The 56,790-nt window shown below is 53.8% G+C and carries 55 protein-coding genes, 4 tRNA genes, 1 pseudogene and 1 riboswitch (2 of these 61 only partly in view); of the genes and pseudogenes, 45 read left to right on the top strand and 15 right to left on the bottom strand.

Features of this window, described 5'->3' with window-relative positions; all coding sequences use genetic code 11:
• Positions 1-203: the start of a Crp/Fnr family transcriptional regulator gene (locus tag HP435_RS18945; RefSeq protein ID WP_122964870.1), read on the bottom strand. The gene continues 502 nt to the left of window position 1, outside the view; 203 of the gene's 705 nt are visible here — the first part of the coding sequence; it begins with the start codon at positions 201-203; its stop codon lies off the left edge, out of view.
• A 201-nt stretch (positions 204-404) separates the two neighbouring features.
• On the opposite strand from HP435_RS18945, the gene HP435_RS18940 reads away from it, so the two are divergent.
• From HP435_RS18940 to HP435_RS18895, 10 genes are all read left to right on the top strand, one after another.
• The gene (locus HP435_RS18940; RefSeq protein WP_173599843.1) at positions 405-1,445 is read left to right on the top strand and encodes a hypothetical protein; all 1,041 of its coding nucleotides are present in this window, start codon (positions 405-407) and stop codon (positions 1,443-1,445) included.
• Positions 1,432-3,606, top strand: a complete 2,175-nt coding sequence (locus tag HP435_RS18935; protein ID WP_122964872.1) for a molybdopterin oxidoreductase family protein — start codon at positions 1,432-1,434, stop codon at positions 3,604-3,606. The genes HP435_RS18940 and HP435_RS18935 overlap by 14 nt, the downstream gene beginning before the upstream one ends.
• On the top strand, positions 3,599-4,168 hold the full coding sequence (locus HP435_RS18930) for a 4Fe-4S dicluster domain-containing protein (protein WP_122964873.1): 570 nt from the start codon (positions 3,599-3,601) through the stop codon (positions 4,166-4,168). The genes HP435_RS18935 and HP435_RS18930 overlap by 8 nt, the downstream gene beginning before the upstream one ends.
• An 18-nt stretch (positions 4,169-4,186) precedes the next feature.
• Positions 4,187-4,711: a Rieske (2Fe-2S) protein gene (locus HP435_RS18925; RefSeq protein ID WP_122964874.1), complete on the top strand. Its 525-nt coding sequence runs from the start codon at positions 4,187-4,189 to the stop codon at positions 4,709-4,711.
• Complete coding sequence (locus tag HP435_RS18920) at positions 4,701-4,892, top strand: hypothetical protein (RefSeq protein WP_122964875.1); 192 nt, start codon at positions 4,701-4,703, stop codon at positions 4,890-4,892. The genes HP435_RS18925 and HP435_RS18920 overlap by 11 nt, the downstream gene beginning before the upstream one ends.
• Complete coding sequence (locus HP435_RS18915; protein WP_173596968.1) at positions 4,885-5,184, top strand: hypothetical protein; 300 nt, start codon at positions 4,885-4,887, stop codon at positions 5,182-5,184. Before HP435_RS18920 ends, HP435_RS18915 begins: the two co-directional genes overlap by 8 nt.
• 125 nt (positions 5,185-5,309) lie before the next feature.
• Complete coding sequence (locus HP435_RS18910; RefSeq protein ID WP_122964877.1) at positions 5,310-5,816, top strand: hemerythrin domain-containing protein; 507 nt, start codon at positions 5,310-5,312, stop codon at positions 5,814-5,816.
• Positions 5,817-5,821: 5 nt separating this feature from the next.
• Positions 5,822-6,583 carry a YwiC-like family protein gene (locus tag HP435_RS18905; RefSeq protein WP_122964878.1) on the top strand — a complete coding sequence of 254 codons (762 nt, stop codon included), beginning with the start codon at positions 5,822-5,824 and terminating at the stop codon, positions 6,581-6,583.
• A 153-nt stretch (positions 6,584-6,736) separates the two neighbouring features.
• Complete coding sequence (locus HP435_RS18900; RefSeq protein WP_122964879.1) at positions 6,737-8,218, top strand: type I restriction-modification system subunit M; 1,482 nt, start codon at positions 6,737-6,739, stop codon at positions 8,216-8,218.
• Positions 8,208-9,473 carry a restriction endonuclease subunit S gene (locus tag HP435_RS18895; protein ID WP_229049709.1) on the top strand — a complete coding sequence of 422 codons (1,266 nt, stop codon included), beginning with the start codon at positions 8,208-8,210 and terminating at the stop codon, positions 9,471-9,473. The genes HP435_RS18900 and HP435_RS18895 overlap by 11 nt, the downstream gene beginning before the upstream one ends.
• 22 nt (positions 9,474-9,495) lie before the next feature.
• Here HP435_RS18895 and HP435_RS18890 read toward each other — a convergent pair whose 3' ends face one another.
• Entirely contained in the window at positions 9,496-10,971 is a 1,476-nt protein-coding gene (locus HP435_RS18890) for a flavin monoamine oxidase family protein (RefSeq protein ID WP_173599844.1), read from the bottom strand.
• A 138-nt stretch (positions 10,972-11,109) separates the two neighbouring features.
• Between HP435_RS18890 and HP435_RS18885 the strand changes: the two genes are divergently transcribed.
• From HP435_RS18885 to HP435_RS18865, 5 genes are all read left to right on the top strand, one after another.
• On the top strand, positions 11,110-11,697 hold the full coding sequence (locus tag HP435_RS18885; protein ID WP_173599845.1) for a putative glycolipid-binding domain-containing protein: 588 nt from the start codon (positions 11,110-11,112) through the stop codon (positions 11,695-11,697).
• Positions 11,698-11,716: 19 nt separating this feature from the next.
• Entirely contained in the window at positions 11,717-12,112 is a 396-nt protein-coding gene (locus HP435_RS18880) for a hypothetical protein (RefSeq protein WP_122964882.1), read from the top strand.
• A gap of 38 nt (positions 12,113-12,150) precedes the next feature.
• Positions 12,151-12,576: an HD domain-containing protein gene (locus HP435_RS18875; RefSeq protein ID WP_122964883.1), complete on the top strand. Its 426-nt coding sequence runs from the start codon at positions 12,151-12,153 to the stop codon at positions 12,574-12,576.
• A gap of 493 nt (positions 12,577-13,069) precedes the next feature.
• Positions 13,070-15,256 (top strand): endonuclease MutS2, encoded by a 2,187-nt coding sequence (locus tag HP435_RS18870; RefSeq protein WP_173599846.1) that lies wholly within the window; start codon positions 13,070-13,072, stop codon positions 15,254-15,256.
• Positions 15,257-15,719: 463 nt separating this feature from the next.
• Entirely contained in the window at positions 15,720-16,640 is a 921-nt protein-coding gene (locus HP435_RS18865; RefSeq protein ID WP_173596976.1) for a phosphotransferase, read from the top strand.
• A 35-nt stretch (positions 16,641-16,675) separates the two neighbouring features.
• On the opposite strand, the gene HP435_RS18860 is transcribed toward HP435_RS18865, so the two are convergent.
• Positions 16,676-17,962, bottom strand: a complete 1,287-nt coding sequence (locus tag HP435_RS18860) for a sigma-54 interaction domain-containing protein (protein ID WP_229049708.1) — start codon at positions 17,960-17,962, stop codon at positions 16,676-16,678.
• A gap of 619 nt (positions 17,963-18,581) precedes the next feature.
• Between HP435_RS18860 and fmdA the strand changes: the two genes are divergently transcribed.
• Complete coding sequence (fmdA, locus tag HP435_RS18855) at positions 18,582-19,763, top strand: formamidase (RefSeq protein ID WP_122964887.1); 1,182 nt, start codon at positions 18,582-18,584, stop codon at positions 19,761-19,763.
• A gap of 46 nt (positions 19,764-19,809) precedes the next feature.
• Entirely contained in the window at positions 19,810-20,118 is a 309-nt protein-coding gene (locus HP435_RS18850) for an FmdB family zinc ribbon protein (RefSeq protein ID WP_122964888.1), read from the top strand.
• Between the two features lie 752 nt (positions 20,119-20,870).
• Here the strand turns inward: HP435_RS18850 and HP435_RS18845 are convergent.
• Positions 20,871-22,754: a helix-turn-helix domain-containing protein gene (locus tag HP435_RS18845; RefSeq protein WP_173599848.1), complete on the bottom strand. Its 1,884-nt coding sequence runs from the start codon at positions 22,752-22,754 to the stop codon at positions 20,871-20,873.
• A gap of 242 nt (positions 22,755-22,996) precedes the next feature.
• Between HP435_RS18845 and HP435_RS18840 the strand changes: the two genes are divergently transcribed.
• From HP435_RS18840 to HP435_RS18815, 6 genes are read left to right on the top strand one after another with little or no spacing between them, the layout of a single operon-like run.
• Positions 22,997-24,583: an ABC transporter substrate-binding protein gene (locus HP435_RS18840; RefSeq protein ID WP_173596981.1), complete on the top strand. Its 1,587-nt coding sequence runs from the start codon at positions 22,997-22,999 to the stop codon at positions 24,581-24,583.
• A 31-nt stretch (positions 24,584-24,614) separates the two neighbouring features.
• Positions 24,615-25,532: an ABC transporter permease gene (locus HP435_RS18835; RefSeq protein WP_122964892.1), complete on the top strand. Its 918-nt coding sequence runs from the start codon at positions 24,615-24,617 to the stop codon at positions 25,530-25,532.
• 10 nt (positions 25,533-25,542) lie between these two features.
• On the top strand, positions 25,543-26,454 hold the full coding sequence (locus HP435_RS18830; protein ID WP_173599849.1) for an ABC transporter permease: 912 nt from the start codon (positions 25,543-25,545) through the stop codon (positions 26,452-26,454).
• Positions 26,455-26,468: 14 nt separating this feature from the next.
• Positions 26,469-27,482, top strand: coding sequence for an ABC transporter ATP-binding protein (locus HP435_RS18825; RefSeq protein WP_173599850.1), 1,014 nt, complete (start codon positions 26,469-26,471; stop codon positions 27,480-27,482).
• Complete coding sequence (locus HP435_RS18820) at positions 27,472-28,437, top strand: ABC transporter ATP-binding protein (RefSeq protein ID WP_173599851.1); 966 nt, start codon at positions 27,472-27,474, stop codon at positions 28,435-28,437. Before HP435_RS18825 ends, HP435_RS18820 begins: the two co-directional genes overlap by 11 nt.
• A 48-nt stretch (positions 28,438-28,485) precedes the next feature.
• Positions 28,486-29,667 carry a M24 family metallopeptidase gene (locus HP435_RS18815; protein WP_173599852.1) on the top strand — a complete coding sequence of 394 codons (1,182 nt, stop codon included), beginning with the start codon at positions 28,486-28,488 and terminating at the stop codon, positions 29,665-29,667.
• Positions 29,668-29,850: 183 nt separating this feature from the next.
• Here HP435_RS18815 and HP435_RS18810 read toward each other — a convergent pair.
• The 3 genes and pseudogenes from HP435_RS18810 to HP435_RS29130 form a co-directional block, all read right to left on the bottom strand.
• Positions 29,851-30,012: pseudogene (locus HP435_RS18810) on the bottom strand (GrpB family protein); the annotation flags it as partial.
• Between the two features lie 125 nt (positions 30,013-30,137).
• A protein-coding gene (locus HP435_RS18805) for an IS3 family transposase (RefSeq protein ID WP_122966905.1) occupies positions 30,138-31,282 on the bottom strand; the annotation gives its coding sequence in 2 pieces (ribosomal slippage) (positions 30,138-31,009 and positions 31,009-31,282; 1,146 coding nt in all).
• A gap of 129 nt (positions 31,283-31,411) precedes the next feature.
• Positions 31,412-31,543: a hypothetical protein gene (locus HP435_RS29130; RefSeq protein ID WP_255679103.1), complete on the bottom strand. Its 132-nt coding sequence runs from the start codon at positions 31,541-31,543 to the stop codon at positions 31,412-31,414.
• Positions 31,544-31,890: 347 nt separating this feature from the next.
• Here HP435_RS29130 and HP435_RS18800 point away from each other — a divergent pair, with 347 nt between their 5' ends.
• From HP435_RS18800 to HP435_RS18780, 5 genes are all read left to right on the top strand, one after another.
• Entirely contained in the window at positions 31,891-32,580 is a 690-nt protein-coding gene (locus HP435_RS18800) for a response regulator transcription factor (protein WP_122964897.1), read from the top strand.
• A gap of 5 nt (positions 32,581-32,585) precedes the next feature.
• Positions 32,586-33,959: a sensor histidine kinase gene (locus tag HP435_RS18795; protein ID WP_173599320.1), complete on the top strand. Its 1,374-nt coding sequence runs from the start codon at positions 32,586-32,588 to the stop codon at positions 33,957-33,959.
• On the top strand, positions 33,956-34,525 hold the full coding sequence (locus HP435_RS18790) for a PepSY domain-containing protein (protein WP_173599319.1): 570 nt from the start codon (positions 33,956-33,958) through the stop codon (positions 34,523-34,525). The genes HP435_RS18795 and HP435_RS18790 overlap by 4 nt, the downstream gene beginning before the upstream one ends.
• A 92-nt stretch (positions 34,526-34,617) precedes the next feature.
• Complete coding sequence (locus HP435_RS18785) at positions 34,618-35,178, top strand: PepSY domain-containing protein (protein ID WP_173599318.1); 561 nt, start codon at positions 34,618-34,620, stop codon at positions 35,176-35,178.
• A 127-nt stretch (positions 35,179-35,305) separates the two neighbouring features.
• Entirely contained in the window at positions 35,306-36,238 is a 933-nt protein-coding gene (locus HP435_RS18780) for a manganese-dependent inorganic pyrophosphatase (RefSeq protein ID WP_122964901.1), read from the top strand.
• A 58-nt stretch (positions 36,239-36,296) separates the two neighbouring features.
• Here HP435_RS18780 and HP435_RS18775 read toward each other — a convergent pair whose 3' ends face one another.
• Complete coding sequence (locus HP435_RS18775) at positions 36,297-36,467, bottom strand: hypothetical protein (protein ID WP_173599317.1); 171 nt, start codon at positions 36,465-36,467, stop codon at positions 36,297-36,299.
• Between the two features lie 120 nt (positions 36,468-36,587).
• Between HP435_RS18775 and HP435_RS18770 the strand changes: the two genes are divergently transcribed.
• The 10 genes from HP435_RS18770 (at position 36,588) to HP435_RS18725 (ending at position 45,032) form a co-directional block, all read left to right on the top strand.
• Positions 36,588-37,346: a MerR family transcriptional regulator gene (locus HP435_RS18770; RefSeq protein ID WP_173599316.1), complete on the top strand. Its 759-nt coding sequence runs from the start codon at positions 36,588-36,590 to the stop codon at positions 37,344-37,346.
• A 144-nt stretch (positions 37,347-37,490) separates the two neighbouring features.
• A complete protein-coding gene (locus tag HP435_RS18765; protein ID WP_173599315.1) occupies positions 37,491-38,048 on the top strand; it encodes a helix-turn-helix domain-containing protein in 558 nt (185 codons plus the stop codon).
• Between the two features lie 59 nt (positions 38,049-38,107).
• On the top strand, positions 38,108-38,593 hold the full coding sequence (locus tag HP435_RS18760) for a YbaK/EbsC family protein (protein WP_173596989.1): 486 nt from the start codon (positions 38,108-38,110) through the stop codon (positions 38,591-38,593).
• A 98-nt stretch (positions 38,594-38,691) separates the two neighbouring features.
• Positions 38,692-39,639: an MBL fold metallo-hydrolase gene (locus HP435_RS18755; protein WP_173599314.1), complete on the top strand. Its 948-nt coding sequence runs from the start codon at positions 38,692-38,694 to the stop codon at positions 39,637-39,639.
• Between the two features lie 142 nt (positions 39,640-39,781).
• Positions 39,782-39,924: riboswitch (cobalamin riboswitch) on the top strand.
• Positions 39,925-40,071: 147 nt separating this feature from the next.
• On the top strand, positions 40,072-41,055 hold the full coding sequence (locus HP435_RS18750) for an ABC transporter substrate-binding protein (RefSeq protein WP_122964906.1): 984 nt from the start codon (positions 40,072-40,074) through the stop codon (positions 41,053-41,055).
• 1 nt (position 41,056) lies between these two features.
• Positions 41,057-42,094, top strand: a complete 1,038-nt coding sequence (locus HP435_RS18745; protein ID WP_173599313.1) for a FecCD family ABC transporter permease — start codon at positions 41,057-41,059, stop codon at positions 42,092-42,094.
• Positions 42,095-42,101: 7 nt separating this feature from the next.
• Positions 42,102-42,878, top strand: a complete 777-nt coding sequence (locus HP435_RS18740) for an ABC transporter ATP-binding protein (RefSeq protein WP_173599312.1) — start codon at positions 42,102-42,104, stop codon at positions 42,876-42,878.
• A 13-nt stretch (positions 42,879-42,891) separates the two neighbouring features.
• Entirely contained in the window at positions 42,892-43,458 is a 567-nt protein-coding gene (cobU, locus tag HP435_RS18735; RefSeq protein ID WP_173599311.1) for a bifunctional adenosylcobinamide kinase/adenosylcobinamide-phosphate guanylyltransferase, read from the top strand.
• A gap of 276 nt (positions 43,459-43,734) precedes the next feature.
• Positions 43,735-44,391 carry a YitT family protein gene (locus tag HP435_RS18730; RefSeq protein WP_063229751.1) on the top strand — a complete coding sequence of 219 codons (657 nt, stop codon included), beginning with the start codon at positions 43,735-43,737 and terminating at the stop codon, positions 44,389-44,391.
• Between the two features lie 164 nt (positions 44,392-44,555).
• Positions 44,556-45,032, top strand: a complete 477-nt coding sequence (locus HP435_RS18725; RefSeq protein ID WP_122964910.1) for a hypothetical protein — start codon at positions 44,556-44,558, stop codon at positions 45,030-45,032.
• Here the strand turns inward: HP435_RS18725 and HP435_RS18720 are convergent.
• From HP435_RS18720 to HP435_RS18710, 3 genes are all read right to left on the bottom strand, one after another.
• Positions 45,017-46,138 (bottom strand): N-acetylmuramoyl-L-alanine amidase family protein, encoded by a 1,122-nt coding sequence (locus HP435_RS18720; protein ID WP_173599310.1) that lies wholly within the window; start codon positions 46,136-46,138, stop codon positions 45,017-45,019. The two genes, HP435_RS18725 and HP435_RS18720, sit on opposite strands and share 16 nt — an antisense overlap.
• 102 nt (positions 46,139-46,240) lie before the next feature.
• A complete protein-coding gene (locus HP435_RS18715; protein ID WP_122964912.1) occupies positions 46,241-47,047 on the bottom strand; it encodes a WYL domain-containing protein in 807 nt (268 codons plus the stop codon).
• Positions 47,034-48,341, bottom strand: a complete 1,308-nt coding sequence (locus HP435_RS18710; protein WP_173599309.1) for a helix-turn-helix transcriptional regulator — start codon at positions 48,339-48,341, stop codon at positions 47,034-47,036. Before HP435_RS18710 ends, HP435_RS18715 begins: the two co-directional genes overlap by 14 nt.
• Before the next feature lie 186 nt (positions 48,342-48,527).
• Here HP435_RS18710 and HP435_RS18705 point away from each other — a divergent pair, with 186 nt between their 5' ends.
• From HP435_RS18705 to thiM, 3 genes are all read left to right on the top strand, one after another.
• The gene (locus HP435_RS18705) at positions 48,528-49,964 is read left to right on the top strand and encodes an RtcB family protein (RefSeq protein ID WP_122964914.1); all 1,437 of its coding nucleotides are present in this window, start codon (positions 48,528-48,530) and stop codon (positions 49,962-49,964) included.
• Between the two features lie 225 nt (positions 49,965-50,189).
• A complete protein-coding gene (locus HP435_RS18700; RefSeq protein ID WP_229049707.1) occupies positions 50,190-50,708 on the top strand; it encodes a hypothetical protein in 519 nt (172 codons plus the stop codon).
• Complete coding sequence (gene thiM / locus HP435_RS18695) at positions 50,698-51,510, top strand: hydroxyethylthiazole kinase (protein ID WP_122964916.1); 813 nt, start codon at positions 50,698-50,700, stop codon at positions 51,508-51,510. The genes HP435_RS18700 and thiM overlap by 11 nt, the downstream gene beginning before the upstream one ends.
• 520 nt (positions 51,511-52,030) lie before the next feature.
• Here thiM and HP435_RS18690 read toward each other — a convergent pair.
• Complete coding sequence (locus tag HP435_RS18690) at positions 52,031-52,315, bottom strand: phospholipase A2 family protein (protein WP_063229741.1); 285 nt, start codon at positions 52,313-52,315, stop codon at positions 52,031-52,033.
• A gap of 164 nt (positions 52,316-52,479) precedes the next feature.
• Between HP435_RS18690 and HP435_RS18685 the strand changes: the two genes are divergently transcribed.
• The 4 genes from HP435_RS18685 to HP435_RS18670 all read left to right on the top strand — a co-directional run bounded on the left by HP435_RS18685 (position 52,480) and on the right by HP435_RS18670 (position 52,869).
• Positions 52,480-52,572, top strand: a tRNA-Ser gene (locus tag HP435_RS18685).
• Between the two features lie 4 nt (positions 52,573-52,576).
• Positions 52,577-52,650 (top strand) — tRNA-Glu (locus HP435_RS18680).
• Positions 52,651-52,700: 50 nt separating this feature from the next.
• A tRNA-Val gene (locus tag HP435_RS18675) sits at positions 52,701-52,776 on the top strand.
• A 9-nt stretch (positions 52,777-52,785) separates the two neighbouring features.
• A tRNA-Leu gene (locus HP435_RS18670) sits at positions 52,786-52,869 on the top strand.
• A gap of 166 nt (positions 52,870-53,035) precedes the next feature.
• Here the strand turns inward: HP435_RS18670 and HP435_RS18665 are convergent.
• From HP435_RS18665 to HP435_RS18655, 3 genes are all read right to left on the bottom strand, one after another.
• Complete coding sequence (locus HP435_RS18665; RefSeq protein ID WP_173599308.1) at positions 53,036-54,040, bottom strand: FecCD family ABC transporter permease; 1,005 nt, start codon at positions 54,038-54,040, stop codon at positions 53,036-53,038.
• Entirely contained in the window at positions 54,037-55,038 is a 1,002-nt protein-coding gene (locus HP435_RS18660) for a FecCD family ABC transporter permease (RefSeq protein WP_173597064.1), read from the bottom strand. Before HP435_RS18660 ends, HP435_RS18665 begins: the two co-directional genes overlap by 4 nt.
• A gap of 89 nt (positions 55,039-55,127) precedes the next feature.
• On the bottom strand, positions 55,128-56,790 hold the 3' portion of the coding sequence (locus HP435_RS18655; protein ID WP_173599307.1) for an AraC family transcriptional regulator. Its footprint extends 317 nt past the window's final position; 1,663 of the gene's 1,980 nt are visible here — the last part of the coding sequence; its start codon lies off the right edge, out of view; its stop codon occupies positions 55,128-55,130.

Below are 56,790 nucleotides of genomic sequence, written 5' to 3'. Positions count from 1 at the left end.
ACTTGCAAGGTCAGTTCCTTGCCGTCGGCTGTCGCTTTGGTCAGCTTGATTTGTCCTGATTCCAGCAAGTACAACTTATCTGCAACTTCCCCATCGATAAACAGGACGGACTCTGTAGGGGACATTTTTTTCTTCGTGCCGATTTGTGCCAATTGATGAACAAAAGCAGGAGAAACCTGCTCAATAAACGTGAGACTTTTCATGAATCGTTGCACCTCTGCTTTCCTTGCCGCTCTGCTCTCGCATAACCTGCTGCCCCATTATAGCACGGAGATTTTGACAAAGGCGTGTCATCTTCTGGGCGATCGCATGCAGGTGTGAGGTATGTCACTTTGGAGCGCCAGCGGCCTTGTTACAATGAAGCCAACGATCGACAAAGCTTTGTACCAGAGGAGGTTGTTCGCATGGAGCGGGCATTTGCGTCCAAAGTGGCCAGAAGGGCTTTCTATACAGTCTGTGTGTTGTTTTTGGCTTCGTACCTAGGTTCTCGTTTTTTTACCCACATGGATTTTGCCTTGTACGGTTACATGGTGGGAACAGTCGTGTTCATCGGCGGGTTTCTTTATCGGTTCTCGGCTTGGGCTGACCGACCGCCAACGAACATTATCCTGAAAAAAGGGTTGCGGCTGTTGCTGCGCAAAAGCACACCGCAAACGGCAGTAGATCATCTGGCGACCTACCGCTTTATCTGGAATCGCGGCTGGTATCGCTGGACCCAGCACATCCTGCTTGGCTGGGGCTGCATTCTCTCGGCACTGGTGACATTTCCGCTCGTCTTCGGCTGGATGTACTTCACCATGGGGGATAACGGCACCTACACCGTCGTCGGGATGGGCATTGATCTTTTGCAAGTCAAAGCGGATGGCTGGATTGCCTTTTTGTTCTACAACGCGCTTAACATTACGGCGTTCATGGTGATCGCAGGAGTGTGCATGGCGCTGTACCGCCGCTTGAAAAACTGGCAGGCCCGTGCGGAGCAAAGTTTTCTGTACGATTTCTTGCCGCTCTATCTGCTTCTGTTCATCAGCATCACCGGCTTGCTTTTGACGGTGAGCAACCTGTTTCTCCACGGCTTCGGCCATCCGGTGATGAGCATGATCCATCAGTTTTCCGTCATCGTCACCTTGATTTATTTGCCCTTTGGCAAGCTGGCGCACATTCCGTTCCGGCCGATGAGCGTCTTCGCCCGCAATTATCGCGAGCATTATGCCGAGCAGGAAATGAAGCATTGCAAGGTGTGCGGAGAGCGGTTTGTGTCCGCCGAGCAGTCTGGTGACGTGATCGATGTCTTGCAGGAAAACCAGATTCGCTTCGAAACGGCAGAAGGCTTCCATCTTGCGGAGTTGTGCCTGCCTTGTCGCAGAAAATATCGCATCTTCCGTTTTACCGGCATTCCTACCCATCACCGATCGGAGAAAGAGGCGAACCAGCATGCAAAAGGATAAATTTTTCAAGGAGATCCAAAACAAGCTCCATCCGGGAGAAAAGCTGGTCAGCACGCATTGCAGCTATTGCGGCATGCAGTGCGGGATGAACCTGCGTGTCGATACGAGAACGAATACGATTATCGGGGTAGAGCCGCGTTACGACTTCCCGGTCAATTTAGGCAAAATGTGCCCAAAAGGGGTTACCGCTTATCAGCAGGTCAACCATCCTGACAGGATCAAAAGGCCGCTCATCCGCCGCAATCCGGCATGGAAAGGAACGGCGGAAGGCTTCGAAGAGGTGTCCTGGGACGAAGCGCTCACTTTCATTGCAAGCCGATTCACGGAATTGCAGGAAGCATACGGCAAAGATACGCTGTCAGTCTACTCTGGAGTTTCGATGACGAACGAAAAATGTTACTTGACAGGCAAATTCGCCCGCGTGGGGCTGCAAACGCGATATATCGATTACAACGGGCGGTTTTGCATGTCGTCAGCAGCTGCCGGGTTTAACCGCAGCTTTGGCATCGACCGTGGCTCAACCGTCCCGTGGACAGATATTCACCAAACCGATTGTTTGCTGATTGCCGGTTCCAATGCGGCGGAATGCCATCCGACCAGCATGTTTCGGATTTGGGAAGTGCAAAATCGCGGCGGCTACTTGATTGTAGTGGACCCGCGTGAGACACCGCTTGCCCGCCGCGCTGACGTCCACCTCGATTTGCGGCCAGGGACAGACCTCGCATTGGCGAACGGACTGCTGCACCTTTTGATCGAAAATGGCGCTATCGACGAGGCATTTATTCACAATCACACCAATGGCTTTGCCGAAACAAAAGCGTTAGTCGAAATGTATACACCTGAGGTCGTCAGCGAGATTACAGGAATTGCGCAGGAAAAAATCATTCGCGCAGCCGAGATTTACGGCAAGGCACCTGAGGCAATCGTGATGTTTTGTCGGGGTGTCGAACAGCAATCCAAAGGAACGGATAACGTATCGGCCTATACAAATCTGGCGCTTGCGACGGGCAAGATCGGCCGTCCGAAATCAGGCGTGGCGACCTTTACCGGGCAGGGCAACGGCCAGGGAGGACGGGAACACGGTCAAAAGGCAGATCAGCTGCCTGGCTATCGGAAAATGGATAATCCGCAGCACGTGCAGGAAGTGGCTTGCGCCTGGGGGATTCCCGTGGCGGAGATGCCGCAAAAAGGCGTATCTGCCTACGAAATGTTTGAACTGATGCACAACAAGACGATTCGCGGGATGTACTTGCTCTGTTCCAACCCGGCGGTCAGTGCCCCCAATCTGAACTACGTCCGGGAAGCTCTGAAAAGCCTCGATTTTATGGTCTGTTCGGACTTTTACCTATCGGAATCGGCTGAGTATGCGGATGTCGTGCTGCCGACGACAAGCTGGGCGGAGGACGATGGCACCACGACGAATCTGGAAGGGCGCGTCATCCGCCATCGCCAGGCCCAAAGCTGGTATGCCGAGTCCAGGCCGGATTGGTGGATACAGATTGAAATTGCCAAGCGGATGGGCCGCGGTCAATATTTCGAGCATCTGAGCGGGCCGCGTGAAATTTTCGATGAACTGCGCCGCGTTTCCCAAGGCGGCACCGCTGACTACTACGGAATTACTTACGAGAAAATCGAAGAGCGGCAAGGCGTGTTCTGGCCGTGCAGGGATGAACAAGACCCGGGACAGCCGCATTTGTTTCTCGACAAAACGTTTTACCATCCGGACGGCAAGGCGAAAATTTGTGCGCTGCCTTATCGTCCGCCAGCCGAAGAACCGGATGAAGAGTATCCGCTGCGCCTGACGACAGGCCGCGTCGTCTATCACTACCTGTCAGGGAACCAGACAAGGCGAATCCCGTTTTTGCGTGACATGTACCCGGACCCGCTGTTGGAAGTGCATCCTGATACCGCGCAAAAATACGGAATCGCCCACGGCGAAAAGGTTTTGCTGAAGACAAGACGGGGCGAAGCGGTATACCAAGTAAAAGTCATCGCGGCGATCCGGCCGGATACAGTGTTTGTCCCGTACCACTGGGGCAAGCATGAATCGATCAATTTGCTCACGAACCCTGCCCTTGATCCGTACAGCAAAATGCCGGAATTTAAGGCGTGCGCAGCCGAGATCGTCAAGCTCGAAGAGGAGGAACGGCAGCATGGCTAAACAACTGCTCTACATCGAAATGGACAACTGCATCGGCTGTCGCAGTTGCCTGGCTGCCTGCACGCAATGCGGCGGACACGACAGCCGAAATCGCAACTACGTCATGGATGTCGATCCGATGCAAACGCGTCAGACGATCCCGCTCATGTGCCTGCACTGTGTCAATCCCGCTTGTGCGCGAAGCTGTCCGGCGCAAGCGATCCAAATCGCCGACACTGGTGCAGTGCTCTCGGCGCTCGTAGAGAAGTGCATTGGCTGTCAAAACTGCACGATTGCTTGCCCGTACGGGATTCCCAAGTTTGATCAGGAGCAAAACCTGATGTACAAATGCGATCTGTGCTACGACCGGACCAAAGATGGAATCCCGCCGATGTGCGCTTCGGTTTGTCCGACCAATACGCTCCAGTGGCTAACGGAGAGCGAGCTTGCCGAGAAACAATCCGCGCATCGGCTCGCAGGCGGCAAATGGATCGCCAGTCAAAGCCTGGAGCCGCTGGAGAGCGAGACGAACGTAAAAATCAGTCTGCCCGGTATTTTGCAAGGGGTGCAGAAGCTTTTCTAGTCGAAGGAGGTCTGCAGCATGAACGAAGAGAAACAACCACGATCCGATCGGAATGATACGTATACCCACAACATCGTCAAGTCGAACGAGCGGAGTCTCGATCGGCGGGGCTTTATGAAAACGCTGGTCGGTGCTGCCGGATTGTTCGCCGTCTCCACTCTCCCGTGGGGAGCGATGGCGGCCCAGAAGCTGCTGCATGGGGAAGCAGGCGAGCAGCCGAGGCAAAAAATTGCGGAAGTGGCTGCATTGCGAGCAGGGGATGCCAAGGAATTTGCCTATCCGGGAACGCATGACAGCGCCCTTCTCGTCTGTGTTCGGGAAGGCGAGTACAAAGCTTATCAAAACGCTTGCACCCATCTGAAATGCCCGGTGTTCTGGAGCAAGGAAAATCATGAGCTGCTCTGCCCGTGCCATCATGGCAAATTTGATGTCGAGACAGGAAATCCGCTGGCGGGCCCGCCGCGCCGACCGCTTCCGGAAATCGAGCTGGCGGTTGAACATGGCGTGATATACGCGATTGGGGTGAAGCCGTATGAAGCGTAGCTATCGCGGGGTACTGCTGCTTTGTCTCGTGCTGTTTGCCAACCTGATCTGCACCCAATATACCGTCAACCTGTTTTACTTTGCGCGATATGAAGAAGTGATTGGGCTTTCCGTCGTCAATCTGCTGCTGTTTCCGCTGGCGGTATTTCTTTATCGAAAAGAGGGGCGCAGCCATGAATAAGTTGATGCTCGACCAGCAGCTGTCACAGCTGACAAACGCTCGCATGCGAATCGGCATTACAGACTTGGCGGAAGATGCAGAGCTTCAACCAGCCCCGATCATCGAGAGACATTTGGCGAAATGGGAGTTTACAGAAGAAGGTGAGCATGTTCGCCTGTATTTTAACCATTGCCAGTTTCTCGCTGTTCCGGTTCAAGAAGAAGTTGGATTCGCGCTGGAAAAGGACGCGATCGTGCTCACCGCACTTGATCGCAGGGGAAAACTCAAGTACACGATCGCTTTTGCCAAATGAAGTCAACCGTTGCATGATAGGTTGGCTTTTTTTTCCTAGCGTCTTATACTCCAATTGTAAGGGTGTTCACAGCTTGTAAGGCACTTAAAAGAGGTCTTTGAGAAAGCGGCGGGGGAGGGACCCGTATGAACGGTCAACAAACGGATGGAGAAGAGCGGCTTGGTCATTTGTTTTCTTCGGAGCACGCAAGCTTGGAGCAATCGATGGAAAAGCTGAAACAGCTCGTCTATCAAAGCCGAATCATGAGCGCGCAAACGGTGGAAGAGTTTCGGCTGACAATCGCACAGCTGGTGGACAGCTTGCAGGAGCATCACAGACGGGAAGAGGAGCTATTGTTTGTCGCCTTGACGGAGTCGCTGGGGTACACGGCGCAGCCTGTCCAGATGATGATGGAGGAGCACCGCCAGCTTGTCAGCCAGCTGAGCAAATTGCGCGAAGAAACCGTATGTTGCCAATGTGCCGGGCGCGAAACGACGAGACTGCGCGAAGTCACGACGACGCTGTACCGACTTTTGCACGATCATTTTCATAAAGAAGAAAAGCTGCTGTTTCCGATGGCAGAGCATGTGCTGGATCAGGCGAAAAAAGCGGCGATCATGGAAGCCGTGAAAGAAACAGGAAGAGGGGTGTAACAAAGGTGGCGAACGGAAAAAGAGGCGGGGCTTCCCTGGTAATGCCCCGCGAACACGGTGTCTGGGCCATGTTTGTCGTGCCGTACTTGTTCGGCGTATTTCTGGTGGAAAACAATGTTTTGCATTTGCTGGCCGGACCGGGCTTGCTCTGCGGCTTTATCGCGGTCAACGCGGCACTGGTCTTGATGCGGCAGCCAAAGCTCGCGCGTCAAGTGCTGCGCACCTTGCTCGTATTCGGAGGAGTGGCCGCCATATGTTTGGCCTATCCGCTGCTGCATAACGCGCTGGCCTTTTGGCCGCTCGTCGTGATGGGAATCTGCGCCGCGGGCAGCATCTGGTTTATCCGCAGCAAGCAGGAGCGGCATTTTCTCAACGATTTGCTCGGAATCGTCGGATTGACGATGCTGCTGCCTGTCTCCGCTGCGCTTGGCGGAGGCGCTCCCATGCAGGAACTGCTCACAGCGATGGCGTTGAACGTGGCGTATTTCACAGGGAGCGTCTTTTTCGTGAAAGCCGTGTTCCGCGAAAAGAACAACCGGATGTTTCAAAGCGTCGGCATCGTCTATCATCTGCTTTTGCTCGCACTGCCCTTGGTGTTGCCAGTTCCTGCGCTTTTCAGCCTGATTTTTGTTCCAGGCATCGTCAAAATGGCGATCGCGGCGAAAAAAGTCAAACTGCCTGTCAAAACAGTCGGGATCATGGAAATCGTCAACGTTCTCTGGTTTTTGGCAGGAGGCTATGTAGTGCTCGGTACGAAACTCTTCTGAGATCCTGTTTTCAAAATGTGTTCGCTAGTAAACATAGGGAAAATCGGCTAAAGTGAAAATCGAGCAACAGAACTCATCCCTTTTATGCTCATGCGAGGACAGGGAACCACTATGAATGAATAGTGGTTCTTTATGGTAAATCGGGAGGTCAGCATGTCCAAACTAACGCTATCGCAACTGGAGTCTCACCTGTGGGAGTCAGCCAATATTTTGCGCGGAAGCATCGACTCCGCTGACTATAAAAACTATATTTTCGGACTGCTTTTTCTGAAGCGTCTGAACGATGTGTTTGAGGAAAGCCAGGTGCATATTGCGCCAACAACAGGCGAGGAGGCGCGGCAGGCAGAGCATGACACTCACCAGTTTGTCGTTCCGGCAAGCTCTCGCTGGCAGCGAATCCAGAGCGTGACGGAAGGGATCGGCGAGGCAATCAACGAAGCGCTGGCGGCATTGGAACAGGAAAACGCCACGCTTTCCGGGGTGCTGGCGACGATCGATTACAACGATTCCGAACGTTTGCCCGACCGGCTGTTGCAGCAGCTGATCAAGCACTTTTCTGCGATTTCTTTAGGAAACGCCAGTCTGACCGAGCCGGATATGCTGGGACGGGCGTACGAATATTTGATCAGACAGTTTGCAGACGATGCGGGAAAAAAGGGCGGGGAGTTTTACACGCCGAGCAAAGTGGTAGAGTTGATCGTCAAGCTGATCAAACCGGAGGAAGGCATGCGCGTGTGTGACCCGACGGCAGGGTCTGGCGGGATGCTGATTCAAACGGCCGACTACATCCGGGCAAAAGGCGGCAATCCGCGCCGTATCGCGCTGCATGGACAAGAGCGCAATCTGAAGACGTGGGCGATTGGCAAGATGAATTTGCTGTTGCATGGCTTGTGCGACCACCGGATTGAAAAAGGCGATACGATTCGCGAGCCGAAGCTGCTTGCAGACGGAGAGCTGATTTTATACGACCGGGTGATCGCCAACCCGCCGTTTAGCCTGAGCAACTGGGGGCAGGAAGAAGCGAAGGCAGATAAACTGTCCCGCTTTCGCTTCGGGATTCCGCCCAAAGACAAAGGCGATCTCGCCTTCGTCCAGCACATGGTCGCAACGCTCAACCCAAACGGCAAGGCAGGCGTCGTCGTGCCAAACGGGGTGTTGTTTCGCAGCGGTGCAGAAGCGGCCATCCGCAAAGGACTTTTGGCAGAAGACCTGGTGGAAGCGGTGATCGCCCTTCCGCCGAATTTGTTTTACGGCACGGGAATCCCGGCTTGCATTTTGCTGTTGAACAAGAACAAAGAAGCGGCGAAAAGGCAGCATGTCTTTTTCCTGAATGCCACCGGAGGCTATCACGAAGGAAAAAACCAAAACTTTTTGCGCGATTCCGACGTGGAGAGCATCGTGTCTGCTTACGAACGCGGGGTGGACATCGAGAAGTATTGCAGGCTGGTCCACGACAGCGAAATTCAGGCAAATGACTATAATTTGAATTTGGCACGCTACATCGATTCGTCCGAGCAGGAGGCGCAGATTGATGTGGGGGCAGCGCTTGTCAAGCTGCGCAGGCTGGAGGAAGAACGCAGCGAGATCGAGGGCAGAATGCTCGGCTTTTTAAAGGAGTTGGGATATGATGCCTGAGTGGAAAAAAGGGCCGCTCGGCTGGGCTGTGCATGTCCAGGGCGGTTATCCTTTCCCCTCCGCTGCGTTCGTGGACGAAGGGGTTCCCGTCGTGCGGATGAGCAACATGAAGAACGGCCGCCTGGACTTGACACAGGCCAAATGTATGGACGAGACTGCTCTGGCTGGGCACTCGGCGTATTTGCTGAAACCGGGTGATCTGCTGCTCGGCATGTCAGGCAGTATCGAAAACTTTGCCGAGGTCAAAGCGACCGACCTCCCCGCGCTATTGAACCAGCGGGTGGGCAGGTTGCAAATAAAAGACAGCTCGTTGCTGCACAGCGAATATTTGAAATACGTGGTGACCTCCAAGTGGTTTCGCGATCAAGTGTGGACGATGGCGGCTGGCGTGGCCCAGCTCAATATCAGCACGAAGCAGCTTGAATCCATTCCGGTTTGGTATCCGCCGTTGGCTGAACAGCAAAAAATCGCCTCCATTCTCGCCGCAGTAGATGGGGTGATCGAGAAGACAGAAGCGATGATCGAACAAGTCGAGGTCGTGAAAAGAGGGCTGATGCAGCAGCTGTTTACGCGTGGAATCGGTCACACTTCTTTCCGGCAAACCGAGTTGGGAACGATCCCGGCGGACTGGTCGCTGGTCAAGCTCCAGGAGATTGCCAGAGTCAAGGGCGGGAAAAGAGTGCCCAAAGGCTACAGCCTGCTGGAAGAGCAGACTCCGTATCCGTACATCCGCGTGTCCGATTTTCGCGATTATACCGTGAGCCAAAAACAGCTCAAATACGTGAGCGAAGAAATTTACGGCAAAATCAAGCGCTACACGATCTCCAAGCAAGATATGTACTTGTCGATCGCGGGCATTTACCTCGGAGTGGCGGGCCGTGTTCCCGACTGTCTGGACGGCGCTCTTTTGACAGAAAATGCGGCCAAGATCACCCCGACCTCCGACCGGATCGACCTTGATTTTTTGATGTTTGCCCTTGGCTCGGAGCTTTGCCAGAAACAGATTGCCGCGTTAAAAGGCGTGACGGGAGTGCCCAAGCTCGGTCTGAAACGGGTGGAGACGCTCCTGATTCCTTTGCCGAACCTCACCGAACAGCACAAAATCGTGGCCGGGATCAAAAGCGTGCTCGCAAAGCTTGCGATGGAAAAGGCCAAACAAACACAGCTCATCGCGATCAAAAAAGAGCTGATGCAAAAGCTTTTGACGGGCAGTGTGCGAGTGCAGGTGGATGAACGGCAGAAGGAAATGGTCTGATCGAGCTTTTCGTCTCAGACATTTAGAAAAAGCCGATGCGCGAGTGATGTCCCTGCACAGCCGCGCGCACTCCCGACTCGATCGCGCCTTGAATCCAGCCGTGATAAGCGGGCGAAGTATGCTCTCCGGCGAAAATGATCGGTCCTTCCATCGAGGTCAAGGCTGCCGACAGCTCCGTCTCCTGAAACGGCTTGAACAGGGCGAAGCCGCCACCCGCGTAAGGTTGCAGCAGCCAATGATGGGTAACTCCGGTCACAAACGTCTTGTAGACTTGCTCGCCGAACAGGACCGCAAGCTGGCGCAGCGCTTGCCAAATTTTTTCGTCATGGGACAGACAAAGCCAGGGGAGCGCATCGTCTTCCCACGTGTAGCTCGCCAGAACGACTCCGCCAGACTGGTCAAATCCATGGCTTGGAAAGTAGGAAAAGCGCAAAGGCAGGTCTGAGATCGCTTGCCCGCCGTACAGACCAGCCTCTTCCCAAAAGCGGCGGGAAAATTGCAAGGCGATCTTCGTCGACGAGACGTAGTGCAACTGGTGGATGGCTTTCCATTTGCCAAAAGAAAACAGGTTCGACGGCTCGACGTCGATAAATTGCAGGACCGGAAACGGAATCGTAATAATCGCGATGTCGCCTGTCAGCTCAAACGGCGTTCGTGTGGCGGTGTCCACCCCGGAAAAGACGATTTGCTGCCCTTTTTGGCTGATTCGATCCACTTTGTGATGGAAGCGGATACGTTCGTTCAGGGAGGGGGCAAACGCTTGGGGAAGCAAGTCGAATCCACCCGTGATCTCATAGAAGCGGGTGGGCGTATCGAACAGGATGAAATCGCGGAAAATCTCCAGAAAAGACAGCTCCGGGAATCCTTCGAAGCCGCTCATCACTTTGATTTTGTCGACGGCAGCGGCTGAGAGCGACGTGCTGATCGGATTGTGGCGCAAAAAGTATTCCATCGAGTAGCGGTCGTATTCCTTGATGACGATGGGCCAATGCTTGGCGGGATGTTTTTTGATGAAATCGATAAGCGGCCGGATGGCCATGAGGGCAAGGGCATCGGCTGACTTGCCTTTTTCGTGCGGAGCGACGGGAAAGTGCAACAGATCAGGATTGTGCTCGTACAGACGGCGGCGTGTTTTGATCCCGTTTACGTAAATGAGGTCGTTCGGCGTACTGTTGATGAACTCGTTGAGTGGCAGGCCGAATTTGGCTATATACGCCATCGTCAACAAGTGAGTGTTCGGAATGCGCATCGCTCCTGCTTCCACGTAGTGCCCGTCTGTAAAAGGGGCGCGCAGCGTAAGCACTCTCCCTCCCACTCGTTCCGAGGCTTCCACGATCGTGACATGATGCCCGGCTTGTTTCAGCAGCGAGCCGGCTACCAGACCGGCGATGCCAGCACCTGCGATCAAAACCTTTTTCGGTTGTGTTGTCCGAGGCAGGCCATCGCGGATGATCGATAGCATCTGCGCTTCGCTCAAGGGTGATGAAGTCTTTTCCATGCGGCTTCTCCTTTTTCTGCTTGTGAAAATAGCGTATTCTGCGCTGGGCGCAATTGTGTTTGCTAGATTCCAATTCCATCCAATGCGTGGTAAACTGGGGATGGAAAGAAATGAGAACGTGTGATCGGGGGTATAGGCATGCTGCCTGCTAATGTGATTTGGAAGCCGCATAGCGGATTGGGCTTCGAGCATCTGGAAATTAGCGAGAGCAATGAGCGGTTGATTTTTGACAGCCTTGTAATGGGGATGAACGAACAGGGCGAATGGGTGAGAACCCACTATGTCATTGAACTGGATAGCAAGTGGGCGACGAGAAAAGTAACGATTCGTCACCTGGGAAAAACAGACGGACTGTGCCTTTTGTCAGATGGGCAGGGGGAGTGGACAAATGCGGAAGGTGAGCCAATCCCCGAACTGGCGGGCTGTGTGGATATTGACATTTCCTGCACGCCGTTTACGAATACGCTGCCGATCAGAAGGCTGTCATTTGCCCCGCATGTGCCGCAGGAGATTGACGTCGTGTACTTTTCGGCTTACGAGTTGACCTGGCGGCGAGTGAGGCAGCAATATACGCTGCTTTCGGCTGATGCGGGTTCGTCTGTCTTTGAGTATCGGGCGGGTTCATTTGTGGAAAACATCACGGTCGATGAGCAGGGGCTTGTGCTGGCGTATCCGGACTTGTTTGTGCGCGAAAATCTGGCAGTGGCGGAAGCAGGCAAGGCATAGGAAGGGGGGATGTTTCGTCATGGCAGACCGTTTTATAGCCGCTATGATGACCAGCTTCCTGTTTACGCTCGGTGCCGCACTCGTCTTTTTTCACGATCGCTTCATGATGTTGCCTACAGCCATGATTACCTTTCCGCTGGTTTTTGCGTGTGGCATCCCTGCTTCCCTCGTGATCGATCGGTTGATGCGATTGCTGCGGCTGAACAGGAGTGCCGGAGCGGTTTTCGTGGAGCTGGCTCTTTACGGTGCAGCCGGAATAGGCGTGACCGTCTTGTTGTTCTGGAAGGTCGGCGGGGTGTTTTTTAGCGCAGGTTCGCCTATGTATTACATGGGCGTGGCAGCTTCTGTGTTGTACGGACTGTGTCTGTTTGCCCTCAGAAGAAAAAGGCGGTCTGAGGTGGAGCGCTGCTCATAGAAGGACAAGGGCTTATTAGTGTCAAGGAGGCGAGGAAGATGGGAACGGTGGAAAAAGCAATTGCACTTGCGGCTCAAGCGCATGCGGGCCAAACCGACAAAGGCAATCACCCGTACATCCTGCATCCGTTGCGGGTCATGCTGAAAATGCCGACGGACGAGACGCGAATCGCGGCGGTTTTGCACGACGTTTTGGAAGACACGGCGATCACGGAGGAAGATTTGCGGGCAGCAGGTTTTTCCCAAGCGATTGTTTCAGCCGTGATTGCCCTGACCAGACGCGAAGGCGAAAGCTATCCAGACTTTATCAGGCGGGCCAGCGAAGACCCGATTGCCCGAGTGGTGAAGCTGGGCGACATCGAGGACAATCTCGACTTGTCGCGGATTGCAGTGCCTACCGAGCAAGACCGGGAAAGGCAGAAGCGCTACGAGGAAGCCGCGAAGCTTTTGCGGCTGCGCTCCTAGTGCGAAGCGAAACAGCCAGTCAAGAGCGATGGGTCGCTGTCATTCTTGACGGCTGCCGGAACGGTGCGCTATAGTGAAACTAACCTTATCAAGGGAGAGATGTTGATGTCGGCGGTAGTTCTTAACTAGATCAATTCCATATCGAAGGCAAGGAGTAATCCCACCAAAATTTTGCGCTGTTTGCAAAGTTTATTTGCGTTGGCCCATTTCCTGCCTTGGAATTAGTTAAGAACAACGGATATCATCACTGCTCCAGGTTTTCAACCTATCATTGCGCCCAAATCCGTGCTGTGTTCAGCGCGGTTTTTTTATTCCCTTTTTGGATCGTTTGCCTGCTTTTTGATCAAGCGGCTGGCGGTCTTGTTAGGGTACGGTTTGCGTGCGCATCGGTAGGGATGGACCCAAAAAAAGGGCGGAGAATGACGTTTGTTCATTCTCCGCCCTTTTTTTCGTTGAGGGGCATACACGATAAAAGCAAAAGGAGCGATTTACTTTGAACGAAAAAGCATTGCAACGACTGGAATACGACAAAATCAAAGCAACATTGATGGAGTACGCCGTATCGTACGCCGGGAGGCAGCACGTCGAACAGCTGCAGCCGCTCGATTCAGCCAAAGTGCTGCGCAAAAAACTGGACGAAACCGCCGAGGCCAAAGCGCTGTTGCAGCAAGGGGCGAGCGTTCCTGTTCCTTCGCTGGAAGGAATGGAGATGATTTTGTCCCTGCTGGGAACGGGGTATGTGTTCACGGAACAAGACTTTTCCCATCTGCATCAGTTTCTCGTGAGCTGCGCCCAGCTTTCCAAGTACATGGCGAGCAAAGCGGAAGCGGCGCCGCGTGTCAGCTCTTACGCGACGACGATGTACACGCTGAGTCGGTTGAAGACGGAAATCGAGCAGTGCATCCGGCACGGTCAGGTGGTGGATACGGCGAGCAAAGATTTGCTGAAAACACGCAAGCGAATCGTCGTCTTTGAAGAGCGGCTCAAACGGCAGCTCGATACGCTGATGAACAAATACCGTTCGATTTTGCAAGAAAACATGATCAGCATGCGCAACGGAAGATACGTGCTGCCGATTAAAAAAGAGCATCGCCGACAAGTGGCAGGCAGTGTGCTGGACGAATCGGCGAGCGGGCAAACGGTCTATATGGAGCCTGCGGAGATCGGAGCGGTGCAGTTCGAGCTGTCCGCGCTGAAAGCAGAAGAGGCGCGGGAAGTGACGAAAGTGCTGATGCAGTTGTCGGCAGTGGCCGAAGAGTTTTCGCAAGAGCTGCATGTGAACGTGGACACAGTCGGGATGTACGACTTTTTGTTCGCCAAAGCGAAGTACGCCTTGGCGTTGGGCGCAGTGAATGTGGAGTTGAATGAACAGGGACGGATTGACGTCAAGGAAGCGCGTCACCCGCTAATGGGGCGGCAGATGGTTCCGCTCGATGTTCAGATTGGCAAAAGCTTTCAAACGCTGGTCATTACCGGGCCGAATACGGGCGGAAAAACGTTGACGCTCAAAACGGTCGGCCTTTTGACCGCGATGGTGCAATCGGGCTTGCTGGTGCCTGTGAAGGAAGGCAGCCAGTTTGCCATTTTCCGCAACATCGTCGTCGATATTGGCGACGGGCAGAGCATCGAGCATGCGTTGAGTACGTTTTCCGCGCACATTCGCAACGTCATCGAAATTTTGCAGGTCACCGATCATTCGACTCTCGTGCTGATTGACGAGATGGCTTCCGGCACCGATCCGGGGGAAGGGGTGGCTTTGTCGATTGCCATTTTGGAGGAGCTACACAAGCGGGGCGCAACGGTGATCGCGACGACTCATTTTAACGAGATCAAAAATTTTGCAAGTGCGACCGCAGGCTTCCAAAATGCGCGCATGGAGTTTGACGAAGAGACGTTGCAGCCGCTCTATCGCTTGCGGATTGGCGAGGCGGGCCACAGCTATGCCTTTTTAATCGCGATGAAGCTGGGGATTCCGCGAGCCATGATCGAGCGTTCGCAAGAGATTAACCAGCATGGTTTTGCCCGGACGCAAGCGGGGATGGCTTCCGAGGTGGGGCAAGCAGGAGGGGAGGATTTTGTTCGTCGGATCGAGGAGAAGGAAGCGGAGAGGGAGGCAGGGCAAGGGCAAGGCTTCTTGGGGGGAGCTTTGATGGAGCAGATGGGTTCTGCCGAACAGGTGGTTGCGGTAGAATCGGAGTTGTTGGGTAGCGAGGGACGGTTTGGGAGTGGAGAATGGTTGGGTAGATCGGAGTGGCTGGGTAGTATAGAACGGTTGGGTAGCGGAGAACGGTCAAGTAGCGAAAAAAGGTCTGATAGCACAGCTCGATCAGCCAGCACAGAACTAGCAAAGCCAGAGTCACACGCAGACTCCCCCACCCCCGCGCCCAGCGGCAGAAAGCGTTTTGCCATCGGAGATTGCGTCTTCGTGTCTTCGTTAGGCCGGACGGGTATCGTGTGCACGGTGGAGGATGGCAAAGGGAACGTGGGCGTGCTGATTCAAAATCAGAAATTCAAAATCAACCAAAAGCGTCTCACCCTGCACATTGAGGGCAAGGAGCTGTACCCGGACGATTACGACATGGACATCGTGTTTGAAACAAAAGAAAACCGCAAAAAACGCAAACTGATGGCGCGCAAGCATGTGGACGGACTTTCTATCGAAACGAAGCGGGAAGAATAAGTGCTCAAAGCGATAGGGATAGCTTTAAAAGGTTGTTTGAAATAACTGGGAGAGAGACTGAATCGGAGGTCAAGACGGAAAGGCGTAGCCACCGAAGGGTGTTTGAAAGAATCGGGAGGAAAGAGCGGTCAAGGCGAAAGGTGTAGCCCCCGATGATGGTTTGAAAGAACCGGGAGGAGTAGGCGGGTCAGAACGACAGTCACACTCTCCCGTAGATCGTCCATAAAACCAGGCTGAACCAAAGACAAGGTGGAGAAAAAACGCGCGCGCCGTTCCATCGCTCCACCTGCCTTCAGCCGGAGAGAAGCCCGCTGGCGATCTACAGGAAAAACAACTCAAATGCCGCTCGCATCTGACGTATAATGGAAAAGCTTTGGCACGTGGCTATTAGCAGCAAGCGAGACTATTTTGCCTGCGGGATGCCATGTTGCCAGTTTATTCAACCAAAAAAGAGGTGAGAAAAATGACACAGGCAAATCCGTGGAAAGCGGAGTGGGACGTCACGCAGGAGCTGGCGCAAGCATTGATCTACAGCCAGTTTCCCGCGCTTTCGTCCATGCGGGTAAAGCGGCTGGGAGACGGATGGGACAATACGGTCTATCTGGTTGGAGCAAAATACGTCTTTCGCTTCCCGCGCAGAAAACTCGCCGTGGAGCTGATCGGACGAGAAGGCCGCCTTTTGCCCAAGCTTGCTCCGTACGTAACACTCCCGTATGCAAAGCCGCTTTTTTACGGGGAAGGGACGCCCGAGTATCCCGTGCCGTTTTTGGGGTACGTGTATGTGCAGGGAGAGTTCCCTGTAGGGCTGACTGACGAGCAACGGGCGTCATCCGGGCCGCTCCTGGCGCGATTTTTAAAGCGGCTGCATGCCTTTCCCGTAGCGATTGCCAAAGAGAACGGCGTGCTTGCTGATCACCGGGCCTTGCTGGATGTTGCGGCTCGAAAAGCAAAAATGGTCCAGCTGCTGGCTGATCCGCACTTGCCTTTCGAGGAAAGCGACCGATCGCTCCTTATGGATTACTTGCACGACCTGAATGCGGAACGTCTGCAGCCGAAGGAAGTGTTCATGCATGGCGATCTGCACTTCAAAAATATGCTGGTGACTCCAAACGGGCAGATCGCAGGAATCATTGATTGGGGAGACATGTGCATCGGACATCCCGGCTGTGATCTGAACATCGCCTACAGCTTTTTGCCGCCAGAGGCGCGGGATGATTTTTTCCGTGAATACGGCGAAGTAGACGAGGAAACGAAGCTGTTGGCTCGTCTGATGGCTGTGTACATTCCGATGTTGATTTACAGGCAGGCAAAAGACACGGGCGATACACGGGTGGCACAAGAGGCGAGGGACATAATCAAGCGCGCCCTGGCCGAATCTTGCTAAGGCTTGCGGGCGCGCCATGTATGGAAAAGACGTTTTCAGGCTCGGCTATCGCTAAGCTGTCCGATCCCTAGCTCGCCCATTTTTCGATACAGGGTGCTGCGGGCGATGCCGAGCTTTTTCGCTGCGGCGCTCATGGAAGGAGCATCCTGAATCGCCTGGAGAATGGTTTGCTTCTCCAACGTCCGCAGCAACGGAGACGGATCGTCTGCCTGCGGTGCTTGCTCAGTGCTGGTCGTCCAAGCCCACTCTGGCGGCAGGTGTTGGACGGAAATCCTTGCTTCGGAAAAGGCGTGCAAAAAGGCGCGTTCCATCACATTACGCAACTCGCGGATATTGCCCGGCCAGGAGTGCTGATGCAGGGCGAGCAGGGCCGTTTCGCAAAGGGCGTTTGGCCCGCCTTTGTATTGTTCATGCAGTTGCCCGAGAAACTCCTTTGCCAAAGCGGCGATGTCTTCCTTTCGCTCGCGCAGCGGCGGGATGCGAATCGGCAGGACGTTTAACCGATAGAACAGGTCAGCGCGGAACAACCCGTTTCGCACATCCTCCTCCAAAAGTCGATTGGTCGCGGCGATGATCCGCACATCCAGCTCTTTTTCCGTATGGGAGCCAAGCCGCGTGACTTTTTTCTCTTCCAGCACGCGCAACAGCAGCACCTGATGTTCAAGCGTCATTTCTCCGATTTCATCGAGAAACAAGGTGCCGTGGTTTGCCGCTTCGAATTTTCCGATTTGCCCGCCCTTTTTTGCCCCCGTAAAGGCACCATCTGCATAGCCGAACAGCTCGCTCGCCAGCAAATCTTTGGGGAGCGAAGCGATATTGACCGCGATGAACGGCCCGTCTTTGCGTGGGCTGGAATCGTGGATCGCTTTGGCTAACACTTCTTTGCCGCAACCTGTTTCGCCCAATAACAGCGTATGGGAAAGCGAAGCCGCGGCAATCCGCGCTGTTTGCAACTGCTTGCGGTATAGCGGACTGTTCGTGGCGATCGCCGGGAAAACATGCGGTTCTGTGCGGGCAGGCAAGGGAGCGGTTCGCGTGCGCAACAAATAAAGCCGCGTCCCGGCAGCATCCTCCAAGGACTGTTCTTCGATGCTCCAGTCTTTTTCCAAGGAAGTCCACCATTGTTCTTCCAACGTCATTCCGGTGTGAAGACCGCATTGCTCACGAGCCGTGCGGGAGGCGAACACGACCGTGCGGGCTGCATCCAGCGCAAGGATCGGCTCGCGGCTTTTTTCTCCCCATAAAAAGAGCAAGCGGCGCCAATCGGGCTGCGGATGGATGGACAAGCTTGAGGCAGTGTCAGTGTGCTGCGCGACATGCAAGCTAGTAGCTGACTCGGACAGATTGCTTGCTTGAGAAGGTGTGTTGGGACGAGAGGCAGGGCAAAAGCTTGAACCTGGTGTGAACAAGAACGGCAGCGGTGTTTTGGAGCAGGCAGGGTTGTGCCATTCTTCCATTCGCTGTAAGCGGTGTATAGGGCAAAGGCTGTCTGGCATGGCGGAGGAAGAGCAGGCAGGAGCCGTGCATGACAAAAGAATCGTTTGCACATGTGAATGGTGGTGCAATCTGTGCTGGTAAAAGGAATCAGGAGGGTGATAGAGTGCGTGAGAGACAGCGCGATGATGCGAACGCCCGATGACGGATGAAGCTCCGATTAACGAGAGTAGCACGCCGGCTTCAGTAATGGTACTCGCATCCCTTCTTGGTAAAATGGTTGATTGTGGCTGTCCGATTGTGGGACAAGTGTACGAAAAGAAAACAAGCATGGGCAGTCGCAAGCTGACCTGTTTTGCGACAGGCTCTCCACTTAGTATACAGGAAAATATAGGCAAAAGAATCGCGGATGGTTAATTTTTTAGAATTTTCCGTCATTGGCATGCATGTTGCTTCCATCCTTCACTGAGCAGCACTCATTCTACAGCAGATAAAGGAGGATGCAGCATGCCAGAAGTATTATTTCGCGTCGACTTGAACAAACCGATGGAGGAACAGGATACACCCGGACACAATCGATGGCATCCTGACATTCCCGCGACAGTATCCGTCAATCCCGGAGCGGTTTTCCGCATCGAATGCAAAGACTGGACGGATGGACAAATCAGCAACAACGACGATCCGTCAGATATACGCGACGTCAACCTCAATCGCGTGCACGTGCTGAGCGGGCCGATTTGGGTCAACGGAGCACAGCCTGGCGATCTTTTGGTCGTCGATATTTTGGATATTGGAGCGTTGCCGCAATCGGAATGGGGCTTCAACGGCATTTTCGCCAGGGAGAATGGCGGCAGCTTCCTCGTCGATCACTACCCGACAGCCGCGAAATCGATCTGGGATTTTCACGGCATCTACACCTCTTCCCGCCACTTGCCGGGAGTCAAATTTCCGGGGATTCTCCATCCCGGCCTGATCGGAACGGCGCCGTCTCATCAGCTGCTGGATCGCTGGAACCGCAGAGAACGCGATCTGGTCTTGACCGATCCGGAGCGCGTGCCGCCGTTGGCGAATCTGCCCACCCCGCACAGTGCTGTTTTGGGCAGCTTGAAGGGAGCCGAGTTTGAGCGAATTGCGCGGGAAGCGGCTCGTACCGTGCCTCCCCGCGAGCACGGCGGCAACTGCGATATCAAGAACTTGTCCAAAGGGACGAGAATTTACTTCCCTGTCTATGTGGAAGGCGCGAAGCTGTCCATGGGCGACCTGCACTTTTCGCAAGGGGATGGAGAAATTACGTTTTGCGGCGGCATCGAGATGGCGGGCTGGCTCGACTTGCATGTCGACGTGATCAAGGGCGGCATGGCGAAGTACAACATCATCAACAATCCGGTGTTCAAGCCAGGCCCGGTAGAGCCGCACTTCACGGAATACCTCGTGTTTGAAGGAATTTCCGTACACGAGACGACCGGACAGCAATTGTACATGGACGCGCATGTCGCCTATCGCAACGCTTGCCTGAACGCGATTGAGTATTTGAAAACCGTGATGGGCTTTACGGGCGAGCAGGCGTACATGCTGCTGGGAACCGCGCCAGTGGAGGGACGGATCGCCGGAATCGTCGACATTCCGAACGCTTGCTGCACGATTTCGATCCCGACCAGCATCTTCGACCGCGATATTTTGCCGAGGTAAAAGGCGACCACAGAGCGGAAAAATTGCCGAAAAAGGAGCAGAGACGATGCCGAGATACGACTATTTGTGCGAACAATGCGGCCCGTTCATCCAATGGTTGAAAATAAGCGAAGTGACTGATTCCGTCGACTGCCCGGAATGCCAAAAGCAGTCAAAGCGGCTGTATTCCGCTCCGGGACTGATTTTTACGCCACAAGCACTGCGGCAAAGAATCGAGCGCGGCGTGGAACCGAAAGTGGTGCAAAAAGAGTCGCATGGACATCACGGAGCGGGATGCAGCCACGGACATGCCCACGGGCAGCACGCACCTGCTCGCCAGCACGGGAGCAAGCGGCCTTGGATGGTGGGGCATTAGTTCGTCAGTTCGACAAGTGACGCCTGTAGCTTGCGATGGATGATGGCATCTGTAAACATGAAGCAACCTGAGTTCGACGAATGCTGAGCTCAGGTTGCTTCATGAATTTTTATTTCCTGTCTTCCTGACAAATTAATTTTTGATCCATAGACTGTTAAGTAGTAAAAAGTGGTAGTAAAGAATTGAGGGAATGATATAAATAAAGAATCCTTCAAAATCGAGTAATCTCAACAGGATGTTTCCTTTCGAGAGCAAAGAGAAAAATAAGGCTACCATAATCCCCGATAGGATATATAGACCGACATTAAACCAATACCTTTTGACAAGAGAGGTAAATGCTATTCTACTTTCCATTTTCTCAATGAAGATGGAGAAAGGTATCCCGACGATTATCAAAAACGGAACCGAGTATGTGAGATATATAAGCAGTAAACTAAAGTATGAAAAGTAATATGTATTTGCTTCGCGCATATTCATTGGAGTGTATTCTATAAAAGCCAACAAGGCACAATAAAAAATAGCAGTAAATAGGGCTGATAATAGTTTGTTCACCTTTATTTCCCCCTTGAACCTACAACCGTAAGCGTTTCTAGAAAAAATGAAGTAACCTGAGTTCGTGATTCATTCAGACGGACAGACTCAGGTTACTTAACGTGTTTTTTATTTCCTGTCTATTTTACAGAGGGCAGCTCAGAAGCGAGACTCTCGCTTTTTTTCATAGCAAATCAACCATGACAGGCACACCAACCACACTAACGGGCAGGCGAAAGCAACTGACTCATCCGCTGCTCGACTTGCACCTCCAGCAGCCCGTACACTTCGATCGCGAGACAGACGTCCATGAAGTGCTTGTTGACAGCCAGCGAGATACCGAGTATTTCCTCGATGCGCCTGATCCGGTAAATAAGAGTGTTCAGATGGATGTTCAAGCTTTGCGCCGTTTCTTTCATTTTCAGGCTGTTGGCTACATAGGCAGCAAGCGTTTGCAAAAATTCCCGTTTGCGCGATTTTTCATAGGAGAGGAGCGGCCCCAATACTTCCAGCACGTAGTCGGTCAGCTCGTCCGCACTGTTTTGCAAGAGCAGGCGCTTGCCTCCCAGCTCGCTGTAGCTGATGTAGGACGAGCCTGTTTTGTAATTTTTCAAAAATTGCAGGCACTTGACCGCTTCTTCCGACGATTTGTACACCTCGGAAAGCCCGCGCTTGACGCTGCCGATTCCAAAGGCTGCACGCAGCCCCCACTTTTTGTTCGCCACGTAGTCGGCAAACATTTGGCACTGTTCCTTCAAGTAGCGTTGAGCTTCTGCTTCGGCAACCGATTGCGGATAGGACAGCAGCAAAATGAGGTGATCGTGTCTGGCTACGATCAAGCCGTGCGGGAAGCGCTTCAGGAACAAGTCTGCCGCCAGCTGTGTCAAGTGTCTGCGTACCGTCAAAATCAAAGAATACAGCTCGGCAAAGTCGAGCTTGTCTGCTTCGAAATGAATCGTCAGTACCTGATAGAGCCGACTCGCATCCAACTGCAAATGCTTCGCCTGCTCAGTCAGCTGCTCGCTCATCCTGCCCGCAAACAATTCCTCGATAAACTGCCCTTTCAAGTTTTGCTCGGTTTCAAAAATCGCCTGTTTCTTCACCAGCTCAAAGGAAATGACGGTGCTGGCATGCTCCAAAGCTGCGCGATCGACTTCTTCCAGCGCTTCCGTGGTGACGATGACGAGATAGCCGAGAAAATTCGCTTTCGCCCCGATCGGGAACAGGACGCAATCGATCAAGGTATGGGGCGCTTCCGGCAGCGGGAGCGAGGTCGCCTTGACGAGCAGCGGGTGGAGAAAAGCGCGAAGGTTGGCAAGCTGATTTTGCGTAGCTGCTGGAAGCGGCTCGATCGAAGCGACAATCAGTTCACCCGTCTGATCCAGCAACAGGCACGTTTTTCCCAGCAACTGATGCAAATACGTAAAGATCGCCTGCAAGCCTTCTCCGTGCAACACAAGTCGCGCCAGGTGCTGATGAATTTCCAGCGAGCGGTTCAGCAGCTGGTTTTGCCGATTCATTTGCACGTTCAGTTCTTCCAGCAAGGAAATCGAGTTTTCTTGCGCCCGGTACAGATTGGCTTTTTCCAGCGCGACAGCGGCTTGATGGGAGATCGCCTCCAAAAGCTGCAAATCTTCCGGCTGAAACGATTTGTGCGGGTGGAAGCAGTCCAGCGTGATGACTCCGATGCACTCGCCGTTGGTCATGATCGGGGCACAGGCGGCTGAGTACGGAAAAATCGGATCGGCTGCCGTGAGCCTGGCCTGGTTGCCCGGTGACATGGTGCGCGTAGCCTGATAGACACTGTCCCGGTCAGGGAAATGCGTGCAAGCCTTGTTCAAAAAAGTGATGCCGGTCATCGATTCTCCCGGCTTGAGGCGGACGACGGAGAGAATGTCGTTGCTGCGCAAGAAAATGCTTTTGGCGACGAGCATGTCTTCCTCTGGATCGTACAAAAACAAATAGCCTTCATCCGCAGCTTCGATGACGGCCAGCGTCTCCCGCATAATCGTGTTGAAGACCATATCGAGATTCAGGGTAGAGTTGATCGCGTTGGACACTTGAATCAGCATTTGCAACTGTCTGTGACTCAGCTCTCGTTTCATAGGGCCACCCTTTTGTTTGCAAAATTTTGATAATCGCTTATGGAAGCTTCATCCAACTTTCATTATAGAAAATCCCGGGGGCAATGACTATGGCGGTCTCGCTTTTTTCGTTAAAACTTACAAGTTTTCCTCGCGAAATTCATAGAAACATACGTAGCAAGAAACAGTCACTTTGTTAAAATGTAAGTTAATTCGGAATTTTTCGTCATATCACTCCGAAATACAAGACGAGGGGGATGAAAATGTTACGAAAAAATCATTTGTTTCTGCTCTTGTTCATCTGTTTTACCGTTTTGCTCGCCGCCTGCACACCGGAGACGGCGGGCACCACGCCTACTGCGCCAGCCACTCCACAGCCTGCAGGCGGAACCGAAAACACAGCGGCCCCCGCTTCCGTTCCCGAAGAGCTGGTGATCGGCTTCGAGGCAGATGCTGCCACGATGCTGGCGAATACGGACGTGAACTACGTGACAGATATTCAAATTCGCAACATATACGATCCGCTCATCGACCGAGATGCAAAAGGCGCGTTGATTCCGGTCCTTGCAACGGAATGGAAAAACATCGACCCGCTCACATGGGAGTTCAAGCTGCGCCAAGGGGTGAAATTTACGAACGGCGAGCCGTTCAATGCCGAGGCGGTCAAATTCAATATCGACTACATTTTGGATGAAAAAAACAATTCGTTTTACCGCTCCAGATGGAAGGACGTCAAGGAAGTCAAAGTCATCGACGACCAGACTGTTCAAGTGATTACATCGCAGCCATTCCCGACGCTTTTGCTCAGGGTCGCCGATGATTTGTTGATTATGGCCCCGAAGCATACAAAGGAAGTCGGCCTGGAAAAAGCGGCTACAGACCCGGTTGGCACAGGCGCTTACAAATTTGACAAATGGACGCGGGACGATTCGCTCAAGCTGGTCGCCAATGAAGAATACTGGCAAGGAGCGCCGTCGATCAAGCGGGTAACCTTCCGGATTATTCCCGAGTTTAGCGCGCGGCTGTCCGCTTTTCTCGGCGGGGAAATTCACTTGTTCAAAAACGTGCCGGTCGACTCGGTCGAGCGCGTAAAAAGCAGCGAAAACGGCAAGATCGAGCTGGTCGGATCTTCGCGAATCAACTATTTGGCGCTGAACACTTTTTATGAGGGGCCGCTGAAAGACAAGCGTGTGCGTCAGGCGCTGAACTACGCGATTGATGTGGACGAACTGCTGAAATCCGTGCTGAACGGAAACGGGACGAAGATGACAGGCCCGCTCTCCAAAGTCAATGCCGACTATACGGAGACGAAAGATTACGGCTACGATCCGGACAAGGCGGTTGCTCTGCTCAAAGAAGCGGGCATCGATCCGAAGACGTTGAAGCTGACTCTTGATACGCCGAACGGCCGCTATCCGATGGATACGCACGTCGCGCAAGCCATCGCTTCGCAATTGCAACGGATCGGGATTCAAGTAACCGTGCAGGCGAACGAGTGGGGGAACCATCTCGCGAAAATTCGCCAGCATGAAATGAAAGACATGTTCATTCTCGGCTGGGGACCTGCTTTTGACGCGCAGGGAACGATTGAGAACTTGTTTACGGAAAAAGCACCGTACAGCGGCTTTTACGACAAAGACGTGGAAGCGATGATTCAAAAAGCGTTGCCGATTTTCGATCCGGCAGAGCGCAAGAAGGCGTTTGACGAGCTGCAGCATCGTCTGGTGGAAGAAGCGGCTTGGGTGCCGCTCTGGCAGCAGGGCGACCTGTACGCGGTGGCCAAAAACTTGCAGTTTGCGCCAAGACCGGACGAGAAGTTCCTCGTGTTTGAAATGAAGTGGGGGCAGTAAGCGAAAGCCGTCTCATGGAAGGGAGGATACGATGCTCGATTATGTCATCAAACGAACGGGTCAAGTCGTAGTCGTCTTGTTCCTGGCACTGACTGCTGTCTTTTTCATCATTCGGCTGTCAGGCGATCCTACGGCGCTCTTCCTGCCGCCTGATGCCCCGCGCGAGCAGCTGGAACAGTTTCGCAAGCAGCTCGGATTCGATCGGCCTTTGCATGTGCAGTACACCGAGTTTATGACCAAAGCAGTCCAGGGCGATTTCGGAACGTCGTTGCGGACGCGCGAGGATGCGCTGCAAATGGTGATCAACCGGATTCCGGCGACGTTTCAGCTTGCCTTTACCTCGCTCGGGCTGTCGCTTTTGATCGCGATCCCGATCGGCATCCAGTCCGCTTACAGGCGCAATACGTGGTTCGATCAGGCTGGAGTGGCCGCGACCGTGCTCGGTCAAGCGCTGCCAAGCTTTTGGCTCGGACTGATTCTGATTTACTTGTTTGCGGTCCAACTGCAATGGCTGCCGACAGGCGGGGGCGGCTCCCTGGTTCATTTGATTCTCCCGGCGCTGACTTTGGCGGCGTACAGCGTGGCGAGGTTTGCCCGGTTTACACGCTCCACGATGCTCGATGTATTGCGCAAAGACTACATCCGTACAGCCAAGGCGTCCGGTGTGCCGACCTACAAAATTCTCTCGGTGTACGCGCTGAAAAACACGCTCATCCCGATTATTACACTCGTTGCACTCGATTTGGGCGTGTTGCTCGGCGGGGCGGTGATTGTCGAGGTCGTCTTTTCCTGGCCGGGGATGGGGCGGTTATTGATGCAGTCTTTGTTGAACCGCGATTTTCCTGTCGTCATGGCCGGGGTCTTTTTGATCGCCTTTATTTACGCCGTCATCAATTTTGTCGTGGATCTGCTCTACGCTTACGTCAACCCGCAAATTCGCTTCAAATAGGGGGTGCCGCATGAATCAATCGACGCTGACAGAAGCCGCTGCGAATCCACGCCCTGCCTCACTTTCCCGAAAAAGGGAGCCAGCGTGGCGAACCTACATGCGGCGGCTGGTCAAAAGTCCGACAGGGCTGGCTGGCTTTCTCATCATTTTCGTAGTGGTCATCCTCGGCATATTCGGCCCGTGGCTTGCTCCTTACGATCCGAACCAGGCTGAATTTGCCAAAAAGCTGCTGCCGCCGCTGACGGATGGTCACCTGCTCGGGACGGATCAGTTGGGACGAGACATCTTTTCCCGGCTGATTCATGGCACGAGCGTGTCGCTTATCATCGGGAGCTGCACGGTCCTTTTCGCCGGACTGATCGGGACGATTCTCGGAGTCGTTGCCGGATACTTTCGCGGCTGGGCAGACATCATCATCATGCGCATTGTCGACGTCAAGCTGAGCTTCCCGTTCATTTTGCTTGTACTGGTCATCAATGCCGTGATCGGAGCGGGACTGCAAAATATCATTATCTCGCTCGTGTTCGCAGGCTGGATCGTCTATGCGCGTGTCGTGCGCAGCGAAGTGCTGGCGTTGCGCGAAAAGGAATTTATTTTGTCCTGTGTGGCGACAGGCGTCCCGCGCTGGGAAATCATCGTCAAGCATATCGTCCCGAATTTGTTTACGCCGATCATCGTCCTGTCGTCGTTGCAGATCGCTACCTACATCATTGCCGAGGCGTCGATCAGCTTTCTCGGCTTTGGCGTCCAGCCGCCGCAGCCAGCCTGGGGCAATATGCTCAGCGAAGGCAAAGACTACATTTTCAGCGCGTGGTGGCTGATTACGTTTCCTGGCGTCGCGATTGTCATGACGGCTTTGGGTGTCAATCTGTTCGGGGATTGGCTGCGCGATGTGCTCGATCCGGAACTGAAAGGACATTGAAGGAGGTGAGCAGCATGGGCAATCGTTCCCCGATTTTGGAGGTGCGACAGCTTCAAACCCATTTTCGCAGCGGCCATGGCGTCGTCAAAGCGGTGAACGGCGTGGATTTGACCGTATATGCAGGGGAAACGGTGGGGCTTGTCGGCGAATCAGGCTGCGGCAAGAGCGTTACATCGCTGTCGGTGATGGGGCTGCTCCCCAAGCCGGCCGCGGCGATTGTGGGGGGCACGATCCATTTTGCCGGGCGCGATATTACCCATCTCCCCGAAAAGCAGATGCGCAAGCTGCGCGGAAATGAGATGTCGATGATTTTTCAGGAGCCGATGACTTCGCTCAATCCGGTGTTTACGATCGGACAGCAGATGGCGGAACCGCTCAGGCAGCACACGAGTCTGACGAAGCGGCAAATCCGCGAAAAAATGGTGGAAGTGCTGCAATCGGTAGGGATTCCCCGCGCTGGGCAAATCATCGACGAGTATCCGCATCAGCTGTCGGGCGGGATGCGTCAGCGCATCATGATTTCGCTGGCGATGCTGTGCCAGCCCAAGCTTTTGATCGCCGACGAGCCGACGACCGCTCTGGATGTGACGATTCAGGCGCAAATTTTGCAGCTGATGAAGGAGATCAAGCAAAAGCAGCAAATGGCGATGCTGCTCATCACGCATGACCTCGGCGTCGTCGCGGAGATGTGCGACCGGGTTGTCGTCATGTACGGCGGGCAGGTGGTAGAGAGTGCGGAGGTGCGGACGATTTTTGACCAGCCGCGCCACCCGTACACACAAGGCTTGCTGGCCTCGATGCCAAATGCCAACGAGCGCAAGGGGGAGCTGAAATCGATCCCGGGAAGCGTCCCGCGCCCGGATGAGGTCGGGCAAGGCTGCACCTTCGCGCCGCGCTGCTCGCAGGCGATGGAACGGTGCCGTCATGACAGGCCGCCACTTGTGGCTTTGCCGAGGCAGTCATGTCGCTGCTGGCTGTATGCGGGCGAGGAGGAGACTGCATTGGAGGAGGTGGCCCATGCGACCTGAGCCGCTTTTGGAAGTCAAGCATCTGAAAAAATATTATGAGTTGAAAAAGGGCTGGTTTTCGCCCAAGCAGCAGGTGAAAGCGGTCGATGACGTCTCGTTCACAGTGTATCGCGGCGAGACGTACGGGCTGGTAGGGGAGAGCGGATGCGGCAAATCGACGACGGGCCGGGCGATTTTGCGGCTGCAAGAGGCGAATGCGGGCGAAATCTGGTTTGCCGGGGAAAATGTCGCGCGATTGCCGTATGAAAGGATGCGCCGCCTCCGCCGGAGGATGCAGATGGTCTTCCAGGACCCGTACGCTTCGCTCAACCCGAAGAAAACGATCTTGCAAATTTTAACCGAGCCGCTGCGGGTGCACGGCCTGTACAGCCCGGACGAACGCGTGAAAAAGGCGAGCGAGATTTTAAAAATTGTCGGCTTGTCTGACTATCATCTGCATTCGTATCCGCACGAATTTTCCGGCGGACAGCGCCAGCGAATCGGGATCGCCAAGGCCGTCATCCTCCAGCCTGACCTGATTGTGGCGGATGAGCCAGTATCTGCGCTGGATGTATCGATCCAGTCGCAGGTGATCAATCTGCTGCTGCAATTGCAGCGCGAGTTTCATTTGACCTACATTTTTATTTCCCACGATCTGGGTGTGGTTCGCCACATCACGGACCGGGTCGGAGTCATGTACCTTGGCAAGCTGGTAGAACAGGCGCAGACGGAAAAGCTGTTCCAAGAACCGAAGCATCCGTACACACAGGCGCTTTTGTCTGCCGTTCCGATCACGCATCCAGACGATACGAGAGAGCGGATCATCCTCAGCGGCGATGTGCCAAGCCCGCTCGATCCGCCGCAAGGCTGCACGTTTCACCCGCGCTGTCCCGCGTGCATGGAGGTTTGCCGGACGGAAAAGCCGCCCGTCGTCGATCTGGGCGAGCACATCGTCGCCTGCCACCTGTACGCGTAAATCCCATTTTGCCGATCTGACCATTTTGAGAGAAAAGAGGAGATGTTCATGTTACTCGCGATTTCCAAAGCCGAAATTTTGCAGCGCCAGCAAACGTTTTTTGCAAAAGTCCAGGAGAAGCAGCTCGACTGCGCGATCTTGTTTGGGGTCACCGATATTTTTTATTTGACGGGCTTTCATTTCCACCCGACAGAGCGGCCGATCGGCTTTTTCATCGCACCGAATCAGGAAACCCATCTGTTCGTTCCTGCCCTGGAGCATGAGCACGCAGAAGAGTTTGCCTGCGTCAACAAGGTGCACTCGTATCCGGAATACCCCGGACTGCGCCACCCGATGGAGTATTTCAAGGACGCGCTCGTAGAAGCTGGCTTTGCGGGAAAACGCGTAGGGTTTGACGCAGATGGTTACGGCTCTTCGATGGGGTATCGCGGTCCGAAGGTGAGTCAGTTTTTGGAAGCAGAGTCGTTTGCGTCGATATACGGTGTCGTGGAAGAAATGCGCGTGGTCAAATCGCCAGCGGAAATCGAGCTGATCAAGGAATCGTGCCGCTGGGGCAACCTCGCCCACCGCTTGCTGCAAAAGTATTCGAAGCCGGGATTAAGCGAGATCGAGATTACGACTCGCGCCAGCTCCGAGGCGACGATGGCGATGATCGAGACGCTGGGGCCGGATTACAAGCCGCACGGCAACACGGCTTACGCGATTTTCCGCGGACAGGTAGGCGCGATGTCGGCCTTCCCGCATGCTGTGACGCAAAATCTCGTTCTGAAAAAAGGCGATACGCTCGTCACGGGGGCGGCAGGAGAAGTGTGGGGCTACCACAGCGAGCTGGAGCGGACGATGTTTGTCCAGGAAGCGAGCAAAGAGCAGGAAACGTATTTTCAATACATGCTGGAAGCCCAGGACGTCGCTTTTCAACACATCAGGCCGGGTATCCCGATGTCGCAGGTGGAAGAAGCTGTGCAAGCCTATTTTAAAGAAAAAAATATTCAGCATCTGACCGCACACCATACAGGACATGCGATCGGGCTGCTCGGTCATGAAGCGCCGTTTTTTGATCTGGGCGACCATACGATCATTCAGCCAGGCATGGTGTTGACCGTAGAGCCGGGAATATACGTGCGCGGCCTGGGCGGGTTCCGCCATTCGGACACGGTGGCTGTTACGGCAGACGGCATCGAGATGCTGACGTACTATCCGCGCGACCTGGCATCGCTGATTTGCGTGTAGACGCCAGCCACTCGGCAAACGCATCATGTATGCACGAGAGGCATTTACAAAAGAACACCTTCGCTCCTGCTTTGGGCGAGGTGTTCTTTTTATGCTTGGCTGCGCTCTTTCTGAGGCCATTGCTTTTGGTTCCAAGGACAGTGCCAGATCATGTTTTCCTTCGACGTAGCCTGCGGGGTGCAGCATGTCGATAATCGGTTTGGCTTTCAGACCAGGAACAGCTGTGCTGCCGATATGGTGGATGGTGACGAGATTGTCTTGAAACACATTCCTCAGCAGTTCGGCCTCCTTGGCAAATTGTGCAGCCCAACGCGGGTCATAAGGATGTACTTCGATTTTTCGCACGACAGACTCATTCGTTTCGGCGGCGAGGCTATTTTCGTTCGTGACAGAAAAAGGCCCGGACTTTCTGGATGTGCCAAAGGGACTGACCCCCGTCCGTAGGACAGGGATCAAAACACCTTAGCTATTTAAGCAGCCAGTTGCCGAAATTGAATCGGTGACTGGTTGTTTAGTTTCGTTTGAATGCGAATTGAGTTATAGTAATGAATGTAGCTTTGGATAATCTGTACAACGATGGCCGTCGTCGTACAGATAAAATTATCGAGATAGAACGTTTCAGACTTTAGTGTGGAATGAAACGACTCGATGGGGGCATTATCAGCGGGCGTACCCTTACGGGACATGCTCATGGTAATGCCTTTTCCCTTAACTGCTGCTTGATACGCCTGAGACGTATACACGCTGCCCTGATCGCTATGTAGCATCATTCCAGGTTGGTCTGGCAGTTGATATAGCGTATCGAGGACAAGCGATGTGTCTTGTTTGTCAGAAATACTGTATGCCACAATCTCACCGTTGTACAAGTCCATGATGCTCGATAAATATAAAAGTTTACTTCCGTAAGGTAAATAAGTAATGTCGGTCACTAATTTCTGCATGGGGGTACTTGCTTGAAATTGTCGCAGCAGGAGATGATCTGCTACATAAGAAGGTTGTCCTGTTGTCTTTCGTTTCTTCATCCTCACTCGGCATTGTAGTTGTTCACGCTGCATGATACGTTGTATTCGTTTATGATTAATTGACATCTCAGCTCGCATCAGTGCTGTAATCTTTCTGTACCCATAACGGAACTTATGTTGAATACAGAGTTGCCGAATCTTTTCCACAACTAAATCCTCGTTTCTTTTCGCGTATGCAGCTTTCCAACGGTAGTAGGTAGAACGAGGGATACCAAGCCACGCGCAAGCTTGGCTCACGCTTACTTGCCCACGAATGGACTCCATCCAAGGAACGATTACTTCTGGTGACACCTCCTTTCCCACTCCTCTAACTTTTTTAGAACGTCCAGTTGTTGTTTAAGAAAACGATTCTCTGCTTTGACTTGTTCCAGTTCAGAATCGTACATCGGCCCTTTTCCATAACTATATTGCTTTCCTACAGGCTGTTGAAGACGATGAATGTCTCCGCTCTGATACCAGCGCATCCACTGTTGAATTTGGGTCTTATTTTTAATATTTAGTTCCTGCATGATCTGCTTTTTGGTGACACCTGCAAGACGCATTTCAATTGCTTTCATTTTAATTTCTACGGGATAACTAACTCTAGTTGCCAACGCAAAAACACCTCCAAGGTTGTCCCCATATCTTACGACATGGTCAGGTTCTCTTGAAGGTGTTTTGATTTGTCTCACATTACGGGGTCAGTCCCCAAAGGTCCGGGCCTTTTTGTTCGTTTATCGCGTTTATTTCCGATTAGGCGACCATTCGCTAGGCGCCGATCCGGACGCTTGGTTCAGCGGTGCGGCTACTTGCACACGCGCCGGGTTGGTCACTTCCAGCGTAATCATCGATGTGACGACCGCTTGCATGGTCACGATCAGGTACGTTCAAAAAAAGATGGCTTTCCAATTGGGTAATTCCAACGAAAATCGTTTCTCCTTCTTGTTCTCGATGGCTCTATTATACGATTCGCGCAGAACGGCAGGCAAAGTCGCCATTTCCGCATTTTGGGCGATTTTCCGGCGGGAAAGGGCATGGCGGGCAAGCCACTTTTCGCGCTCGTGTTGTATGTAGCTCGCACTCGCTGGCAATCGCCCGCACGTCATGTTCGAAAAATCTCTGGAAAAAAACCCGCACTGCGCGAGGCTTTTATGGTTTAATCTACGGTATCAGATTGCGTATGGCATGCCGTGTCCCGCGGCAGCGAAAGGAAGTCGTTAGCATGAGTCAGGCCAACATTTTGCTGATTGAAGATGAAAAGAAAATTGCCCGCCTGCTGAAGCTGGAGCTGGAATACGAAGGATATGAAGTGACGGTCGCAGAGGATGGAGCAGCCGGATTGGACTGTTTCAAAAGCGCAGCGTGGGATTTGGTCCTTTTGGACGTGATGATCCCGCGACTGAGCGGGATGGAGGTGCTGCGGCGGATTCGCACGTCAGACACTCTGACCCCGGTCATTTTGGTGACCGCCAGAGATTCGTTGCCCGACAAAGTCAGCGGACTGGATTTGGGGGCGAATGATTACATCACGAAGCCGTTTGCCATCGAGGAGCTGCTTGCCCGGATTCGCGCGTGCTTGCGCATGGCTGGGGCGCGAAAAAAAGAAGAGGAAGAGGCGCCGCTGCGCGTGGGCGATTTGTTTGTCGACGAGAAGAAACGGCTCGTCATGCGCGGCGAATCGCCAGTGGAGTTGACGCCGCGAGAGTTCGATCTGCTCGTCTATCTGGTGCGGCATGTCAACCAGGTACTCGGCCGGGAGCAAATTTTGAACGAAGTGTGGGGCTACGACTACTACGGCGATACGAATATCGTCGATGTGTACATCCGTTATTTGCGCAAAAAGCTGGACGATCCTGCTCATCCTCCGCTCATCTCGACGGTGCGGGGAATCGGGTATTCGCTGAAGGAGTAGAAGGGATGACGATTCGCAGCAAAATTCATCTGTTTTCAACCGTGTGGCTCGTGCTCGTGCTGTGTATTATCAACACCTCGATCTACTGGCTTTTTTACAAGCAAATGACCGGGCTGGAATTGGAGCGGCTTCAACTGCAGAGCGAAAAAATCGCGCAGCGGCTGCATGAAGCAGGCAGTCAGGCAGATGCGACTGAGCTTTTGCAAGCGTATTTGGCGCCGATTGAGATGATCCGTATCGTGAATCAACAGTCGCATCCGGTAGTGACAGCGACGAAAGATGTGGACTATGCCAGCTGGCGACCTGTATACAGTGCGCAAGAAACGTACCAGGTTGTGGAAAAGGCTGGCGTGCTGCATGCTGTCGGGCAGGTGCCGATGATTGCGGGTGACGGCAGCGTCATGTCTCTGGAAGTAACCACGGGCTTGTCGCACGTACAGGAAACGATGCAAACATTGCTCATCGTGCTGCTGGTCGCTTCGCTCGTCGTCTTGCTGCCGTCGTTTCTTGCCGGCCGGATGCTCGCAAAACTCATCGTGGAGCCGATCCGCTCCCTGATTCGCACGATGGAAGAAATCCAGAAAAAAGGCCAGTTCAAAAAGTTGGAGCTGCCAGTCAAATCCAACGACGAGCTGTACCAGATGGGGGATACGTTCAACAAAATGATGGACATTCTCCAGCTGCATTTCACGAAGCAGCAACAGTTCGTCCTCGATGCGTCCCACGAGTTGAAGACCCCGCTCACGGTGATCGAAGGATATGCGACCATGCTGAAAAGATGGGGGATGAACAAGCCGGAGCTGTTGGAAGAGTCTGTCGAGGCGATCTATTCCGAAGCGGTGCGGATGAAAAAGCTGACGCGGCAAATGCTGATGCTGGCGAACCCGGACGAGGAAGCCAATCTGGATATGCGGGCAGTAGACGTGGTCGAGCTATGCGAAGAGACGAGCAAATGGATGAGGCGCACCTACGAGCAGGAAATCCGCGTCGAGGCGCAAAGCGCAGCGGTGTACGCGCTCGCTGACGAGTCAAGGCTCAAGCAGCTGCTGGTGATTTTGCTCGACAATGCGCTGACCTACAGCCAAAAGGCTATTCGAATCGAGATCGCCGAACAGCGAGACACGGTGAGCTTGTCTGTGATCGACCAGGGAGTGGGCATACCGGAAGAAGACCTTGTCCATATTTTCGACCGCTTTTACCGCGTGGACAAAGCGCGGGCAAGAGATACAGGCGGCACAGGACTGGGTCTGTCCATTGCCAAGCGCATTGTCGATGTGCACAACGGCAGGCTGGATGTCCAGAGTGAAGTCGGGGCAGGCAGCCGTTTTACGGTGACGTTGCCCAAAGCAGCCCGAGAGAAAGCGGGGGAGAACGGTTGAAACAAAGACGTGTGTGGTGGCTCTTGGCCCTGCTCTTCGCAGCGGCAGCTGTTTTCGCTCTCTCCCGGATTGCTGGAGGAGAGCCGGAAGCAGGGCGCACGATCCGGGAAGTGGAGGAGTCCCTATCCGCTCGCTACGGCAAAGTCATTTCCGCTTTGGAGAAGACCGGGGAGGCAGGCAGAGAGGTATATGTCGGGACAGTGGAAAATGAAACGGGAACGTACCAGGTTGTCGCGGACGCCGAGACGGGACGGGTGATACGGATTACCCCTCTGGCGAAAAAGCAGACACCCCCGGACAAGACCGTACAGCCCGTGGACGAAAGCAAGGAAACCCCTCCTGCACCACCTGCGAACAACGAGCTTGCCAAAAGCGGAATCTCACTCGATCGCGCCAAACAAATCGCGCTGCAACAAGTGGCCGGGACGTTTGACAGCATCGAAGTAGAGCATAAAAACGGCGCAACCGTCTACGAGGTAGAGATCAAAACCGCCGAAAACCGGGAAGTGAAAGTAAGCATCGATCCGCTGACGGGACAGGTTTTGTCGATCATGTGGGAGGATTAAGTCCGTTCTCAGCAAATTTTAATCTTCTTCTCTCTGTTCGCTCATCTGCGTCTTGTAGCATGAAGACAGCAGAGAAAAAGGAGAGAATTTCCATGAAAAAAATCGTCATGTTAGCAGCAGGTATCATGCTCGTAGGAAGTTTTAGCGTCACAGCCTTGGCGAAGACGCATCAGCACGTTCCTCAGCCGAATCAGCAGGCTGTGCCCGTCTTTTTGGAAGTAGATGAAGATGTCCCGGCAGACTGGGCGAAGCAAGTACGCCTTACTTCCGAGCAGGCACAAAAAATCGCGCTCGGCGTCCAACCCGGAGTGATCAAGGAGTGGAAGCTGGATCGCGCGGGAACGGCGCTCGTGTACAAAGCGGAAATCGTCCAAAACTGGAAGGAGACCGATGTGTACGTCGATGCCGTAACCGGGCAGGCGTGGCGCGAGCATGATCCGGCCCGCAAGCAGCAGCTGGTGAAGATCACCGCAGAGACAGCTCAAAAGATCGCCTTGTCCAAAGTGAACGGAAGCATCAAGAAAATCAAGCTGGATGAAGACGATGGACAGTACGTGTACGAGGTGGAAGTCCGTACCTCTAACCGCCAGGAAGCGGAGCTGGAAATATCGGCCACCACAGGCGACATATTGAGCATGGAGTGGGACGACTAAGTTTGTTGCGGCGCCGGAAGCCGATCTTTGTTTGCAAACAAAGATCGGCTTCTGGAATTTTCCTTGGGAATATCCGCTATTCCATGGTATAATTTTGACGCCAATATACGACTAAGGAGTATGGATGATGGAAAAAAAGCTAATCTTCGGTCATAAAAATCCAGATACGGATTCCATTTGCTCGGCGCTCGTTTACGCTGATCTGAAAACCAAGCTCGGCGACAATGTAGAGCCGGTTCGCCTCGGTGTCATCAGCAGCGAGACAGCGTTCGTCTTGAACTACTTCCAGGTAAAAGAGCCGCGTCTCGTGGAAACAGTAGGAAATGAAGTCAACGAAGTCATTCTCGTCGACCACAATGAACGTCAACAAAGCGCAAACGACATCGAGCAGGTGCAAGTAGTCGAGGTAATTGACCATCATCGCATTGCGAACTTCGAAACGAGCAACCCGCTGTACTTCCGTGCAGAGCCTGTCGGTTGCACGACTACGATTTTGAAAAAAATGTACAAGGAAAACGGCGTGGACATCCCGAAAGAAATCGCGGGCCTGATGCTGTCTGCGATCATTTCCGACACGCTGCTGCTGAAATCCCCTACCTGCACCGCGCAAGATGTTGCGGCAGCTCACGAACTGGCTGAGATCGCAGGCGTGGACTTGCAAGCATACGGCCTGGAAATGCTGAAAGCAGGCGCTGACCTGAGCGACAAAACAATCGCTCAACTGCTCTCTTTGGATGCAAAAGAATTTCAAATGGGCAGCGCGAAAGTGGAAATCGCCCAAGTAAACGCCGTGGACGTCAACGATGTACTGGCCCGCCAAAGCGAGCTGGAAGCAGCGATCTCCGCGATCATTGCGGAAAAAGGTCTGGACCTGTTCGTCTTCGTGGTGACAGACATCTTGAACAACGATTCCGTTGCGCTGGCGCTCGGCAAAGCAACCGAGGCAGTAGAAAAAGCGTACAACGTTACGCTCGCAGACAACAAAGCGGTGCTCAAAGGCGTTGTATCCCGCAAGAAGCAAATCGTTCCTGTACTGACAGATACGTTTCAAGCTCTGTAATTGTTAGAAAAAAGCAAGCTGCCCGGACACATTGGTCTGGGCAGCTTTTTTCATGCATTCAAAACGGATTGTTGTTGTGCTGTTGCAAATGATGCATCGTCTGGTGAGCATAGGCGTCGTCGCTGTAGTGGTGGACGGCGTGCTTGTCTCTGGCCCGCAAGCTGACAGACCCTGTAAAAAAGAAGGCCGCGATGAAGGTGGCTGCTACTGCGATGAGAAAATAGAGCAAAAGACATTCCCCCTTTTCACAATGGCTTGCTTTTACAATAACATTATTTTCCTGCTGCTACTACTGTTGACTTTGCCGGTGCGTAAATGTGTACGATGAATTTGTCAGGAGGGATACAAGATGGAATATACCGTGCAAAAGCTGGGTCTCCTGGCAGGTGTCAGCACCCGGACATTGCGTTACTACGATGAGATTGGCCTTCTCAAGCCGGCGAGAATCAATTCATCCGGGTATCGTATTTACGGGCAGGCAGAAGTGGATCGGTTGCAGCAAATTTTGTTTTACCGCGAGCTTGGTGTCAGCCTGGAGGAGATCAAGGAAATCATGAGTTCTCCCACCTTTGATGCGGAGCGGGCACTGCGGGAGCACCGGGAGAAGCTGTTGGAAAAACGGGCGCAGCTGGATCGGCTGATTGCGAATGTCGATCTGACTTTGGCGCAGCGAGAGGGGACGAAAACAATGACAGACAAACAGAAATTCGAAGGCTTCAAACAGCAGTTGATTCACGACAACGAGCAGCAGTACGGCGAAGAAATCCGGGCCAAGTACGGCGACGAGCGAGTAGAGCGTGCCAATCGGAAAATCAAAGAGATGAGCGAGGAAGAGTATGCGCAAGTCGAGCAATTGAACGAAAAGCTGCACGCGACGCTGAAGCAAGCGTTTGCCAGCGGCGATCCGGGCAGCGAGCTGGCCCAGCAGGCAGCCGATTTGCATCGCCAGTGGCTCAGCTTTTACTGGGACAGCTACAGCAAGGAGGCGCACGCAGGCGTGGCTCAGATGTATGTCGATGATCCGAGATTTACGGCTTACTACGACAAGGAGCAGCCTGGCCTGGCAGCATTCCTGCGCGACGCTGTCGTCATTTACACACAAGCCTAATGACTAGCGAAAAACTTCCCCTGAACCGCGCATGCTTTTGGCGGTTCGGGGGAGTTTTTTGTTTAGGCGCTATTTTCTTTTGTGTTTGTTATGTTATATAATTGTTCATTATCTGATACAAAATGCAAAGAGAGGAGCACTCTGGTGGAATCAATACAGACGATCATTGGAGCAAACTTGGAGACGATTCGCAAAAAGCGGGGCTTGAGCCTCGATAAAGTAGCGGAGCTGACGGGCGTAAGCAAAGGCATGCTGCACCAGATTGAGCGCGGCGATTCCCAGCCGACGGTGACGACCTTGTGGAAAATGGCAACAGGTCTGCAAGTGTCGTTCTCATCGCTGTTGAAGGCGCCGGACAGTGCCGTTTCTTTTGTGTCAATCGCAGACGTGTCGCCCATCATCGAAGACAACGGCTTGTGCCGGGCGTATTTGCAGTTTCCTTTTGATCCGATGACCAAGCTGGAAATGTTTCGCATCGAGCTTGACCCGGGGGCAAGCTACTCGTCGACTCCACACAATGAAGGCGTCTACGAGTACATTACCGTCAGCGCGGGCGAGTTTTGCCTGAAAATCAAGGACGAACGGTTTCGCATGTCGGAAGGAGACGGCATCCGTTTTGCTGGAAACGTTCCCCATCAGTACAGCAATGAAGGCGAAAAGCAAGCCGTCATTCAGGTCGTGATGTATTACGCAGAGCCTTAGCTATAACCATACCTGTCGTTCATTTAACGAAAACGTGTAAAAGGAAAGGAGCAAAACTAATGCAGCGATTAAAAGAAAGCGCGCAGAAAGTGCAAGCGAGATTGCAACAATTGGGGTATGACAATCAGGTGGTCGAACTGCCGGATAGCACCCGCACAGCTGCGGAGGCAGCGCAAGCGATCGGATGCGAGGTCGCGCAAATTGCCAAGTCGATCATTTTTCGCCGGAAGACGACGGACAAGCCTGTTCTGGTCGTGGCAAGCGGCACAAACCGGATCGACGAAAAGCTGCTCGCGCAATGGATGCAGGAGAAGCCGGGAAAAGCAGATGCCGATTTTGTGCGCGAAAAAACCGGATTTGTCATCGGCGGTGTCTCGCCCGTCGGACATCTGGAACCGATTGAGACGTGGATTGATGAGGATTTGCTTCGCTTCGAAGTCATCTGGGCGGCTGCCGGGCATCCGAACGCTGTTTTTTCGCTGACGCCAAAGCAACTGGTACAAATGACGAATGGCGAAGTAGCGCGCATCGCTTCCCGCCCGTAACCAGCCAAGAAACGGCAAAGCCCTCTCGAATCCGGGCACGATCAATGGTAAAGTGGAAATATTCACACGATATCAAGTTGGCAGGGGGAGAAAAATCGATGCAACCTACTGAACCGATTTCCTTGGGACACCGCATCCATCTGATTGACGGCTTTGACATGGGCTGGGCGGAGCGGACGGGAACGTATGTAATAGCAGAGGAACAATTGACGCTTGTCGAGACAGGGCCAAGCCCGTCCGTGCCGTACATTGTGGCAGGATTGCACAAGCTCGGCTTTTCGCCGGAGCAAGTCAAATACATCATCGTGACGCACATTCATCTGGATCACGCGGGTGGGGCAGGCTTGTTTTTGCGCGAATGCCCGCAGGCCAAAATCGTGGTGCATCCAAAAGGAGCGCGCCATCTGGTGGACCCGAGTCGCTTGATTGCGGGAGCGAAAGCCGTTTACCAGGACGATTTCAACCGCCTGTTCGATCCGATTGTGGCGATTCCCGAGGAGCGAATCTTGGTGCGAAAAGACGGAGACACCTTGCCGATCGGGCCGAACTGTGTCCTTGAATTTTTGGATTCGCCCGGCCATGCGAACCATCATTTCAGCATTTACGATCCGGTTAGCCGCGGCATGTTCACAGGTGATACAGCGGGCGTTTTTTATCCGCAGCTCCAAAAAGACGGATTGCATTTCGTTTTGCCGTCCACGTCTCCAAATCAGTTCGATCCGCAGGCGATGCTTGCGTCTATCGAGCGTTTTCGCAAGCGCGAACTCCAGCGTATCTACTTCGGGCATTTTGGCATGACGGAAGAAGTGGAGGACGTCTATCGGCAAGTGGCAGAGTGGCTTCCCGTATTCGTGGCAGAAGGCGAGGCGGCCGTTTCCGCCGGGCTTGGCACGGAGCAATTGGGGGACAGGCTGTTCGCTCTTGTCAGCCAGCATCTGAAAGCGCGCGGCATTGCCGAGCAGCATGAAGTGATGAGCGTCCTGCGACTGGATTTGCAGGTGTGCGCGATGGGAATTATCGATTACTTGCACAAGCGCAAACAGTAATTTTCGTCGGTTAGGCAAAAGGCTAGTGGCTGCTGCAGGTTGACGGGTAGCCTGGGCCTGCGTTTTGGTGCAAAATGACGCATTCTTTTTTGGGCCAAGGAATGCTATGATGGTGGGTGAGTCTTAGCTTGCAGGCACAAACAACTGAATACAGCAAGCAGGTGCCTCGTCTGTCATGGGCGAGGTGAAAAGGGAAGCCGGTGCAAATCCGGCGCGGTCCCGCCACTGTAAAGCGGCTGTCGCAAGCCGCAAGCCAGGAGACCTGCCTGTTTGCATGATGTGCCTGCGCCTTCGCGGAAAGGTTCGGCCCGTTCAGGACTTTTTGGCGTGACCAGATCGTTCTGGCAAGTCGACCCTTTTGTTTCCCGCTGGAAGCGAAGGGGTTTTTCTATGCTAAGAATCAACCAGTTGCCCAGAAAGGAAGTTATACATATGAAACGTTCGTGGAAACTGCTCATGCCCATGGTCATTGCTGCAAGCTTGGTCGGCTGCACAGGCAATGGCAACACGCAAACAGCCCCTGCTCCAAAGACAGAGGCGCCACAGACAACACCACAGGAAACAACGGCCAAAGCGACTGTCTACCCGCTGACGGTCAAGGATTCGACGGGAAAAGAAGTGACCTTGCAAAAAGAGCCGCAGCGGATTGTCTCCACCTCTCCGGGTGAAACAGAGATTTTGTTCGCACTCGGCCTGAACGACCGGATCGTCGGGGTGTCCGACTACGACGATTATCCGGCAGAAGCTGCCACGAAGCCGAAAGTGGGCGGTGTCGTCAAGCCGAGCGAAGAGGCGATTCTCGCCCAGTCGCCTGATCTGGTCATCGGCGGAATCTCGATGGATGAGCCTGTCGCTGCGAAGCTGAAAACGTTGGGCATGCCTGTTTACGTGACTCACCCGCAAAAAATGGATGAGATATTTGACAACATTTTGGCGATGGGTGTCATTACAAACAGACAGGAGCAGGCGGAAAAAGTAGTCGCAAGCATGAAGCAGGACATCGCGCGCGTGCAGGAAGCGGTCAAAGCGGTGAAGCCGGAAGACAAGAAAAAAGTGTACCTGGAATTTTCGCCGGGCTGGACGGTGGGCAAAGGGGAATTTCTGGATGAGCTGATTTCACTGGCAGGCGCGACAAACATTGCCGCTGATACCCAAGGGTGGAACCCGATCAGCGAAGAAAAGATTTTAAAAAGCGATCCTGACGTCATTTTGTATGCAAAAGGCATTACGGACGACAAGACAGGGAAAAAGCTGGAGGACATCATTGCGAACCGCAACGGCTGGGACAAGATGAAGGCGATCCGCGACAAGCAGATTTTCGGGATGGAGCAAAATTTGCTTTCGCGCCCGGGACCGCGGATTACCCAAGGTTTGATCGAGGTAGCCAAAGCGATTTACCCTGATCTGGTGAAATAAAATGAAGAAGCAGTTGCTTTTATGGGGAGGGGCCAGCAGTCTGATCCTGCTGGCATCGGCGGTAGTCAGCATTTCGATGGGAGCGGCATCGCTTCCGCTTTCGCAAGTATGGCTGATCTTGTTGCATCAGCTCCCCGGCATGTCGGACTTGGTTGCCGTGACATGGCCGGATTCGTCCGAGCAAATCGTGATGAAAGTGCGTTTTCCCCGCGTCATCCTGGCGATTCTGGTAGGGGCTTGCCTGTCGCTTGCGGGCGCCGGATTTCAAGGGGTGCTGCGCAATCCGCTCGCAGACCCGTTTACGATGGGAGTGGCATCCGGAGCTGCTGTCGGTGCCGCTTTTCTGATCCTGTTTGGCTTGCAATTCGCTTTTCTCGGGGAATGGAGCACGCCTGTGGTCGCCTTTTTGACGGGGCTGTGCAGTCTGTGGATTGTACTGTCGCTGGCGAAGACACAGGGCAAGCTGCAAACAGAGACGCTCATTTTATCCGGGGTCGTCATTCAGGCGTTTCTCGGTTCGCTCGTCTCTTTTATGGTGTCCTTGTCGAACCAGACGGTGAACGAAATCGTCTTTTGGCTGATGGGCAGCTTGTCGTTTCGCGGCTGGGCTTTTACGTATGTACTGATTCCGTATGTGCTGATCGGTGTAATCATCCTTGTTGGCTATGCCCGTTCCTTGAACTTGTTTGCCCTGGGAGAGCGTCAGGCAGCGCATTTGGGCGTCAATGTCGACAAGACGAAGCTCATTATTTTGCTCGTATCCACCTTGTTGACGGCGGCGGCGGTTTCGATCTCAGGGATCATAGGCTTCGTTGGCCTGGTCGTGCCACATCTGGTACGGATGCTGGTCGGGCCGGATTACCGCATCCTGCTGCCGATGTCGGCGATTTGCGGCGGTATCTACGTCCTGTGGGCGGATACATTGGCGCGAATGCTGCTCGTTCCGACGGAAATTCCGCTCGGTGTCGTGACCGCCTTTTTGGGAGCGCCGTTTTTCGCCTATTTGTTAAAGCAAAACAAACGGATCGGAAGGAGGTAGACCTGCGATGATCCACGTACGAGGTTTGCAGAAAGCTTACCAGGATGTAGCGGTTCTGAGAGAAATCGAATTCGACGTGAAGCGGGGAGAGTTTTTCGGCATCATTGGCCCGAATGGCAGCGGCAAATCGACGCTGTTGAAAATGATCTCCGGCGTCATTGACCCTGACGCGGGCGAGGTTACGCTTGCTGACAAGCCGCTTGCCCGCTATACGCGCAAGGAGCTGGCCCGTGTTCTCGCCGTACTGGAACAGGAAGGACTGCCTCCTGTCGGTTTTCGTGTCCGCGAGGTGCTGGAGATGGGGCGCTTTCCTTATCAAAACTGGCTGGGCGAGGAAAAGGAAGACGTTACGCCGCTGATTGAGGAAATCATGCAGTTGCTTGGTCTTGCGCCGCTGGCGGAGCGTACGCTGGATCAGCTGAGCGGAGGAGAGAAGCAACGCGTGGCATTGGGCAAAGCGCTCGTGCAAAAACCGCAACTGCTGTTGCTGGACGAACCGACTACGTACCTCGACATCGGCTATCAGATTCAGCTCATGGATATCGTGCGCAAGTGGCAAAAGACGACGCAAGTGACCGTCGTAGCGGTTCTCCACGATTTGAATCTGGCGTCGCTGTACTGCGACCGCATCCTGATGCTGCACAGAGGCGAGCAGATCGGTGTCGGTTCGCCGCAAGACATGCTGCAAAGCGACCGGATTGAAGCGGTGTACGGCACAAGACCGATCGTCATGGAGCATCCTGTCCATCATTTGCCGCAAATCATGCTGCAATCCCGGGCGTAAGGGAGGCGTGGGAATGATAGTACTTGTAACAGGCGGTGCACGCAGCGGCAAGAGCACGTTTGCGGAAAAATATGCGGCCCATCTGGGAAAAGCAGGCGTCTATATCGCTACCGCGCAAGCTTTTGACGAGGAGATGCGGGAGCGGATCGCAAGGCATCGCGAGCGAAGACAGCAAAGCGACTTTCCTTGGGAGACGATCGAGGAGCCTTACGCACTTGCTGACGTGATTCGCTCACTCAGACAGCGTGACGAGCCTGCGCAGAAACAGGCAGTCGTGCTGATCGACTGTCTGATCGTGTGGCTGTCCAACTGGCTGATTCGCCACGAACAGGAACAGGCAGTGGAACGCACGCTTTCGCAGGTAGATGAGCTGGTCGCGGCTTTGCAAGATTTTCCCGGAACGATTTTACTCGTCACGAATGAAGTCGGAGACGGGCTGGTTCCAGAGTATCCGCTAGGGCGCAGGTTCCGCGATTTGGCGGGCCTGATGAACCAGCGCATGGCGGCTGTTGCCGACCAGGTTTTTCTGCTCACGGCTGGGATTCCGCTGGAGATCAAAAGCAAGGCGTTTTGCTTTTAAGCAGGGGAAAAGACGGTTCGAGTCGTCTTTTTCCCTTTTTTATGCTATAATATAAGAAAAGCAATGGAAGGGATCAGGATACCATGCGTCCCCATAGGACGATCTGGAAACGTTTTGACCTCTCCTACATCTAGCTTCGTAGTAGTCGATCGTCACTTGGACGACCAATCTACTACGAAAGCGAGGCCCTTTGTATGAGTAGCGACTTATACTTGCGATGTTCCTCCGTAGTCGGTTGGTCGTCTGTGCCAAAACCGACAAAAATGCGAGGAATCGATGATGAGGAGAGCGCTGCAATTTGTTCAACGTTACGGTATGATTTTGTTTGGAGCTTGTTTGCTGGCATTTGCGTATTATCACATTAACTTTCAGAACCATTTGTCTGAAGGTGGCTTTGTTGGTTTGGGCCTGTTGGCCAAATACGTCTTTGACCTGTCGCCAGCGTTAATGGTGCTGCTGTTGGATATCCCGCTGTTTTTGGTTGCCTGGTTAGTGAGAGGGCGACAATTCATCTGGGATACGATTTTTGCCTCTTTGGCTTTTACCGGGTTTTACGAGCTGTTTGAGCAGTATTCCCCGATTGTCATGGACATGAGCAGAATGATGCCCCTGGCTTCTGTACTGTCAGGCGTATTGACCGGACTCGGCACGGGACTGGTTTTGCGCTACGGAGCAGCGACGGGCGGCGACGACATTTTGTCCCTGTTGCTCAGCAAGTATACGGGATTGTCCATCGGTACGATTTTCTTGTTGCTGGACGTGATGGTTTTGTGCCTGTCGTTCTGGTATGTGCCGATGAAAGAGATGCTGTACACCATTTTAGCTGTAGTCATTTCCAGCCAAGTGATTACCTGGACGGTCAAATCCGGAACAGGAATCGCCGCAGAGGAAGAGGCGCACGCTCATGGCAACGTCTCTGTGACGCACCAATGAAAATGAGTAATCCAGTTGAAAAACATGCCTATACACATGCGCGCAAAAGGCCAAGTCGGGTTAGCTGTCGACTTGGCCTTTTGCCATTTCTACGTACATAACTATATGGCGAAGTAGTGGATACTAACCCTTACGAGAGTTTTGACGGAAAGGACGGGGGAGCAATGAGCGATCGTTTTTTTGGCAACTACAAAGCGTTCGTGGTCATCCCGGCAAAAGAAAAGGGAGCGGGGCCAAAAGCGTTTGATCCAAGCGATTACAGCCGCCATTTCATCCTGACGTTTTCCTTGTACGATTCGCTGATTACGTGCTGGAAGGAAGCCGGGAAGTTCAAGGTTCAGCCGCGGCAAGGCTTGGCTCGTGTCATCGATGCGTTTAACCTCAAGCACGACGGCACGGCTTACTTGCAAATGCTGGAGATGGAGGACGACCAGCCGTATTTTGTGCTGGCGTTATCTTGCAAGTCGGCCGCCGATCACGAGCAAGCAGCGATTAACCGGATTACGCAGCTGCTGGAAAAAGATTTCGCCACGGATCTGTTGATCGGGGAAACGTGGTACCAGCTGATCGGCGCCAAAGGCAAATTCGAGCGGAAGCTGTTCTCCTACAACATACAGCCTTATGCTCAACCTCCGAAGTAGTCGGCGAGTCCATCCGCGATGGCTTGCGCGGCTTTTTCCTGGTACGAGGACGTGCGAACGAGCGCTTCGTCTTTTGGATTCGATAAAAAGCCCAGCTCCACGAGCACGGACGGCCTGTCGTTTTCCCGCAGGACGTGGTAGTCGCCGTAGGAGATGCCGTTGCTTTTCAAGCCTATGCCGCTTGCCAGGCGCGATTCGATGCTGCGGGCGAGGTCGTAGTCTTTGTTTTGCGCATAAAAAAAGGTCAAGGTGCCGCTGTTTGGCTTGGTCGAAGAATTGTAGTGGATGCTGACGAAGGCGTCTGCTCCCCGCGCCTCGCTGATCGCCACCCGCTGCGAGAGCGAAGGCTTTTCCGCATCGCTCGTCCGCGTCAAAATGACCTGCGCCCCGCGCTGCCGCAACTTGCTCGCCAACAGCGCCGTAGTTTTCTGGTTCAGCGTCTTCTCTTCGGTGTTCCACTTCGTTCCGAGCGTTCCTACATCGCTTCCGCCGTGCCCCGGATCAAGCACGATGACTTTGCCCCGCAGTCCGCCTGACTTGTTGCTCTTGCTAGTGGCTGGACTGCTTTTTCCTTCCTGGATGTAACTCGACGATACCCAGCCTGTTTTGCCATCGGCGGTTCTGGCCTGGAGCCAGTCTGCTTGCCTGTTGACGATCTCTACCTGCGTGCCTGCGGACAGCACGTGCAAAATGTCATGCGTAAGTCCGGGACCTTTGCGCATGCGCAGCGCATCGGCTGTCACGAAGCCTGTTTTTTTGCTGCCAGCAGCTGCTGGGGCTTGCGCGGATGTGCCTGAGCTTTTCGCAGGGGAGGAGGCGGTGCCAGCCGCGCCTTTTTGCAAGTAATAGCCGGCAACCCAGCCGCTCGTACCCTGGTAGTTGATTTTCACCCAGCCATGCGATTCGTCCGAGATGGTCACGGATGTACCGTACTTCAGCGTCGCAACGACGGACGACTGCAAAGCTGGTTCGCTGCGGACGTTCAGGGAGGTCGCTACTACTTTGGCTTGCGCTTGCGCTGCTTGTGCCGGCTCCGTGAAAGCGGCCACAGCGAAACATACGGTCAGCGCGCCGAGCAGGAACGCTGTTTTGCTTGTTCGTTTCATGATGTCTACCTCTGGTCATCGATTGTCAGTTGCTCTTTGGACAATGATAAAGGGAAAAGCAGCCTGCCAGTAGGGCATTTTTTCCTGATTTTGCTTAGGAAATTAGTGGAGGGGAGGAACGTATCGCGCCAAAGCGTTCGCGGCTGACTCAGCCATGCGCTTTTTCAGCTGATCGTTCTCGACCACTTTGACCCGCAAGCCGAGAAAGCGCAGCCGGGACAAAATAAATTCTTGCTCGTCCTGCAAAAAGCGCAAGGTGATCGTGTATTCATGTGTGTCCGGGTCGTAGGCGACGTCTTTGTCAAAGCAGGAAAAGGCGTACAAGATGCGTTGCAGCTCGTTATTGTAGCGGCGCACGACCAAGATTTTCGCCGATTTTTTGCGCGCCGCCAGTTTTCCGGCAATGACGGGCAAAAAGCTGTCGTACCACTCGTCCTCGATGTAGATTTCCTTGATGGACTGGATGAGCGAGAGTGGCGTGGTAAGCAGTTGATTGGAATCGACTGTCAACCAGATCAGATACCAGTCTTTTTTGACCAGGGAATACTCCAGCTTGTACGGGACGCCGCGCTGCTTGCGGAAAGCCGGGCCTTTTCGGGTAGCGCTATGAACCAAAATGTGATTTTTGCCGAGAATGATGCGGCGCAGCTTGCGGATGAGCGGATGCCAGACTTGCTTGGTGGACGCGCCCGCTTTTTCCACAAACGATGCTTGATCGGCCGATCGTTCGTGCGTGGCGGTCAGTTGCTGGAGCTTTTGCAAAGTATCGGCTGCAAAAAAGTGGGCGGCGGCCGGGTGGGCAAGCATCATGGCAAGCCACGCTTTCTCGTGCGACGTCACCGGATACAGGCCCGCTTCGTCCAGCCGCGCAACAAGCTGGTAGTTGTGTATTTTATCAAACAGATTCATAGTAAGCGAGCAGCTCCTCCCATTCTTTTTGAAACTGCCTGCGCAAAAAAGCTGGTGCAAGCACTTCGCAACTGGAACCGAAGCTGCGAATCCAGGGCGTGATCTCCTGCGTGCCGTTGACTGTGATCTCGTACACGAAGCTGTCCCTGGTTTCTTCCGTGATGCTGCCCCACTGACCTTGCGCCTCGACTCTTTCCTTGATGAAAGAATGCGGCGTGTGCTTGGGGTGGAAGAAGCGCAGCCTGATCGTCACGGGATCTCCTGTGTCGATGAGCCAACTCGTCTGGATTTGCTTGTCTACGCGCTCCTGCATGCGGGCAAAAGCGTCAGGATGGGCTTGTTTGCCGAGGGCGAGCTGGGTCATTCCTTCCACGCGGTATTTTTTCAGCGGGCCATTTTCGCGTTCCTGCGCGAGCAAATACCAGCGCCCGTACTGATGGTCAAAAATGACCCGCAACGGATACACGTTTTGCGGCTTTCCTGACGAATCGCGCTGGAAGGCCGGATTCGTATTTTGCGAATCGTAAAATTTGCTGCGCTTGGGCGTGAAATAGCAAAATTCAACCATTTGCTGCTTGGTGATCGCAGCGGCGAGAATCAGCGCCTGCTGCTCGTCAAGAATGCGGGAAACGAAGTGATATTTGAACAAAAAGGCTTGCCAATCCTCGCGTTGCAGGCGTCTGTCCAGGAAGCGTTGTGTCTTGTGGCGCAAAAAGTAGCCGGGCACAGCAGGCAGTTGCGTGTTTGCCATGATGTCGATGAAGTCGTGCAAGTCCAATAGCTCGTCTTCTGTCAGGCAGTTCCACAGGTCTTGCGCGAAGGAATAGACGAACGGACGGGCTTCCCCGCTTTTTTGGATGACGCCGAGTTCTTCCAAGTATTTCAAATCTTGCCGCAATGTTTTTTCATCCGGAACTTCGCCAGTTGGCGTGGAGAGAAAACAATCCAGCAGCTCTTTGGTAGAGCACGGCTGTTGGCTGAGTTGCTCCAAGAGGCGGGAAAGCCGCTCCACTTCCGACTCTTTCAACGATTTGGCGTGATAGAGAAACATCAGGAAATTGTCGGTGACAGCGAAGTGGTTGTAGCGCAACTGTGTGTAGTAACCTTTCTTCTCCTCATCCGTCACGTACTGGTAGATCGTGGACTGGATTTCCTTGAGCTTTTTCACCGTTTTATCCAGCGTGTGTACGGAGATGCCCAGTCTTTGCGCCAACTGTTGCCGATTGTAGGCGCCTGCGGTCAAAAACATCAGCCTGAGCAGCTGCATTTCTTTGTCAAAGCCTTCTCTAGCCATTTACATTCATCCTTATCCGTGCCATTTTTTCCAAATTAGTCCTCATATTACGAAAGAGCAAGAGCCAAAGTCAAGTCGTAATACTTTTGCCATGTTCATCCATGCAAAAATGAGCGAAGATAACGACAGAGAGAAGGAAGGGCACGCAAAGCTTGCCCGCTGGAAGGAAGAGAGGAGAACACGATTATGAAGACGATAAACCACGGACAGCACCATCGGGAGGTTCAGCTCGGCTCTGGCTCCGTGCATGTGTTTGCCAACGATGAAGTGTTTGCCAGCTTTGGGGAACGCGTATACGAGATGGCAGAGCACAATCTGCGCATCCCGCGCAATGTGTATTTTTCTTACACGCCGGATGCCCATGTCGGAATTGGAACATGCATTGGGACGACTGCGGTCTGGAATATGCACGACGGATTTGTGTCACCGTCGATTGTCGGTTCGGATATCGGCTGCGGCATGCGTGTGCATATGACGCCGCTGCACCGGGACGACTTGCAGGACAAAAATTTGAAGCGGAAGCTGATCGAGGCGATAGAAGCGTACGTGCCGACCTCTGAGCGCGGACAAACGGACTTTACAGACATTTCGATCGAGGAAGTCGTAAAGCATGGACTGAACGGACTGCCGGCTGCTTATTTGGCGAAGCCGACAGGCGAGCCGGGAGAAGTGAGCCGATCGCTTACACACGTGGAAAAGCATACATTTGCCTTCGATCATGCGGCGTTGGCACACATTCCGGCCAAGTCGTGGCAGCGGGCGTGGGGTCAGCTCGGAACATTGGGGGGAGGAAATCACTTCATTGAAATCCAGGCGATCGAAATCGCGGAAGAAAACCGGGAGATCGCCACAGAATGGGGCTTGTTCGACGGGCAAGTCGTGATCATGATCCACTCTGGCTCCCGCGCCTGGGGAGCGACGCTGGGAAGAGATTACACGAAAAGCTTCAAGGAAGCGATGTTCAAATGGGGGATCGAGAACCCGGAGCCGAATCTGGTTTACGCGCCAATCGAGACGGCGGAAGGGCAAAGATACTTGAACCTGATGTACTCGGCGTTGAACTACGCCGTTACGAACCGCCATCTGATCGGCTACTCCGTGGAACGGGCTTTTCAGGATGTGCTGGGAAAAGACTTTTCGACCCCGGTGCTGTACGATTTGATGCACAACTACGCCCTTCAGGAGTATCACCGCAACACGCCGATGTTGATCCACCGCAAAGGGGCGACCAAGGCGCTTCCGGCAGGCCACTTCCAAAATCCGAAGGCGTACAAAAAGACTGGGCATCCGGCGCTGATCCCAGGCTCGATGGGAACATCTTCCTACATTATGGTAGGGGCAGACAGCGGAGCGAAAAACTTTTACTCGATCTGCCATGGCGCAGGACGCGTGCGCTCCCGCAAGGCTACGAAAGAAATCGTGACGATTGATCAGTTCGAGCGCGCCTTGCGGGTAGGCGAGGATGACGAAATCATGGTCAATCACCGCTCGCTCGCAGCGATTTTGGATGAATGTCCGCAAGCTTACAAAGACGTGGATCAAATTATCGATTCCGTCGTCGGGGCAAAATTGGCGTCTGTCGTAGCCAAATGCAAGCCGCTGATCGCAATCAAAGGGGTATAAGAAGAGGTGGTTCCCGGTGTCGCGCGGGGGCCATCTTTTGATTTTTCCAAAATAGGTTCGAATGTAACATAAATTGCATGGCTTGTGCAACCGATATCAAAAAGGAGACATTATAGGGGAGATAGGGGAACAAATATGGCTACATACTATTACTTCACCTGCCAAAAGTGCCGAACCCGGGGGGGAGTTTTCGGCGAACAGCCTTGGGGGTGGGGGAACTTTGACATGATCGAGTCCTTCAAGTTTCTGGCCCATCACATCCGCACTTGCGGGGAGGATTCCATCCGCGTCATCTCGGAAGATGTGGACGAATACGTCGATCAGTTGCATGGAGAATACAACACCTTCCTGGAAGAGACGAAGCATATTTTCCCGCATTCCAAAGATTGGGAGTTTCTTGATCGGTGGAAATCGCTCAAAGTCGAGGAATTGAAGGAAAAATGGGTAGAGGAAAACCGGATCGCGCATCCGGATGAACGTTTGAAGATTTGCGGTACGCTGGAGGACTTTGAAATTTTGCAGCAGCGGGCGGGGCGCATTTCTTTTTTGGCAAAGGTGCGGGACGATACGGACACGCTCTGGAAGGTGGTTGCCAGCTCGCCTGAATTGCCTGTCTTGCATCATTCCTATATCATCATAGGAGTAAGACAGGATCATCCGGAGCTGGGGAAAATCGTGGAAGTGTTCAAGATGGTTCCCCGCTCTGTAGATAGGAAAGAGAGGGAAGGCGAACGTGAAGCTTGAAGCGATCAGTGAACTGCTTGAAAAAGTACGGGAGCGCAATCCGCTTGTGCACAACATCACCAACGTTGTCGTGACCAACTTTACAGCCAATGGCTTGCTCGCGCTCGGAGCATCTCCCGTCATGGCTTATGCGAAGCAAGAAGTGGCGGACATGGCGAAAATCGCGGGATCACTCGTCCTGAACATGGGCACCTTGAGCGAGCGGGAAGTAAAGGCGATGCTGATTGCGGGCAAATCGGCCAATCAGCACCACGTTCCGGTCTTGTTCGATCCGGTAGGCGCAGGAGCAACCCCGTATCGAACCGAAACGGCACAAAAAATCGTGCGCGAGCTAGATATCGCCCTGGTTCGCGGAAATGCGGCGGAGATTGCCAACGTCATCGGGGAATCGTGGGAGATTAAAGGCGTGGACGCAGGCGAGGCAGGCGGAGATGTCGCTTCGCTCGCCAAAGCAGCTGCCGAGAAGCTGGAGACGGTAGTGGCGATCACGGGCAAGGTGGATGTCATTTCAGATGGCAGTACGGTGTACGCCATCGACAACGGCCATCCGATCTTGACCAAAGTGACGGGAACAGGCTGCCTGTTGACTTCCGTCATGGGGGCTTTTGCCGCTGTTGCCGAAAACACGTTGGCGGCTGGGGCTGCTGCGCTCGTCGCATACGGTGTGGCTGCGCAAAAAGCAGCGGAAAAATCGGCGGCAGACGGTCCGGGCAGCTTCCAGATTCAGTTTTTGGATGCGCTGTCCTCCGTATCGGCCGACGATATCCATCGGCTGGGCAAGATCGAACAGCATAAGCTGTAAGAACCGAAAGCAGACTCGTCGCTGTTCGGAAGCCGAGAAGCCGGATTTTGGCAGCAAGTTGCCTTGGGTGGGGCGGGAAGAGCAGCTTCTTCCCGTCTCACCGCTTGGGCATGTGCTTTGGGAATGAAAAAATCCCCTGTTTTCCAGGGGACGAAAATGATCGCGACTGTATGGCTATGATTAGGCTAGATAAGTTAGGGCGTAGCTGTAATTTCGCAGCGTATAGCATAAGAGCTTCTTTTGGTGCTCCGAGAGCGCTAGGAATACAAATTCTACTTGATCATTTTCAAACTTGCGGACGTAAAAGCAGGAAATCCCATGGCAGATCACTTCTCTTTTAAGCGACAGTGCAGCACGGGCGTCGGTGCATATGTGTACTTCCACGGCGTGTAACCTCCTTGGACATTCAATAGAGTACCAAAAAAAGCCAAGGAAAATCACGGGAAATATGGCGGAATTATGTCCAAGTAGTTACCGTTTTTTGTATAAAGAATGATAAGAATGACAATTCGTAAAAAGGCTACTTCATGTCGTCAGGAATACACTTCGATCGGGAAAAATAGGCGGAAATCATCGCAGCCATCCTGCCTTTTTCCGTGCTCATATCGATCTTGTCCTGCAAACAGCGCAGCAGCTCCTGATCGCAGCTGCACGAAAAGTAGCCGCGCTTCTGGTAGCAGTAGTCATGTTTTTTGCAGCAACGGTCGATATCGTCGATAGGGGCGCCTGGTCCAGAGCAGCCTGGCCCGCACCAATTTCCGTACAAACAAGGGATACGTCTTGCCCGCCGTCGTCTTCTGCCCACCTGTCATCACTCCGCAACATAGATGATTACTGGTAGCATATTGGCGGAGGGAGAAACTTGCTTTAGGCAATTCCCACAAATTTTAAAATATATCTTGTAATCGTTTGCTAGATATGATAGATTAATTCTTGCCTGAGCTGTACAGCTCGGCAAGTGATACAGATGGATGGATGTCCGAGCGGCCGAAGGAGCACGATTGGAAATCGTGTAGGCGGGGTCGACCCGTCTCGTGGGTTCAAATCCCACTCCATCCGCCATCTTGGCCCGTTGGTGAAGCGGTTTAACACAGCAGCCTTTCACGCTGTCATACAGGGGTTCGAATCCCCTACGGGTCACTTAGAAGCCCAACAACTGGTTGGGGCCCCGGCGAAAGTCGGGGTATTGTGGAGGCTTAGCTCAGCTGGGAGAGCATCTGCCTTACAAGCAGAGGGTCGGCGGTTCGATCCCGTCAGCCTCCACCATTTTCATACGCGGTCGTGGCGGAATTGGCAGACGCGCTAGATTCAGGTTCTAGTGGTGGCAACACCGTGGAGGTTCAAGTCCTCTCGACCGCATCGCTTTATCAATGAAAGGTTCTTGTTCTGCTGTTTCTGGCAGAACAGGAGCCTTTTTGCTATTTCCAAATCATGTACAAGCATTTGGCCATGCAAAACAAAAATCCCATCCATACAGAAAAAGGAGCCGGGGGACCAGCCTCCGACTCCTTTTCGCTTCTGCCGATCATGCCCCTGGCCGTTTGCGCCTGAACAGGAGGTACAGGAAAAACGGAGCGCCCACTCCGGCGGTAAATACGCCCGCAGGAATATCGAGCGGCAAGAACAGCATTCGTCCCGCCAGATCGGCAAGCAGCAGCACGATTGCGCCGATGAGCGCTGCCGTCGGGATGACGATTCCGTAGCGATTGCCGACGAGCTTTCTCGCCATATGCGGGGCAAGCAGGCCGATGAAGGAGATCGTTCCGGCGATGCCGACCGCTACCCCGGCGAGGGCGACGCTGAGCAGCATCGCGACCATTCGGCTCATCTGAAGTCTGCTGCCGAGACCGATCGCTGTTTCTTCGCCGAGCGCCTGAATGTCCAGCTCTTTCGCATACAAGAGCGACAGCGGGATCAAAGCGACGATCCACGGCCAGATGGCCTTGATATAGCTCCAGTTCGTCCCGTACAAGCTGCCCGTCATCCAGTTCAGCACCTGGGCTGCGAGATAGGCGGGGCCGCTCAGCAGCAAAAACATCGTCAAGGCGCTCATCGCCGTCGAGATGCCGATACCGATTAGCACGAGCCGGGACGGAGTGACTCCCTTTTTCCAGGCGAACGAGTAGTTGACCGAAGCAGCGGCGAATGCCCCTGCGATCGCGATGATCGGCACGTAATGAATACTGTAGCTGGTAAAGGCGGTCATAAAAGCGACCACTGCTACCGAAGCGCCGCCCGTAACGCCGAGCAGGTCCGGAGAAGCGAGCGGATTGCGGATCACTCCTTGCAGCAGGCTGCCGGAAACAGCCAATGCCGCGCCGATCAGGAGCGCCGCTACGATGCGTGGCAAACGAAACTGTGTAATAATCAGATCGCTTCCTTCGCCGTTCATGCCGACAAGCGACAGGACCACGTCCCGAATCGGAATGGATACACTGCCGAGCGACAGACAGAAGACGGCGAGGATCAAAGCCGCAACGGCAAGCGAGCTTACGATCGTCGCATTTTTCCATGTCGGACGTCTCTTCATGACTTCCTCCTTCTCGCCACGAAGATCAGGAACGGAACGCCGATCAGCGCCGTCGCCACGCCGACCGGGACTTCTTTCGGCATAAGGACGAAGCGCGCGGCGAGGTCAGCCGCTACCAGCAAAATCGCTCCGGTCAAGGCGCTGTAAGGAAGCAGCCAGCGGTGATCGCTGCCTACCGCGTATCGGCACAGATGCGGCACGATGAGTCCGACGAAGGCGATCGGTCCCGCCGCCGCTACGGAGCTGCCAGCCAGAAGGACGACTGCGAGCGCGGAGGCGGCCCGGATCAGTGTCAGCCGCTGACCGAGCGACTTGGCGTTGTCGTCGCCTAGCGCCAGCACATTGAGGGAGCCTGCGATCAGCATTGCGAGGAGCCAGCCGACGCACAAGTACGGCAGGACGAACAGCAGATGGCCCAGCTCTCGACCCGATACAGAGCCGATCATCCAGAGCAGCGCCGTTTCCAGCGAATGCTTGTGAATGAGCATAATCCCTGAGGTGACCGAGGACGCGAAGGCAGCAACAGCCGCCCCGGCCAGCGTCAGCTTGATCGGCTCGAAACCGCCGCCCCCCTGCATGCTCAGCGTATATACGAACAAGGAAGTTATCGCCGCTCCGCCGAGCGCGATCCAGATCATGCTGCTCATCGGCAGGGACGATCCGGTTAAGGCAAGTCCGATAACGATAAACAGAACGGCACCGGAATTGATCCCGAGCAGAGAAGGCGAGGCTATCGGGTTTTTCGTCAGCACCTGCATGATCGCTCCGGCAACGGCCAAGCTCGCTCCGACGGCGGCGGCGATCAGCGCCCGGGGAACACGCGTAGTCGTCACGATCAGATGCTCGTTGGAGCCGTCAAACTGTGTATAGGCGAGCCAGATGTCGCGAAGGCCGAATTGTTGCAGCCCGAACAGGACGCTGGCCAGCATCCCGAGCAGAAGGATCGCACACCCGACGGCAAGCCCGATCCATTTCCATTTCCGCCTGCGACTTTGCATCACTATCCCATTGTCCTTCACCTCTTTTCGTGTTCTGAACAAGAAAAAAACCGGCGTCAGCTTCAAGCCGACGCCAGCCAGCGTTTATGTTACTTCACTTCGAAATAAGCGGCCAGCTCATCGAGCAGCAAGTTCGCCGCCTTGTAGCCGCCTGCCGAGTTCCAGATCGCCTCGTCTACCTGGATCACCTTGTTCGCTTTGGCAACGTTCAAGTTTTTGAACAGCGGGTCGTTTTTCCATTCCTCCACAACCTTCGCCGCATCGTTTTTCCCGGCTTGCTCCGACACGAAGTAAAACATGACGTCTCCGTCCATGCTCGGGATCGTTTCCTTCGTCATCACTTCGATGAAAGAATCTTTGTCCTGAGCGGGCGGGCGAGCGATGCCGAGTTGATCGAGCAGCACCCCGGAGAATGTCTGCTTCTGGTAAATCCGCACCTGCGACGCGGAGAAGCGGACGACCGACACTTTTGTTGCCGCTTTGCTGCCCAGCTTCGCCTTCACGTCGGCAACGCGCTTGTTGAAGTCCGCCATCGCTTTTTCGCCTTCGTCCTTCTTGTTGATCGCTTCCATGTACAGCTTGAAATTGATTTGCCAGTCGCCAGCCAGGTCAGCCGCGAATATGGTCGGCGCAATCTGGTTCAACTGCTCGTATATTTTCTCCTGCCGGACTTTGTTTCCGATAATGAGATCCGGCTTCAAGCTTGCGATCATCTCGATATTCGGCTGCAACTCGTCGCCGACGACCGTGACGTCTTGCATCTCGTCCTTGATATGGTTGTACCACGGCGAGCCGACCCACGATTGGACGGCGCCGATCGGCTTCACGCCTACAGCAAGCAGCGCTTCCGTACCTTCGTTTGTCAAAATGACGACTCTCTTCGGCGTGCCGTTCACTGTCGTTTCGCCCATTGCGTGCTTGATGACGCGGGGCGCTTCTTTATCCGACGAAGTCTGGGACGCCGGGGCTGTCGCCTCTGTATTTTGCTGTTGTCCTGCCGTCCCGCTGGCCCCCGTACCCGGATTTGTCGTACCTCCGGAGCATGCGCTTAGCAGCAAAGCGAAGCAAAAGAGCAGTGTAACGGCTAAAGATGTTCTGGTCTTTCTACGCATCGATAAATGTCCCTCTCTCTCATGTTGATAACGATTATCAATTACATGAACACTATACCGTTGAAGCTCTCGCGCAACAATGGGAGATGTGGACAGGAAGGATGGATTTTTTAGACGTTGCTCCTGTTTCAGCGCCTTTTCTTTAAAAGCGGTCGGCGAAACGCCCTCGTTTTTTTTGAACTGGCGGCTGAAATAGTAGCTGTCCGGGTAACCGACGCTTTCGGCAATTTCTTTAAGCGTGCAATCGGTCCCAAGCAGCAGCTCTTTCGCTTTCGTCATGCGAAGCTGGATTAAGTAATCGATCGGGCTCGTCTCGTAGCGTCGCTTGAACCAGCGCAAAAATTGGCGCGGATTGCAGTCGAGCATCTCTACGAGCGATTCAAGCGTAATCGGCCGGGCGTAATGCTGGTTCATGAACAGCACCGCCTGGGTGACCGGGTCCGGCTTGATCGGCTCGATTCCCTGCTGGTCGAGCTGCCGCATGACTTCGTAGACGAATTGATAAAATAACGACTTCACATGCAATTTGTCGATAAGACCAGCCGCGATCCATTCCTTCGCCATTCGCTCGGCGATATCGAGCAAAAAAACAGGATATTGCGGCGCAAATCCGTACTGCATGCGAAACGGATCGTCCAGC

Source organism: Brevibacillus sp. HD3.3A, assembly GCF_013284375.2.
Lineage (GTDB): Bacteria > Bacillota > Bacilli > Brevibacillales > Brevibacillaceae > Brevibacillus > Brevibacillus parabrevis.
Note: the sequence above shows the minus strand (reverse complement) of the source record. Positions and strands in the feature narration are given on the sequence as shown.

Excerpts from the sequence above, each read along its gene's own strand:
- HP435_RS18940 (WP_173599843.1), top strand. The coding sequence starts at position 405 with ATGGAGCGGGCATTTGCGTCCAAAGTGGCCAGAAGGGCTTTCTATACA.
- HP435_RS18935 (WP_122964872.1), top strand. The coding sequence starts at position 1,432 with ATGCAAAAGGATAAATTTTTCAAGGAGATCCAAAACAAGCTCCATCCG.
- HP435_RS18930 (WP_122964873.1), top strand. The coding sequence starts at position 3,599 with ATGGCTAAACAACTGCTCTACATCGAAATGGACAACTGCATCGGCTGT.
- HP435_RS18925 (WP_122964874.1), top strand. The coding sequence starts at position 4,187 with ATGAACGAAGAGAAACAACCACGATCCGATCGGAATGATACGTATACC.
- HP435_RS18920 (WP_122964875.1), top strand. The coding sequence starts at position 4,701 with ATGAAGCGTAGCTATCGCGGGGTACTGCTGCTTTGTCTCGTGCTGTTT.
- HP435_RS18915 (WP_173596968.1), top strand. The coding sequence starts at position 4,885 with ATGAATAAGTTGATGCTCGACCAGCAGCTGTCACAGCTGACAAACGCT.
- HP435_RS18910 (WP_122964877.1), top strand. The coding sequence starts at position 5,310 with ATGAACGGTCAACAAACGGATGGAGAAGAGCGGCTTGGTCATTTGTTT.
- HP435_RS18900 (WP_122964879.1), top strand. The coding sequence starts at position 6,737 with ATGTCCAAACTAACGCTATCGCAACTGGAGTCTCACCTGTGGGAGTCA.
- HP435_RS18895 (WP_229049709.1), top strand. The coding sequence starts at position 8,208 with ATGATGCCTGAGTGGAAAAAAGGGCCGCTCGGCTGGGCTGTGCATGTC.
- HP435_RS18890 (WP_173599844.1), bottom strand. The coding sequence starts at position 10,971 with ATGGAAAAGACTTCATCACCCTTGAGCGAAGCGCAGATGCTATCGATC.
- HP435_RS18885 (WP_173599845.1), top strand. The coding sequence starts at position 11,110 with ATGCTGCCTGCTAATGTGATTTGGAAGCCGCATAGCGGATTGGGCTTC.
- HP435_RS18880 (WP_122964882.1), top strand. The coding sequence starts at position 11,717 with ATGGCAGACCGTTTTATAGCCGCTATGATGACCAGCTTCCTGTTTACG.
- HP435_RS18875 (WP_122964883.1), top strand. The coding sequence starts at position 12,151 with ATGGGAACGGTGGAAAAAGCAATTGCACTTGCGGCTCAAGCGCATGCG.
- HP435_RS18865 (WP_173596976.1), top strand. The coding sequence starts at position 15,720 with ATGACACAGGCAAATCCGTGGAAAGCGGAGTGGGACGTCACGCAGGAG.
- fmdA (WP_122964887.1), top strand. The coding sequence starts at position 18,582 with ATGCCAGAAGTATTATTTCGCGTCGACTTGAACAAACCGATGGAGGAA.
- HP435_RS18850 (WP_122964888.1), top strand. The coding sequence starts at position 19,810 with ATGCCGAGATACGACTATTTGTGCGAACAATGCGGCCCGTTCATCCAA.
- HP435_RS18845 (WP_173599848.1), bottom strand. The coding sequence starts at position 22,754 with ATGAAACGAGAGCTGAGTCACAGACAGTTGCAAATGCTGATTCAAGTG.
- HP435_RS18840 (WP_173596981.1), top strand. The coding sequence starts at position 22,997 with ATGTTACGAAAAAATCATTTGTTTCTGCTCTTGTTCATCTGTTTTACC.
- HP435_RS18835 (WP_122964892.1), top strand. The coding sequence starts at position 24,615 with ATGCTCGATTATGTCATCAAACGAACGGGTCAAGTCGTAGTCGTCTTG.
- HP435_RS18830 (WP_173599849.1), top strand. The coding sequence starts at position 25,543 with ATGAATCAATCGACGCTGACAGAAGCCGCTGCGAATCCACGCCCTGCC.
- HP435_RS18825 (WP_173599850.1), top strand. The coding sequence starts at position 26,469 with ATGGGCAATCGTTCCCCGATTTTGGAGGTGCGACAGCTTCAAACCCAT.
- HP435_RS18820 (WP_173599851.1), top strand. The coding sequence starts at position 27,472 with ATGCGACCTGAGCCGCTTTTGGAAGTCAAGCATCTGAAAAAATATTAT.
- HP435_RS18815 (WP_173599852.1), top strand. The coding sequence starts at position 28,486 with ATGTTACTCGCGATTTCCAAAGCCGAAATTTTGCAGCGCCAGCAAACG.
- HP435_RS18800 (WP_122964897.1), top strand. The coding sequence starts at position 31,891 with ATGAGTCAGGCCAACATTTTGCTGATTGAAGATGAAAAGAAAATTGCC.
- HP435_RS18795 (WP_173599320.1), top strand. The coding sequence starts at position 32,586 with ATGACGATTCGCAGCAAAATTCATCTGTTTTCAACCGTGTGGCTCGTG.
- HP435_RS18785 (WP_173599318.1), top strand. The coding sequence starts at position 34,618 with ATGAAAAAAATCGTCATGTTAGCAGCAGGTATCATGCTCGTAGGAAGT.
- HP435_RS18780 (WP_122964901.1), top strand. The coding sequence starts at position 35,306 with ATGGAAAAAAAGCTAATCTTCGGTCATAAAAATCCAGATACGGATTCC.
- HP435_RS18770 (WP_173599316.1), top strand. The coding sequence starts at position 36,588 with ATGGAATATACCGTGCAAAAGCTGGGTCTCCTGGCAGGTGTCAGCACC.
- HP435_RS18760 (WP_173596989.1), top strand. The coding sequence starts at position 38,108 with ATGCAGCGATTAAAAGAAAGCGCGCAGAAAGTGCAAGCGAGATTGCAA.
- HP435_RS18755 (WP_173599314.1), top strand. The coding sequence starts at position 38,692 with ATGCAACCTACTGAACCGATTTCCTTGGGACACCGCATCCATCTGATT.
- HP435_RS18750 (WP_122964906.1), top strand. The coding sequence starts at position 40,072 with ATGAAACGTTCGTGGAAACTGCTCATGCCCATGGTCATTGCTGCAAGC.
- HP435_RS18745 (WP_173599313.1), top strand. The coding sequence starts at position 41,057 with ATGAAGAAGCAGTTGCTTTTATGGGGAGGGGCCAGCAGTCTGATCCTG.
- HP435_RS18740 (WP_173599312.1), top strand. The coding sequence starts at position 42,102 with ATGATCCACGTACGAGGTTTGCAGAAAGCTTACCAGGATGTAGCGGTT.
- cobU (WP_173599311.1), top strand. The coding sequence starts at position 42,892 with ATGATAGTACTTGTAACAGGCGGTGCACGCAGCGGCAAGAGCACGTTT.
- HP435_RS18730 (WP_063229751.1), top strand. The coding sequence starts at position 43,735 with ATGATGAGGAGAGCGCTGCAATTTGTTCAACGTTACGGTATGATTTTG.
- HP435_RS18725 (WP_122964910.1), top strand. The coding sequence starts at position 44,556 with ATGAGCGATCGTTTTTTTGGCAACTACAAAGCGTTCGTGGTCATCCCG.
- HP435_RS18720 (WP_173599310.1), bottom strand. The coding sequence starts at position 46,138 with ATGAAACGAACAAGCAAAACAGCGTTCCTGCTCGGCGCGCTGACCGTA.
- HP435_RS18715 (WP_122964912.1), bottom strand. The coding sequence starts at position 47,047 with ATGAATCTGTTTGATAAAATACACAACTACCAGCTTGTTGCGCGGCTG.
- HP435_RS18710 (WP_173599309.1), bottom strand. The coding sequence starts at position 48,341 with ATGGCTAGAGAAGGCTTTGACAAAGAAATGCAGCTGCTCAGGCTGATG.
- HP435_RS18705 (WP_122964914.1), top strand. The coding sequence starts at position 48,528 with ATGAAGACGATAAACCACGGACAGCACCATCGGGAGGTTCAGCTCGGC.
- HP435_RS18700 (WP_229049707.1), top strand. The coding sequence starts at position 50,190 with ATGATCGAGTCCTTCAAGTTTCTGGCCCATCACATCCGCACTTGCGGG.
- HP435_RS18665 (WP_173599308.1), bottom strand. The coding sequence starts at position 54,040 with ATGAAGAGACGTCCGACATGGAAAAATGCGACGATCGTAAGCTCGCTT.
- HP435_RS18660 (WP_173597064.1), bottom strand. The coding sequence starts at position 55,038 with ATGCAAAGTCGCAGGCGGAAATGGAAATGGATCGGGCTTGCCGTCGGG.